At 66.9% G+C, this 56,558-nt stretch carries 52 protein-coding genes and 1 tRNA gene (1 of these 53 running past the window's edge); 27 read left to right on the top strand and 26 right to left on the bottom strand.

From position 1 onward, the window contains the following. Positions 1-94 precede the first annotated feature (94 nt). On the top strand, positions 95-820 hold the full coding sequence (locus tag AUR65_RS10570; protein WP_058566859.1) for a hypothetical protein: 726 nt from the start codon (positions 95-97) through the stop codon (positions 818-820). A gap of 168 nt (positions 821-988) precedes the next feature. Here AUR65_RS10570 and AUR65_RS10565 read toward each other — a convergent pair whose 3' ends face one another. Both AUR65_RS10565 and AUR65_RS10560 read right to left on the bottom strand, forming a co-directional pair. Then, positions 989-3,244, bottom strand: coding sequence for an NADP-dependent malic enzyme (locus AUR65_RS10565; RefSeq protein ID WP_058566858.1), 2,256 nt, complete (start codon positions 3,242-3,244; stop codon positions 989-991). A 131-nt stretch (positions 3,245-3,375) separates the two neighbouring features. After that, positions 3,376-4,482 carry a M24 family metallopeptidase gene (locus AUR65_RS10560; RefSeq protein ID WP_058566857.1) on the bottom strand — a complete coding sequence of 369 codons (1,107 nt, stop codon included), beginning with the start codon at positions 4,480-4,482 and terminating at the stop codon, positions 3,376-3,378. A gap of 213 nt (positions 4,483-4,695) precedes the next feature. Here AUR65_RS10560 and AUR65_RS10555 point away from each other — a divergent pair, with 213 nt between their 5' ends. The 5 genes from AUR65_RS10555 (at position 4,696) to AUR65_RS10535 (ending at position 8,469) form a co-directional block, all read left to right on the top strand. Then, entirely contained in the window at positions 4,696-5,487 is a 792-nt protein-coding gene (locus tag AUR65_RS10555; RefSeq protein ID WP_199180598.1) for a COX15/CtaA family protein, read from the top strand. A 264-nt stretch (positions 5,488-5,751) separates the two neighbouring features. Beyond that, positions 5,752-6,561, top strand: a complete 810-nt coding sequence (locus AUR65_RS10550; protein WP_058566855.1) for a basic amino acid ABC transporter substrate-binding protein — start codon at positions 5,752-5,754, stop codon at positions 6,559-6,561. 48 nt (positions 6,562-6,609) lie between these two features. Then, a complete protein-coding gene (locus AUR65_RS10545; RefSeq protein WP_058566854.1) occupies positions 6,610-7,443 on the top strand; it encodes an amino acid ABC transporter permease in 834 nt (277 codons plus the stop codon). After that, the gene (locus AUR65_RS10540; protein WP_058566853.1) at positions 7,440-8,168 is read left to right on the top strand and encodes an amino acid ABC transporter ATP-binding protein; all 729 of its coding nucleotides are present in this window, start codon (positions 7,440-7,442) and stop codon (positions 8,166-8,168) included. Before AUR65_RS10545 ends, AUR65_RS10540 begins: the two co-directional genes overlap by 4 nt. A 70-nt stretch (positions 8,169-8,238) precedes the next feature. After that, positions 8,239-8,469 carry a hypothetical protein gene (locus tag AUR65_RS10535; RefSeq protein ID WP_058566852.1) on the top strand — a complete coding sequence of 77 codons (231 nt, stop codon included), beginning with the start codon at positions 8,239-8,241 and terminating at the stop codon, positions 8,467-8,469. Positions 8,470-8,506: 37 nt separating this feature from the next. On the opposite strand, the gene AUR65_RS10530 is transcribed toward AUR65_RS10535, so the two are convergent. The 3 genes from AUR65_RS10530 to AUR65_RS10520 form a co-directional block, all read right to left on the bottom strand. Beyond that, the gene (locus tag AUR65_RS10530) at positions 8,507-9,568 is read right to left on the bottom strand and encodes a zinc-binding dehydrogenase (protein WP_058566851.1); all 1,062 of its coding nucleotides are present in this window, start codon (positions 9,566-9,568) and stop codon (positions 8,507-8,509) included. Positions 9,569-9,668: 100 nt separating this feature from the next. Continuing rightward, positions 9,669-11,144, bottom strand: a complete 1,476-nt coding sequence (locus AUR65_RS10525) for a replication factor C large subunit (RefSeq protein ID WP_058566850.1) — start codon at positions 11,142-11,144, stop codon at positions 9,669-9,671. Positions 11,145-11,257: 113 nt separating this feature from the next. After that, entirely contained in the window at positions 11,258-11,650 is a 393-nt protein-coding gene (locus AUR65_RS10520; RefSeq protein ID WP_058566849.1) for a hypothetical protein, read from the bottom strand. A 206-nt stretch (positions 11,651-11,856) separates the two neighbouring features. Between AUR65_RS10520 and AUR65_RS10515 the strand changes: the two genes are divergently transcribed. Continuing rightward, positions 11,857-12,495: a GNAT family N-acetyltransferase gene (locus tag AUR65_RS10515; RefSeq protein WP_058566848.1), complete on the top strand. Its 639-nt coding sequence runs from the start codon at positions 11,857-11,859 to the stop codon at positions 12,493-12,495. After that, on the top strand, positions 12,492-13,139 hold the full coding sequence (locus tag AUR65_RS10510) for a GNAT family N-acetyltransferase (protein WP_058566847.1): 648 nt from the start codon (positions 12,492-12,494) through the stop codon (positions 13,137-13,139). Before AUR65_RS10515 ends, AUR65_RS10510 begins: the two co-directional genes overlap by 4 nt. 8 nt (positions 13,140-13,147) lie before the next feature. Here the strand turns inward: AUR65_RS10510 and AUR65_RS10505 are convergent, their stop codons facing one another. After that, positions 13,148-14,335, bottom strand: a complete 1,188-nt coding sequence (locus AUR65_RS10505) for a metal-dependent hydrolase family protein (RefSeq protein WP_058566994.1) — start codon at positions 14,333-14,335, stop codon at positions 13,148-13,150. Positions 14,336-14,506: 171 nt separating this feature from the next. Between AUR65_RS10505 and AUR65_RS10500 the strand changes: the two genes are divergently transcribed. After that, complete coding sequence (locus AUR65_RS10500; RefSeq protein ID WP_058566846.1) at positions 14,507-15,088, top strand: hypothetical protein; 582 nt, start codon at positions 14,507-14,509, stop codon at positions 15,086-15,088. 70 nt (positions 15,089-15,158) lie between these two features. Here AUR65_RS10500 and AUR65_RS10495 read toward each other — a convergent pair whose 3' ends face one another. After that, positions 15,159-15,725, bottom strand: coding sequence for a GNAT family N-acetyltransferase (locus tag AUR65_RS10495; RefSeq protein WP_058566845.1), 567 nt, complete (start codon positions 15,723-15,725; stop codon positions 15,159-15,161). Positions 15,726-15,783: 58 nt separating this feature from the next. Next, positions 15,784-16,428: a metal-dependent hydrolase gene (locus AUR65_RS10490; protein ID WP_058566844.1), complete on the bottom strand. Its 645-nt coding sequence runs from the start codon at positions 16,426-16,428 to the stop codon at positions 15,784-15,786. Between the two features lie 140 nt (positions 16,429-16,568). Here AUR65_RS10490 and AUR65_RS10485 point away from each other — a divergent pair, with 140 nt between their 5' ends. Continuing rightward, positions 16,569-17,276: a helix-turn-helix domain-containing protein gene (locus tag AUR65_RS10485; protein ID WP_004975230.1), complete on the top strand. Its 708-nt coding sequence runs from the start codon at positions 16,569-16,571 to the stop codon at positions 17,274-17,276. A 133-nt stretch (positions 17,277-17,409) separates the two neighbouring features. Next, the gene (locus AUR65_RS10480; RefSeq protein WP_058566843.1) at positions 17,410-17,712 is read left to right on the top strand and encodes a DUF5789 family protein; all 303 of its coding nucleotides are present in this window, start codon (positions 17,410-17,412) and stop codon (positions 17,710-17,712) included. A gap of 54 nt (positions 17,713-17,766) precedes the next feature. On the opposite strand, the gene hmgB is transcribed toward AUR65_RS10480, so the two are convergent. The 5 genes from hmgB to AUR65_RS10455 all read right to left on the bottom strand — a co-directional run bounded on the left by hmgB (position 17,767) and on the right by AUR65_RS10455 (position 24,062). Beyond that, the gene (gene hmgB / locus AUR65_RS10475; RefSeq protein WP_058566842.1) at positions 17,767-19,104 is read right to left on the bottom strand and encodes a hydroxymethylglutaryl-CoA synthase; all 1,338 of its coding nucleotides are present in this window, start codon (positions 19,102-19,104) and stop codon (positions 17,767-17,769) included. Positions 19,105-19,166: 62 nt separating this feature from the next. Next, entirely contained in the window at positions 19,167-21,842 is a 2,676-nt protein-coding gene (locus tag AUR65_RS10470) for an Ig-like domain-containing protein (RefSeq protein WP_058566841.1), read from the bottom strand. 57 nt (positions 21,843-21,899) lie between these two features. Continuing rightward, a complete protein-coding gene (locus AUR65_RS10465) occupies positions 21,900-22,487 on the bottom strand; it encodes a DUF2150 family protein (protein WP_058566840.1) in 588 nt (195 codons plus the stop codon). A 139-nt stretch (positions 22,488-22,626) separates the two neighbouring features. Continuing rightward, on the bottom strand, positions 22,627-23,475 hold the full coding sequence (locus AUR65_RS10460; RefSeq protein ID WP_058566839.1) for a TatD family hydrolase: 849 nt from the start codon (positions 23,473-23,475) through the stop codon (positions 22,627-22,629). Positions 23,476-23,585: 110 nt separating this feature from the next. Further along, positions 23,586-24,062 carry an NYN domain-containing protein gene (locus AUR65_RS10455; protein WP_058566838.1) on the bottom strand — a complete coding sequence of 159 codons (477 nt, stop codon included), beginning with the start codon at positions 24,060-24,062 and terminating at the stop codon, positions 23,586-23,588. 195 nt (positions 24,063-24,257) lie between these two features. Here AUR65_RS10455 and AUR65_RS10450 point away from each other — a divergent pair, with 195 nt between their 5' ends. The 3 genes from AUR65_RS10450 (at position 24,258) to AUR65_RS10440 (ending at position 27,874) form a co-directional block, all read left to right on the top strand. Then, positions 24,258-25,826, top strand: coding sequence for a S8 family serine peptidase (locus tag AUR65_RS10450; protein WP_058566837.1), 1,569 nt, complete (start codon positions 24,258-24,260; stop codon positions 25,824-25,826). Positions 25,827-25,991: 165 nt separating this feature from the next. Beyond that, on the top strand, positions 25,992-27,284 hold the full coding sequence (locus tag AUR65_RS10445) for an ATP-grasp domain-containing protein (protein ID WP_058566836.1): 1,293 nt from the start codon (positions 25,992-25,994) through the stop codon (positions 27,282-27,284). Between the two features lie 338 nt (positions 27,285-27,622). Further along, complete coding sequence (locus tag AUR65_RS10440) at positions 27,623-27,874, top strand: hypothetical protein (protein WP_058566835.1); 252 nt, start codon at positions 27,623-27,625, stop codon at positions 27,872-27,874. Positions 27,875-27,991: 117 nt separating this feature from the next. Here AUR65_RS10440 and tuf read toward each other — a convergent pair whose 3' ends face one another. Then, a complete protein-coding gene (tuf, locus tag AUR65_RS10435; protein WP_058566834.1) occupies positions 27,992-29,254 on the bottom strand; it encodes a translation elongation factor EF-1 subunit alpha in 1,263 nt (420 codons plus the stop codon). A gap of 426 nt (positions 29,255-29,680) precedes the next feature. Between tuf and AUR65_RS10430 the strand changes: the two genes are divergently transcribed. From AUR65_RS10430 to AUR65_RS10420, 3 genes are all read left to right on the top strand, one after another. Further along, entirely contained in the window at positions 29,681-30,166 is a 486-nt protein-coding gene (locus AUR65_RS10430) for an Lrp/AsnC family transcriptional regulator (RefSeq protein ID WP_008095561.1), read from the top strand. Between the two features lie 378 nt (positions 30,167-30,544). Then, positions 30,545-32,029, top strand: a complete 1,485-nt coding sequence (locus AUR65_RS10425) for a proton-conducting transporter transmembrane domain-containing protein (RefSeq protein WP_058566833.1) — start codon at positions 30,545-30,547, stop codon at positions 32,027-32,029. Then, entirely contained in the window at positions 32,019-34,442 is a 2,424-nt protein-coding gene (locus AUR65_RS10420) for a DUF2309 domain-containing protein (protein ID WP_058566832.1), read from the top strand. Before AUR65_RS10425 ends, AUR65_RS10420 begins: the two co-directional genes overlap by 11 nt. Here the strand turns inward: AUR65_RS10420 and AUR65_RS19480 are convergent. Further along, positions 34,439-34,723, bottom strand: coding sequence for a hypothetical protein (locus AUR65_RS19480; RefSeq protein WP_146047401.1), 285 nt, complete (start codon positions 34,721-34,723; stop codon positions 34,439-34,441). The genes AUR65_RS10420 and AUR65_RS19480 overlap by 4 nt on opposite strands. 580 nt (positions 34,724-35,303) lie before the next feature. Here AUR65_RS19480 and gcvT point away from each other — a divergent pair. The 4 genes from gcvT to gcvPB are packed head-to-tail and all read left to right on the top strand — an operon-like array spanning position 35,304 to position 39,544. After that, positions 35,304-36,395, top strand: coding sequence for a glycine cleavage system aminomethyltransferase GcvT (gcvT, locus tag AUR65_RS10410; RefSeq protein WP_058566830.1), 1,092 nt, complete (start codon positions 35,304-35,306; stop codon positions 36,393-36,395). Positions 36,396-36,397: 2 nt separating this feature from the next. After that, on the top strand, positions 36,398-36,778 hold the full coding sequence (gene gcvH / locus AUR65_RS10405; protein ID WP_058566829.1) for a glycine cleavage system protein GcvH: 381 nt from the start codon (positions 36,398-36,400) through the stop codon (positions 36,776-36,778). 1 nt (position 36,779) lies between these two features. Next, positions 36,780-38,123 carry an aminomethyl-transferring glycine dehydrogenase subunit GcvPA gene (gcvPA, locus tag AUR65_RS10400; RefSeq protein WP_058566828.1) on the top strand — a complete coding sequence of 448 codons (1,344 nt, stop codon included), beginning with the start codon at positions 36,780-36,782 and terminating at the stop codon, positions 38,121-38,123. After that, the gene (gcvPB, locus tag AUR65_RS10395; protein ID WP_004975284.1) at positions 38,123-39,544 is read left to right on the top strand and encodes an aminomethyl-transferring glycine dehydrogenase subunit GcvPB; all 1,422 of its coding nucleotides are present in this window, start codon (positions 38,123-38,125) and stop codon (positions 39,542-39,544) included. The genes gcvPA and gcvPB overlap by 1 nt, the downstream gene beginning before the upstream one ends. Before the next feature lie 22 nt (positions 39,545-39,566). Here the strand turns inward: gcvPB and AUR65_RS19980 are convergent, their stop codons facing one another. Further along, entirely contained in the window at positions 39,567-39,743 is a 177-nt protein-coding gene (locus tag AUR65_RS19980; protein WP_004969725.1) for a DUF7838 family putative zinc beta-ribbon protein, read from the bottom strand. A 239-nt stretch (positions 39,744-39,982) separates the two neighbouring features. On the opposite strand from AUR65_RS19980, the gene AUR65_RS10390 reads away from it, so the two are divergent. Then, positions 39,983-41,212: an ABC transporter substrate-binding protein gene (locus AUR65_RS10390; RefSeq protein ID WP_058566827.1), complete on the top strand. Its 1,230-nt coding sequence runs from the start codon at positions 39,983-39,985 to the stop codon at positions 41,210-41,212. 61 nt (positions 41,213-41,273) lie between these two features. Here the strand turns inward: AUR65_RS10390 and AUR65_RS10385 are convergent, their stop codons facing one another. Genes AUR65_RS10385 through AUR65_RS10375 form a run of 3 tightly spaced genes read right to left on the bottom strand, consistent with a single transcriptional unit; the run spans position 41,274 to position 44,229 of the window. Next, positions 41,274-42,284 carry a metal ABC transporter permease gene (locus AUR65_RS10385; RefSeq protein ID WP_058566826.1) on the bottom strand — a complete coding sequence of 337 codons (1,011 nt, stop codon included), beginning with the start codon at positions 42,282-42,284 and terminating at the stop codon, positions 41,274-41,276. Then, positions 42,284-43,126 carry a metal ABC transporter ATP-binding protein gene (locus AUR65_RS10380; protein ID WP_058566993.1) on the bottom strand — a complete coding sequence of 281 codons (843 nt, stop codon included), beginning with the start codon at positions 43,124-43,126 and terminating at the stop codon, positions 42,284-42,286. Before AUR65_RS10380 ends, AUR65_RS10385 begins: the two co-directional genes overlap by 1 nt. Then, the gene (locus tag AUR65_RS10375) at positions 43,123-44,229 is read right to left on the bottom strand and encodes a metal ABC transporter substrate-binding protein (protein WP_058566825.1); all 1,107 of its coding nucleotides are present in this window, start codon (positions 44,227-44,229) and stop codon (positions 43,123-43,125) included. Before AUR65_RS10375 ends, AUR65_RS10380 begins: the two co-directional genes overlap by 4 nt. Before the next feature lie 188 nt (positions 44,230-44,417). Between AUR65_RS10375 and AUR65_RS10370 the strand changes: the two genes are divergently transcribed. The 4 genes from AUR65_RS10370 to AUR65_RS10355 all read left to right on the top strand — a co-directional run bounded on the left by AUR65_RS10370 (position 44,418) and on the right by AUR65_RS10355 (position 45,845). After that, positions 44,418-44,657 (top strand): glutaredoxin family protein, encoded by a 240-nt coding sequence (locus tag AUR65_RS10370; protein WP_058566824.1) that lies wholly within the window; start codon positions 44,418-44,420, stop codon positions 44,655-44,657. Beyond that, positions 44,654-45,187 carry a cob(I)yrinic acid a,c-diamide adenosyltransferase gene (locus AUR65_RS10365; protein ID WP_058566823.1) on the top strand — a complete coding sequence of 178 codons (534 nt, stop codon included), beginning with the start codon at positions 44,654-44,656 and terminating at the stop codon, positions 45,185-45,187. The genes AUR65_RS10370 and AUR65_RS10365 overlap by 4 nt, the downstream gene beginning before the upstream one ends. Before the next feature lie 259 nt (positions 45,188-45,446). Next, positions 45,447-45,698, top strand: a complete 252-nt coding sequence (locus tag AUR65_RS10360; protein ID WP_058566822.1) for a hypothetical protein — start codon at positions 45,447-45,449, stop codon at positions 45,696-45,698. Between the two features lie 72 nt (positions 45,699-45,770). Further along, positions 45,771-45,845, top strand: a tRNA-Val gene (locus tag AUR65_RS10355). Positions 45,846-46,087: 242 nt separating this feature from the next. Here the strand turns inward: AUR65_RS10355 and AUR65_RS10350 are convergent. After that, the gene (locus AUR65_RS10350) at positions 46,088-46,276 is read right to left on the bottom strand and encodes a DUF7511 domain-containing protein (protein ID WP_058566821.1); all 189 of its coding nucleotides are present in this window, start codon (positions 46,274-46,276) and stop codon (positions 46,088-46,090) included. A 649-nt stretch (positions 46,277-46,925) separates the two neighbouring features. Here AUR65_RS10350 and AUR65_RS20200 point away from each other — a divergent pair. Further along, entirely contained in the window at positions 46,926-48,812 is a 1,887-nt protein-coding gene (locus AUR65_RS20200) for a DUF7282 domain-containing protein (RefSeq protein WP_233194353.1), read from the top strand. Positions 48,813-48,904: 92 nt separating this feature from the next. On the opposite strand, the gene AUR65_RS10335 is transcribed toward AUR65_RS20200, so the two are convergent. From AUR65_RS10335 to AUR65_RS10310, 6 genes are all read right to left on the bottom strand, one after another. Further along, complete coding sequence (locus AUR65_RS10335; protein WP_058566819.1) at positions 48,905-49,276, bottom strand: hypothetical protein; 372 nt, start codon at positions 49,274-49,276, stop codon at positions 48,905-48,907. An 81-nt stretch (positions 49,277-49,357) separates the two neighbouring features. Then, positions 49,358-50,062 carry a haloacid dehalogenase type II gene (locus tag AUR65_RS10330; RefSeq protein ID WP_058566818.1) on the bottom strand — a complete coding sequence of 235 codons (705 nt, stop codon included), beginning with the start codon at positions 50,060-50,062 and terminating at the stop codon, positions 49,358-49,360. 123 nt (positions 50,063-50,185) lie between these two features. After that, entirely contained in the window at positions 50,186-51,988 is a 1,803-nt protein-coding gene (locus AUR65_RS10325) for a hypothetical protein (RefSeq protein ID WP_058566817.1), read from the bottom strand. Between the two features lie 3 nt (positions 51,989-51,991). After that, positions 51,992-54,169 carry a hypothetical protein gene (locus AUR65_RS10320; protein ID WP_058566816.1) on the bottom strand — a complete coding sequence of 726 codons (2,178 nt, stop codon included), beginning with the start codon at positions 54,167-54,169 and terminating at the stop codon, positions 51,992-51,994. A 4-nt stretch (positions 54,170-54,173) separates the two neighbouring features. After that, positions 54,174-56,306, bottom strand: a complete 2,133-nt coding sequence (locus tag AUR65_RS10315; RefSeq protein WP_058566815.1) for a type II secretion system F family protein — start codon at positions 56,304-56,306, stop codon at positions 54,174-54,176. Beyond that, positions 56,296-56,558, bottom strand: the end of a protein-coding gene (locus tag AUR65_RS10310) for a type II/IV secretion system ATPase subunit (RefSeq protein WP_058566814.1). 1,987 nt of this gene lie beyond the right edge of the window; the window shows 263 of its 2,250 coding nt (coding positions 1,988-2,250); the start codon falls outside the window, past its right edge; it ends in the stop codon at positions 56,296-56,298. Before AUR65_RS10310 ends, AUR65_RS10315 begins: the two co-directional genes overlap by 11 nt.

Genomic DNA, 56,558 nt, shown 5'->3' with positions numbered 1-56,558 from the left:
CCGAGCGCGAGCGGTCCCACTCGCCGTCGTCCCGCCGGCGGCCGGTCACCTCTCCGTCAAAAAGTTGACAACGCGGAGTGACGACGCCGGACGTATGGACCCCACGGAGACCGTCGACGCGTTCGACCCGCAGCGACGCGGGCTCTCGCCGCTCGGCGCGACCGCACGTCGCCACGCGGGCCGACTCGCCGTCACCGCCGTCTTGACGGCCGTCTTGGTCTTCGCCGCCGTCCGCGACCCCGCACTTCTCTCGCCGACTGCCGGTGTCTCACCGACTGCCGGGGTCTCTCTGTCCTCGGGTGTTTCGACAGCTGTCGTCGGTGTCGGCGACCCGACCTTCCTCGTTCGTCTCGAACTGGGCGTACTCGCCGGTGCTCTCGCCGCTGGCGTCTCGCTCGTCTTCCTCGCCGACCGCGACCCGGCGGTCAACCTCCGCGACGCCTCGGGGTGGTTGGTGGTCGCCGCCGCGGGCTTCCTCGTCGGAACGGTCGCCGCGCGGCAGTTCGCGCCGCCGCTCGCCGACCTGCTGGTCGAATGGGGTCGCGTCGCGGCCGACTCCCGCCAGTCGGCGCTCGAACTCGAACTGTTCTTCCCGGTCGCGGTCGGCGGCGGCGCGGCCGTCGCCCCGCTTCTGCTCGGGTTACGCCGCGCCGGAGCGCTCTCGCGGCGACTCGCCGGGCGGACGAGAGGGCTGTCGCTCCTCTGTCTCGTCGTCTTCGCCGCGTGCTTCTCGCCGCCGGATTCGACGACGTTCGCGCTCTACGCGGCCCCGCCGGCGGTCGGGCTGGGCGTCGCCGTCGCGTGGGTCGAGTTCGGGTGAGCGTCTCGCCGAAAAAAGCAGAACCGGAGTCGTCAGTTACTCCTCTTGGGCGTCCACGACCGCCGTCGCCGCCAGGTCGAACGACCACCTTTTTTCGGTTCGGGTTCGCTCCGCTCACCTCTCCGAAAAAAGCTGGACCAAAAAAATCCCTCGCTCCGCTCGGGCGCGTTACTCCTCTTGGGCGTCCACGACCGCCGTCGCCGCCAGGTTGACGATGTCCTTGACTTCGTCGCCGCGCTGGAGGACGTGGACGGGTTTGTCCATGCCGACGAGCATCGGGCCGATGGCCTCAGCGCCGCCGAGGCGCTGGAGCAGTTTGTAGCCGATGTTCCCCGCTTCGAGGTTCGGGAAGACGAGCAGGTTCGCCGGTTCGTCGAGTTCCGCGAAGTCGTAGGTGCCTTCGAGGATGTCCTCGACGAGGGCGGTGTCGGCCTGCATCTCGCCGTCGACCGGGAAGTCCACGTCGGGGTCGTCCTGCAGGAGTGCCGCGGCGTCGCGGGGCTTGCGCGTCCCCTCGTTCGTGACGCTCCCGAAGTTGGAGTACGAGAGCAGCGCCGCGCGGGGCTCGACGTTGAACTGGCGGGCGAGTTCGGCGGTGTGCTTCGTAATCTCCGCGAGAATCTCCTCGTCGGGGTCGAGGTTGACCGTCGTGTCGGCGCAGAAGACCACGCGGTTCTTGAACGTCATCATGTAGACGCCGGCCGCGTAGTTCGCGTCCTCGGCGGTGCCGATAATCTGCAGCGGCGGGCGAAGCGCCGAGGGGTAGTGGTGGGTCAGCCCCGTCAGCATCGCGTCCGCGTCGCCGACTTCGACCATCACGCTGGCGAAGTAGTTCGAGTCGCGGCGGACGAGTTCCTCCGCCTCAGACTGCGTGACTCCCTTGCGCTGTCGAAGCTCGTAGAGGCGCTCGGCGTAGTGGTCCCACTCGCCGTCGCGGGGGTTGGCGATGGTCGGGTCGAAGTCGAGACCCAACTCCTCCGCCTTGCGCAGGATCGTCGTCGTCTTCCCGACGAGGATGGGCTCTGCGATGCCCTCCTCCTGCATCTGGTAGGCGGCGCGAATCATCTTCTCGTTGGAGCCCTCGGCGAGGGCGACCCGCTTGGGGTCCGACTTCGCCTTGTTGAGGACGACGCGCATCATCTCGCGGGACTTCCCGAGGCGCGCTTCGAGGCGCTCGCGGTACTCGTTCATGTCGAGGCGCTCGCGGGCCGCGCCGGAGGTCATCGCCGCCTGCGCGACCGCGGGGGCGACCTCGAACAGCACGCGGGGGTCCAGCGGCTTGGGGATGACGTAGTCGGCACCGAACTGCAGCGGGTGGTCGCCGTAGGCCTTGACGACCGCGTCGGGCACGTCCTGTCGGGCGAGTTCGGCGAGCGCTTCGGCGGCCGCGCGCTTCATCGCCTCGTTAATCTCCGTCGCGCGGACGTCGAGCGCGCCGCGGAAGATGAAGGGGAACCCGAGGACGTTGTTCACCTGATTCGGGTAGTCGGAGCGCCCCGTCGCCATGATGACGGTGTCCTCGCGGGCTTCCTTCGCGTCCTCGTAGGTGATTTCGGGGTCCGGATTCGCCATCGCGAAGATGACCGGATTGTCGGCCATCGACCGCACCATCTCCTGGCTGACGATGCCGCCGACGGAGAGCCCCGCGAACACGTCCGCGCCTTCCATGGCGTCCGAGAGCGAGCCCTCGTCGACCGGCTGTGCGAACTCGGCTTTGTACTTGTTGACGTCGCCTTCCTCGACGCGCGACTCGGTGATGATTCCCGAGGAGTCGCACATCGTGATGTTCTCCTTTTTCGCGCCGAGCGAGACGTAGAACCGCGCCGTCGCGAGCGCGGACGCGCCCGCGCCGGAGAAGACGATGTCGAGGTCGTCGAGGTCCTTGTCCACGATGTCGGCGGCGTTCAGCAGGGCCGCGCCGGAGATGATGGCCGTGCCGTGCTGGTCGTCGTGGAACACGGGGATGTCCATCTGTTCGCGGAGCTGTCGTTCGATTTCGAAGCACTCCGGGGCCTTGATGTCCTCCAAGTTGATGCCGCCGAACGTCGGCTCCATCGCTTTCGTCGCCGCCACGAAGTCGTCCACGTTAGTGATGTCGAGTTCGACGTCGAACACGTCGATGTCGGCGAAGCGCTTGAACAGCACGCCCTTGCCTTCCATCACCGGCTTCGACGCCTGCGCTCCGATGTCCCCCAGCCCGAGGACGGCGGAGCCGTTCGAGACGACGCCGACGAGGTTGCCCTTCGCCGTGTACTCGTAGGCGGCGTCTTCGTCTTCCGCGATGTCGAGACACGGCGCGGCCACGCCGGGCGAGTACGCCAGGCTCAGGTCGCGCTGTGTGTTCGTCGGCTTCGTCGTCGCAATCTCGATTTTTCCGGGTGGGTCTTGTCTGTGATATTCCCGTGAGTCGTCGTCCAGTCCCATGACCAACACGTCCTCACGCAGGGGGCAAAAAGCTATTCAACAACGTCGAATTTTGACTTCGACAATAGTCGAATCTCCGGCGGACGGCGGCGAGGTCACGGCGACGAATCGACGCCGCTCCGCTCGAAAAATTACTCCGTTTCGATGTGAAGAATTTCCGGCCGTTCGAGTTCGACGGTCTCGTCGGCGTCGGTCACGGTTCGGGTCGGCCAGCGGCCGGTCATGGTCAGCGGCTCGACGCCCTCGTCAGTGACGAGCGCGGTTCCCTCGCTCTTTGCGCCCTGAATGGTCGGGTTGTAGGCGTAGCCCATCGGCGCGTGGACCTCGTCGTCGGCGTCGGGCGTGGCGAACCACTCCCGGCCGGCGAACCCGGCCGCGCCGCCCTGGTGGTGGTTCAGCCACTCCTCGGACTCGCCGACCGCGTCGTAGGCGTCGCGGATAGCGTTGAACACGTCGCCGGCGGTACCGTCCTCCACGGCGGCCGTTCGGGTCGCCGCCAGCGCCTCCGTCTCGACCTGCATCGCTCCCTCGTGGCGGGTTTCGAGCCACTCGGGCGCGTCGAACGCGACGGTTCGCGTGCAGCTCGCGTAGAGACCGCCGCACTGGGCCGTCACGGAGACGAGCGCGTAGTCGCCGAGTTCCTCTTGTTTGGGCGTGTAGTGGCGGTACTTCTGGGCTCGCCGCCCGCTGCCGACGAGCACCACCGGCGCTTCGATGCCCATCGCGCTGAGCGTGACTTTCAGGCCGGAGGCGACCTCGTGTTCGGTGTCGCCCGGCGCGAGTTCGCGGCAGACCCGCTCGACCGCGCTCGCCGCGTCGCGGCCGAGTTCGCGGTAGGCCTCGATGTCGGCATCGGAAAGCGGCTGACGGACGGCCGAGGCGTCAACGTCCTCGAAGCCGGGCACGTCGAAGTCGGCGGCGGCGGGGGTCGGCGAGACCGCCTCGACGCCGGACGCCAGCGAGCCCTCGTACCACTGGAAGCGGTGGACGCGAACGTCCTCGTGGGGGACTTCCTCGTGGAGCAGGCGGGTCGCTTCGATGTTGTCCGTCACGACGTGGAACTCGTCGCCGTCGTAGCCGGCGGCGGCGACGCCCAACGGCGAGTCGCGGTCGACGACGTTGTCGCCGCCGAGGAGCCACGCGAAGGAGTTCGGTCGGGCGAACCAGACTGCTTCGAGGCCGCGGTCGTCGAGATACGCGTCGAGTCGGTCCGCTCGGGATTCGAGTCGCTCGTCCATGTTCGCGCGTCCAACCGAACCGACTTGAATGGGACGGCTCGGACAAGTGGGACGAACCCCGTCAGAGCCGTTCGGAGCCGACCGGTGCCGGCCGCGGGACTGCGTTCCGGGGTGACATCTTCGAGGACCATACCGACGAGATATAAGTTCGCGCGGTCCCGACCCTCGCGTATGACACCTCGGCTTCGCCGCCTCCTCGCGGGGGCCGCCGCGATGACCGGCGTCCTGATGGTCCTCGGTGTGTACACCGCCGCTTCGGGGGCCGGCCTCACTTGCGCCGGGCGCTGGCCGTTCTGCGACGGCTTCCTCGGCCTGTTCCCGGCCAACTGGGGCAGTTTCATCGAGTGGTTCCACCGCCTCGTCGCCATGCTCACCGGCTTCCTCATCCTCGGGACGACCGTGCAGGCGTGGCGCGAGGGCGTCGGGAAAGGCGTCCGCTACGCGCTCGTCGTCGCCACGGTCATCCTCCCGTTCCAAATCGTCCTCGGGGCGCTCACCGTCACCGAGTACGAGTGGGTCATCCTCACCGCCCACTACGTGGTCGCGACCTCCATCTTCACCGCCGTCGTCGCCGCCGCCGCGTGGGGACTCGTCGACCGCGGCATCCCCCGCATCGCCGACGCGGTCAGACTGGCGCTCGTCGGCGCGCCCGTCATGCTCGTCCTCGCGCCCCACGCGTTCGTCTCCTTCGGCCCGACGACGCAGGCCGTCTACTACGTCGTCGGCCTCGCCACCTACGCCGCGCTCGTCGCGGTCACCCTCTGGGCGAACGCCGCCCACGGCCCGCGGGCGGACGCCTACGGCCGGCTCAGATTCGTCACCGCGCCCGCGAGCGTCGTGGTCGTCGCGCTCCTCATCGCCGGCCGGCAGGTGTACGGTCCGGTGCTCGAACTGGCTCACCTCGGCGGAACCGTTCTCGCGCTCGTCCTCGTCGCCGGCGCGGCGCTCCTCGTCCGCGGCGGCCTCCCGGTACCGCAGGCCGGCGCGACGAACGACGCGGACTGACGGGCCGGAACGACCCGAGCCGTCACCCACTCTCACATCCGGCATTAAATACAAGAAATAAGATAACTGTCGAGTATATCCTCAACATTCTCAGTTCGAGTTACAGACTACTCCGAGAAAAAGAATATATTCTGAATCCGTTTCATAGTTAGAGATATGTCTCACCCATCTACACAATTCCCGGATATTTTTCGTCAATATCGGAACGAATTGACGAACGGACCGAAGAAGTGTTATACGGGGCTGTGCTACCTGAGGGCTGTTATGGAACGTCGCACCTTTCTGAAGGGCTCCGCCGGAGCCGCGGCCGCGTTCACGCTGGCCGGCTGTCTCGGCGGCGGCGGCAGTAGCAGCGAGACCATCACCATCGGCTCGGACATCCCGTACCGGCCGTTCGAGTACGAGACGACCGAGGGCGAACTCGTCGGCTTCGACGTCGACATCGCCGAGGCGGTCTTCGGCGAACTCGGCTACGAACACGAGTTCCAGAAGACGAGCTTCGACAGCATCATCCCCTCGCTCAACAACGGGAACTTCCGCGTCATCATGTCCGCGATGACCATCACCGAGGACCGCGCGGAGCAGATCGACTTCTCGGACCCGTACTTCACCGCGTACCAGACGGTCATCGTGCTCAACAGCAGTGACATCTCCTCGAAGGAGGACCTGCAGGGCGTCACCGTGGGTGTCCAGAAGGGGACGACCGGCGAGAGCGCCGCGACCAGCCTCAAAGAGGAGTTCGGCGGCGACCTGACGATTCAGAGCTACGACCAGGTGACCGGCGCGTTCGACGCGCTCCGGAACAACCAGGTCCGCGCGGTCGTCAACGACAACACCGTCAACGCGGAGTTCGTCGAGCAGAGCGACAACGTCCGGTTCCTCGAAGGGGCCGGCGCCGCCGAAGAGCAGGGTAGCGAGAACGCCCCGCCGTACCTCACCCTCACCGTCGAGGAGTACGGTATCGGCTTCCGGCAGGACGACGACGACCTGCGCGAGGAGGTCAACGGCGCGCTGCAGACCATCCGCGACAACGGCACGTACGACGAGATTTACTCGGAGTACTTCTCCGGGTAACTCGACCAGGACGCGTTTTTTATCCCACTACTGTGAGAAACACTACCAATGGCTGATTCCTACTCCGAGGGACGCACCGGAGACGGTGAGTACCAAGAGCAGTTTTTGAACGACAAAACGCTCAGACGACTGGGAGCGGCTGTCGCGGGACTGTTCACGCTCGCGGTCGGCGGCTTCATCGCGGCGATTATCTTCACGCAGGTCGATTTCGAACTCTTCGTCGAAATCATCCACCCGCAGTTCGTCAACGCGTTCCTGCGGGTGCTCGGTATCGTTCTTCTCGGAAGTCTGTTGTCCGTCACCGCGGGCATCTTCGTCGGCCTCGGTCGGGTGTCGAACACGAGGTTCACGAACACCGTCGCGACCGCCTACGTCGAGTTCTTCCGCGGCACGCCGCTTCTGTTCCAGTTGCTCGTCATCTTCGTCGGGATTCCGGCGTTCTGGCCGCCGGGGCAGTTCCCCATCTCCAACTGGCAGTACCCCACGGCCATCATCGGGCTGACGCTCAACCACGCCGCCTACGTCGGCGAGGCCGTCCGCGGCGGCATCGACGCCGTCCCGGAGGGACAGATGGAGGCCGCCCGCTCGCTCGGGATGTCCTACGTGCAGGGCATGCGCGAGGTCGTCCTCCCGCAGGCGTGGCGCAACGCGCTCGCCGCCATCGGTAACGACCAGGTCATCCTCGTGAAGGACACGTCGCTCCTGACGGTCATCGCCATCCCGGAACTCATCAGCGCGTTCCGCAACGTCAACTCGACCACGTTCGACCCGTGGACGCCGATTATCCTCGTCGCCATCGCCTATCTCATGATTACGATTCCGCTCGGCAAAATCGTCAACCACCTCGAAGCCCGCGCCGACTGGGGAGGTGACCGCCGATGAGTCTCCTCGAGTTCGACGAGGTTGACAAGTACTTCGGCGAGACGCACGTCCTGAAAGACGTCGACCTGAACGTCGAAGAGGGCGAAGTCTGCGTCATCATCGGGCCCTCGGGGTCCGGGAAATCGACGCTCCTCCGCTGTGCGAACCGCCTCGAAGAGATTCAGGGCGGCGAGATTCGACTCGAAGGCCAGTCCATCTCCGCGGCCGACGCGGACATCAACCGCCTGCGCCAGCGCATCGGCATGGTGTTCCAGAGCTTCAACCTCTTTCCGCACAAGACGGCGCGAGAGAACGTGACGCTCGCACCCACGAAGGTGAAGGGACTCAAGGAAGGAGACGCCGAGCGCCGCGCCGACGAACTGCTCGACCGCGTCGGTCTCGGCGCGCAGTCGAACTCCTATCCGAACCAGCTCTCGGGCGGTCAGCAACAGCGCGTCGCCATCGCCCGCGCGCTCGCCATGGACCCGCACGTGATGCTGTTCGACGAGGTCACGAGCGCGCTCGACCCCGAACTCGTCGGGGAGGTGCTCGACGTGATGCACGACCTCGCCGAGGAGGGCATGACGATGCTCGTCGTCACCCACGAGATGGGCTTCGCCCGCGAGGTCGGCGACCGCATCGTCCTCATGGCCGACGGCAAAGTCGTCGAGGACTCGCCGCCCGAGGTGTTCTTCGAGAACCCGAAGACCGACCGCGGCAAGCAGTTCCTCTCGAAGCTACTCTGAGCCGGGGTAGCCGGGCACACACCCGGAATCTTCCAACAAGCTTATCCCCCGAAACGCCGCTTCCTGCGGCATGAACTACGCACCCCGCGAATTCAGTCACGAGCCGCCCGATAGCGAACGCACCAAGGCCGTCCTCTTCTGTCAGACCTGCGGCCGCGCCGCCGGTATCGACGCGTGGCCCGAACGGACGCGCGACGGCCGCGCGGTCCGACTCGACTGCCCGGACTGCGGCGAGGTCGTCTGGCGCGGACTGGACGACGAGGCGACCGAAGAACGTCGAGCGCCGACGCCGACGCCCTGAGCCCGCAACGAGCGTCCGAACCGACGACAGCCCTGTTTTACGGAACCATCACTTCGACGCCGACGGTGTCGTAGTCGGTCATCGCGGCCAGCCGCTCGGGAACCTCGTCGAGCGAGACGGTCTTCGTCACGAGCGACCCGGGGTCGACCGCGTCCGACGCGAGCAGCGAGAGCAGGTCGTCCGCGCTCGTCGGCGGCATCCCGCGCGCGCCGAGGAACGACACCTCGTGTCTCGTCATCCAGTCGGTCGGCAGGGACACGTTCCCCTTTTCGGCCTCGGTCGTCAGGCCGACCTGCACGTGCGACCCCCGCGGCCGGACCGACCGAACCGAGTTCCGACAGGTCTCCGCGACGCCGAGCGCGTCGAGCGAGACGTGCGCCCCGCCGTCGGTCAGCCCCCGGATGGCTTCGACCGGGTCCTCCGCGGAGCCGTCGACGACGGCGTCAGCGCCGAGGTCGGCGGCCGCGTCCAGCGCGGAGTCGCGCACGTCGACGGCGACGACGCGCGCGCCGAGGACGTTCGCCACCTGAATTGCCGACAGGCCGACGCCGCCACAACCGTGGACAGCGACCCACTGCCCCGCGCGGAGACCGGCGCGGGCGTCGAGGGCGTTGTAGGCCGTCATGAACCGACAGCCGAGCGCGGCCACGTCGGTCGGCGAGACGCCCTCGGGGAGTCGAATCGCGTTGTAATCGGCGGAAGGGAGATGCACCAAGTCCGCGAACGCGCCCTGCGCGGACAGTTCGAAGCCGAGCGCGTGCGGGTGGTCGCCCGTGCAGACGTTGCCGTGGCCGGTCTGGCAGTAGCCGCACGAACCGCAGGCGAGGTTGAACGGCAAGGCGACGCGGTCGCCCTCGCGAATCGTCCGGACGCGGTCGCCGACCTCGACGACGCGACCGGCGGGTTCGTGGCCGAGAATCTGTCCGGGCGGAACCGCGTCGTCGGCCCACTCGCCGTGGCCCATCCACGAGTGCCAGTCGCTCCGGCAGATGCCGCAGGCCTCGACTTCGACGACGACGCCGTCGGGGTCACACGTCGGGTCGGGGACTTCGGTCACGTCGAGCGGTTCACCGTGTTCGCGGAGGACTGCGGCTCTCATACGCGCGGTTCGTCGGGCGGCCCCAAAAAGCTCCGCGTGGCGTCAACCCCGGGCGGTGGAAAACCGGCGGAAACCGCGGAAACGCGACGGATGGTCCCGTTCAGAAGAAGTCGTCGAGGCCGGACTGCCCGTCGTCGGTCGAGGCGTCGGCGTCGTCGCTCTCGGCAGACTCGTCGGCGTCGGCGTCGCGGTCGAGCACGTCGCCCGAGCCGTCGTCTGCTCCGTTACCATCGTCGCCGTCGGCCGCGGCGTCGCCCTCGACGGACACGCCTTCCATGCCGGCGAACGCGCCGCCGGCGTGTTCTTCGACCAGTTCCTCGCGGAGTTCGCCGGCGTCCTCGACGATTGACTGGACCTTGTTCGTCGTCTCGCCGCTCCCGGTGACAAAGGAGACGTGCGACTCGTCGAACTCGTAGTAGGCGGCCATGGCGACGGTCAGTTCGCGGGGCTTGCAGTGGTGGGTGATAGCCGAGAGGTACGGCAGGACCTCGCGGCGGGCGGTCGCCATGCTGAAGCCGCCCTGTTCCGCGATTTTCTGGACGACGGTGTCGCGGGTCTTGTCGCGGGTCGAGCGGTAGGGCGCGCCGCCGTAGCGGGTCCACCCGCCGCGGGTCCGGTCGCGGGAGGCCGCGACGCCGGCGGCGAGGTTGTCGGTCGCGTAGCGCCAGTAGGAGTAGTTCTGCGTGGCGCGCACGCGGCCGAGCCAGCGGTCGGCGTTGGCGAGGAAGTCGTAGGCGCGGGCGAGTTCGTCGGGTTCGTAGACCAGCGAGACCTTGTCCTCGACCCACTTCGTGAGGTCGTCGGGCGTCTCGTCCACGTCGTAAGCGGTGTACAGCGCGTCCTGTGCGGACTCCTCTTTGAGGACGGCGTCGAGGAACTCGAACAGGCCGACCGAGCGGTCGCGGTCGCCCATGACCACGTCTTCTTCGGTGATTTTCTCGCGACCCTCGGCGATGGCCTGCAGGTCGTTGACGGCCGAGCGCAGGTCGCCGCTGTTCATCTCGGCGATGCGGTCGAGGGCGTCGGACTCGAACTCCAGTCCCTCCTTGCGGCAGATGTCGCGGAGGACGGGGACGATAGAGCGGGCGGACACGTCGCGGAACTCGATTTCCTGACAGGCGTTCCGGAGCCCGCGGCTCATGTCGTAGAACTCGTTGGCGATGAGGACGATGGGCTGGCTCGACGACTTGACGAGGCGAGTGACCGCGCTGGCCCCGCCGCGGTCGTAGTTGCCGTGGATGTTGTCGGCCTCGTCGAGGATGACTAGCTGCCGGGTGGACGTGCCCGTCGAGGAACCGGCGAGCGTCGCGTTCTTCGCGGCGCGGCCGGCGAAGCGTTCGATGACGTCGCCGGTCCGCTGGTCCGACGCGTTCAACTCGACCGTCTCCCAGCCCATGTCGGCGGCGAGCGCGTGGGCCGCGGAGGTCTTTCCGATGCCCGGGCTCCCGTGGACGACGACCGCCTCCCGGTGGTCGTCCCACGTCTTGGCCCACTCCGCGAGGGCGTCGCGGGCCTTGTTGTTGCCGCGGACCTCGGAGAGCGTCGATGGGCGGTACTTCTCCGTCCAGTCTACCATTACCGGAAGGAGGACCGAGGCGCGTTTAGTGGTTGCGGAGCGCCGCGCGCCGGCCGGACGCGCCACCGGACGCGCCCGGAGTCTCGGGGCGACTCACCGACAGAGACATCGACTCACCACGCCGCCCGCCGCGCCCGGTTCCGGGCGTCGACGAGCGACCAGCCGAGCGCCGCGAGCGTGACGAGGCAGACGACGAACAGCCCCACGACGACGCCGACTCGCCCGACGCCGGCGTAGTAGCCGGCGCTGTCGATGACGCCGGCGAAAAGCAGGCCGAAGGCGACGAGACTGAGCGGCCGCGCCCACAGTTGGCTCCGAACGAGTCCCACACCCGTCGCCAGCAGCGACACGCCGGTCAGTCCGCCCAACACGAGCGACGCGAACAGCGCGAACGGGTCGGTCCGCGGTTCCATGACCGGACCGCGCTCGACGGTCAACACCCAGATGACGAGCGTCACGGCTCCCATGACGAGTGCGTAGCCGCCCACCGTTCGCTCCCAGTCCATCTCGTCTCACCCGTTCCCGACCTCGCTAGACGCGCTCCCGCCACAAATACGCACCTCCGGGTTCTCGCGCGGGAGAACGTGTGCGAACCCGGAACGTGTTCGAATCCGACCGGTTCGAGAGCGGCGACCGGGTCAGAGACTGTCTCGTGTCGTCAACTGTCAATACTCAGAAAACTTATTAGCGCCCTCCGAGTGGACTCCGTTCCATGTTCCCCGACGAAATCGTGACCCCGCGGCTCAGGCTCCGCGCCCTGTCGCGGGAGGTCGTCGACCCGTTGGACGCATACGAGCAGTTCGCCGCCTCGCGGTCGGACACCATCGAGGAGGAGACCGAGTTCGTCACGTGGAACCCCCACGAGACGCCCAAGGAGACGCTGGACTTTCTGGAACAGGCCGAAGAAGGCCACGAGTCCGGGGAGAACGCCATCTACGCCGTCTTCCCTCGGGACGGCGAGGACGGCGCGGGCGAGTTCGCCGGCACCGCCGGCTTCAACCCCGAGTGGGACAAGCGCCGGGCGGTCTTCGGCATGTGGCTCCGCAAGGAGTTCTGGGGCCGCGGCTACTCGGGCGAGCGCGCGGCCGCGTTCTTCGCCGCGGTCTTCGACGTGCTCGACCTCGACGTCGCGCTCGCGTACGCCATGCCCGAAAACGAGGCGTCGTGTCGAGCAATCGAGAAGTACACCGACCGATTCGGCGGGCAGGAGGACGGTCTGTTTCCCAACGAGGCCGTCGACGCCGACGGCACCCCGCGCGACGTTCGCGGTTGGTCCGTGACCCGCGAACAGTGGGAAACCGCGACCGGCGGCGACTACGACGCCGAGTTCCGCTGGGAGGGCCGCGAGTGAGCGACCTCTTTCCCGAAGTCGTCGAGACGCCGCGGCTTCGACTGGTTGCCCGCCGCCCGAAGCACGTCGGCGTCCACGAGGCGTACGACCTCTGTTCGGCTCCCGAGATGGACGACGTGACCCGGTACATGCCGTGGTCGCGCCACGAGACGCCGAAGGTGACGAAGGACTTCCTCGACCGCGGGGAGTCGAGTTGGACCGACGCGGAGAGCGCCGACTACGCGATTATCCCGCGCGAGGGCGAAGAGGGCGCGGGCGAGATTTCCGGGTTCGGCGGCCTCCACACCGAGTGGGACCGCCGCGTCGGAGAACTCGGCCTGTGGCTCCGCCCGCGCTACTGGGGTCGCGGCTACTCGGGCGAACGCGCCGCGGCGCTGGCGGCGCTCGCGTTCGACGCGTTCGACCTCGAAGTCGTCGCCGTCTCGCACGTCGCGGCGAACGAGAAGTCCCAGCGCGCTATCGAGAAGTACATGGCGGCGCTCGGCGGCGGCCTCGACGGCCGCGAGCCAAACAGCATCGTCATCGACGGCGACCCGGCCGACGAACTCCGCTACAGCGTCTCCCGCGAGGACTGGCTGGCGACGACCGGCGGCGACTACGACGCCGAGTTCCGCTGGAACCTCGACCCCGACGACGTTCGCTGAGCCGTCACTTATTCTCCGCCTGAAACCGCACCGGGGACCGCGCCGGCGACGACGCGGCCACCCTTCAGGACCGCCGTCGGGTCGTTCAGTACCGTCAGGTCCGAAAGCGGGTCGTCGTCGAAGACGAGCAGGTCGGCGTACGCGCCGGGTTCGACGACGCCGCAGTCGTCCAGCCCCCCCGCGTCGGCGGCCGTCTCGGTCATCGCCCGGATGGCGTCCAGCGGCTCCATGGCGTGTTGCGCCATGAACTGCACCTCGGTGGCGTTGCCGCCGTGGACGTTGAACGGCGTGCCGGCGTCGGTGCCGCCGGCGATGCGGACGCCGGCCTCGGCGGCCAGTTTGAACGACTCGATGTGGCGGTCGTAGACGAACTCGGTCTTCGTCACGTCCTCTTTCGTCGCGGCCTCGGTGTTGCGGACGATGTGGTACGGCGCGGAGAGCGTCGGCACGAGCGTCGCGTCGCGCTCCAAGAACAGGTCGATTGCCTCGTCGTCGAGGAACGTCCCGTGTTCGACCGTGTCGACGCCGGCCCGGATGGCGGCTTTCACGCCCTCGCCGCCGTGGGCGTGGGTCGCGGTGTGGACGCCCCGGCGGTGCGCCTCGTCGACGAGCGCGTGGAGTTCCTCGTCGGTGAACGCCACCGCGCCGGGGTCGCTGCCGGGCGTCGTCACCCCGCCGGTCGTCATGAACTTGATGAAGTCGGCACCCAGTTTCACCTGCTCTCTGACCGCCTTTCGCGCCTCGGTCGGCCCGTCTATCTCGCGGCCCATGTGGTGGCCGTGGCCGCCGGTGATGGTTATCGACCGGCAGTTGGCGACCGTCCGCGGACCGGGCACGTCCCCGGCGTCGATGGCGCGCTTCAGCGCCACGTCGATGTCACGCGCGCCCATCACGCGAGCGCCCGTGACGCCCGCTTCGAGCGTCTTCCGGGCGTTTCGCGCCTCGACCAACGTGAGTTCGGCGTCGGACATGCCGACCACGTCCTCGACGCTCCGCTCCCCCGAGAGCGAGAAGTGAACGTGCGCGTCCACCAGTCCGGGCGTGACCGTCTTGCCGGCGAGGTCGACGACCCGCTCGTCCCCGCGGGGGTCGAGGTCGCCGACGGCCTCGATTCGCCCCGTCTCGGCGTCGGTTCGAACGTCAGTCTCCTCGACGACGCGGTCGCCGCGAATCACCCGAGCGCCCCGTAGTAACATGCCCATCGCTATCGCACGGCGAGACTTGAACGTGACCCTCCGGCATTCGGCGACCGTCGGGCGGTCGCTGGACGCGTCGCCATCAGCACGTATCGACATCACGTACCGCGAGACGCCCTCTCACGGCGGCCACGAGACATTTAGGGGAGAACGACAATCGCTTCCGACACGATGTCAACGACACCTGAATCGACGCCCGGTTCCACACCATCGACGCTTCGGTCGGTCGGCAGCGGCGGCGTCGCCGGTCTCGGGGCGGCCCTGTTCGGCTACCTCGCGACCTACGTCTTCACCTCCTCGACTATCGAGAACTCGACGGCCAGTCAGGTGCTCGAAGCCCTCGGCTCCGACATCTCGACGTGGAAGGTCGTCGGCTGGGTGTTCATGAGCGCCCACGGCGTGACGACGACGTTCCCCGGCCTGTTCGGGACGACCTCGTCCACGAACCTCATCGAGGGCATCGAGGCGTTCTCGCCGATTCTCTACGTCGTGCCCGTGGTCGCGCTCCTCGCGGCGGGCGCGCTCGCGGCCGTCGTCAGCGGCGCGTCCTCGACGCGGGCGGGCGCGCTCGCCGGCGCGGGAACCACTATCGGCTACCTCGTCTTCGCGCTCGCGGGTATCGCGCTGTTCACCGTCTCCCTCGGCGAGTCAGCCATCAGCCCCGACCCGGTCACGTCCGCGCTTCTCGCGGGCGTCGCGTACCCCGCCGTTCTCGGTACCGTCGGTGGCCTCGGGGCCGCGGCGCTCCGGTAGTCGTCGGCGTCCGCCCGCTCGGTTTTCGGTTTTCGGTTCTCGTTTTTCCGGCTCCTCGCGTTTCCCGACCTCAGAGGTCGCGAGCGACGAGCTCGCCCCAGTGGTCGAAGCCGTAGCGGTCGTAGAACGCCCGCGCCCGGTCGTTCGCCTCGTCCACGTCGAGGACGATTCGGTCGAGGGGGAGGTCCTGCGAGCGCGCGTGGTCCAACACGGCCTCCATGAGTTTGTCGGCGACGCCCGTCCCGCGGTAGTCGGCGTCGAGGAATAACTCGTTGAGAACGGCGGCGTCCCAGATGAACGTCATCTCCTCGGGGAGCGCGAAGGCGTAGCCGACCAGATGAGCGTCGCCGCCGTCGCTGTCGTCAGCGTTGTCGTCGCCGCCAGCACCGTGCTCGTCGTCCGACACCGCCTCGGCGACGACGACGCACCCGGGGTCGTCGGTCGCACAGCGCTCGACCCACGAGAGGTATCGCTCGCGGTAGTCGTCGGTGAGCTTCGCCTCGTACTTCGACAGTTTGTCGTCGTCGCCGGTCCCCTCGCCGATGCCGAGTTCGAACCCGCGTTTCAGCTCCCAGAACGCGTCCGCGTCGCCCGGCTCGTAGGGTCGCACCTCGACGCCGTCGGGTGTCTCGCTCATGCACGCGGGTGCGTCGCCATCGGTTATGAACGCTCGGAGTCGCAGCCGCGCTCTCGACTCACTCCGACGAGCCGCGAAGCCGCTCCGAGAAGAGTCGGCCGCCGACCACGCCCGCGCCGAGCACGATGAGCATCAATTCTGTCCCCGATGAGGCGAGCGGGGCGACCCGCTCGACGTTCTCGGGCTCCGCGCCCGGCGACGGGTCAACGACGGTGCTGTAGTGGAGCGTCTCCGTCGTCGGCGGCGGCGACGCGGGCTGTAGCTCGACGAACGTCTGGACGAACCCGCGCGTGCTCGACCACTCGGCGCGTCCGCTAATCGAGTAGAAGGCGTCGTGAAGCGGGTAGAAGGCGTTGACGCCGTTGGTGAACAGGTCGGGGAAGATGCCGCCGCAGAGGAGCGCGGCGACGCCGACCCACGCGACGACGACGCCGCGGGTTCCCCACCGGCCACGAATCGCGGAGCGCTCGGGGTCCCGAATCCGCGTGTCGTAGGCAACGACCGCGACGAGGGCGAGCGGGAGCAACAGCGTGTGCAGGAGTGCGCGATGGCTCCCGGGCAGGAGCGTGCTGGTGAACGAATCGAGGTCGGGAACCGCGGCGGCGACGAGCGCGACGCCGACCGAGCGGGCGTCGAACCAGCGACCGAGGAGGGCGGCACCGACGAGTCCGCCGACCGCGACGTGGACGAGGGTCGATGGCATACCGCGTAGTGGTCGGCCGACGACCTTCAGGGTTCCCACGGGGTTCGTCAGGCGACGACTACCACTTTCGACATCCTTTTGCGGGACACTCACGCACGTTGTCCCATGATTCACTCCTCGGTTGGACCGAGGTGTTCGCGATGACCGCGGCACCGCGCGACGACCTCGCCCGCCGCATCGCGGGCGAGATTACCCTCTCGGACGACCCCGGCGCGACGCTCCGGAAGTGGCGGACCGACTTCGACATCTCCCAGACGGCGCTCGCCGAGCAGTTGGACGTGTCGTCGTCGGTCGTCTCCGACTACGAGAGCGGTCGCCGCGAGAGCCCCGGCATCGGCGTCATCCGCCGGATGGTCGAGGCGCTTCTCGACATCGACGAGGCCCGCGGCGGCAGTCGAATCCGGCAGTACGCCCGCGTCCTCTCGGCCGGCTTCGAGAGCGACATCGTCCAGGACCTCCGAGAGTACCCCACGTCGATTCCGCTTGACAGTTTCTACGACGCCATCGGCGCGACGCCAATCGTCGACGGCGACCAAGACCGAATCAGCGGCCACACCGTCATCAACAGCATTCAGGCAATCACGCGGCTCTCCTCGGAGGAGTTCTACCGGCTCTACGGTCAGTCCACGAGTCGGGCGCTCGTCTTCACCGGCGTCACCCGCGGCGAGTCGCCGCTCGTCGCCATGCGCGTCGTCACGCCGACGCCGAACGCGGTCGTCCTCCACGGCCTCTCGGAGGACGAACTCTGGGAGCACGCGCCCGCGCTCGCCACCATCGACGGCTTCGCCCTCGCCGTGACCGACCGCGACTTAGACGAGATGCTCGAAGACCTGCGGAAACTCCCCTGAGTTCGCCGCAGTCACCCGTTTTTTCGGCTCCTCCGATTCGGGTTCATTCCGTTCGATTCCGTTCGATTCGAGTTTCCAGAGTGTCCGCCTGAGGGCGAAAAAAGCCGAAGGGCGACCGCGACGATGTCCGCCCATGGACATTCGCGACCTCCAATCGCATCTGGAAACGGCGTTCGAGTACCCGGTCACGACCGAGCGCGTGCTCGAACGCGCCGGCGACATCGAGGTGGCCGCGCCGAACGTCGACGACGCGGAGACCGTCGAGACCATCCTCGCCCCGCTCGGACCCGAGACCTACGAGTCGGCCGCCGACCTGTACAACACGATACTCGGAAGCGTGAGCGACGACTACATCGGCAGAAAGTTCTACGACGACCGGGGCGCGGACCCGGCGGACTCGTGGTCGATACTCCCCGAACAGGCCCGTTCGTTCTGACGACCCAGCGCGAACGCGGGCGCTCGCCCGTCGCTCGGCCGTGCGGTCGGTCTGTTATTCGACGTATTCGTAGCGGCGCTCGTTCATCCGGCCCCAGCCCGTGAAGACGAACTCGGCTTCGGGTTGGGTGAACTCCTCGACCTCGATTTCCTTTTCGTGGTTGTGCACGTCGTGGATGAGCTCGTAGTCGTCGAAGGAAATCTCGGTGCGGGCCGCGAGCTGGTCGTCCACGTCCACGGCCTCGATTTCGTCGAGCCACGTCTCTTGGATGCGCTCGGCGTGAATCTCCGCCTGCGCGCCGGAGCCGTACGAGCCGACGAGAAGCGACTTGCCGGTCATGTCCTTCCCCTCGTCCGCGGCGGTCTTCAGCGCCGACAGCCGGGCGATGTGGACCGAGCCGGTGTACCAGTTGCCGACGCGGCTGGAGATGTCGAGCGTCGGCTCGATGACGCGGCCGTACCAGTCGCGGTACTGCTCGGTCGTCTTCAGTTCGTCCATGTAGCCGCGGATGGCCTCCTCGTAGTCGTCCCACGTCTCGAAGTCCTCCTCGCGGGGCTGCCGACCGATTTCGGCTTCGAGGTCGTCTTCGATGTCGGTGTCGCGGGTCATGTGACGGAAGCCGAGGAGCGCCGCCTTCCGGACCATGCCGGGGAACGGCGTGTGGAACGGGATGTACTCGAACAGGTCGGGGTGGGTGCGACCCGCGACGCTCTCGTAGTCTTCGAGCGCCTCGCGCATGCGGGCGAGATACACCTGCATGGAGCGCTTGCCGTCCACGGAGGGGAACTGCTGGTTCGGCTTGAGGAAGTCCGTCTCGTCCATGCTGCCGTAGCCCTGCTCGGTCGAGAGTTCGACCAGGTCCGGGTCCTCGTCGATGAGCATCGCCACCGCGCCCGCGCCCTGCGTCGCCTCGCCGGGGTCGCCGCGCTCGTAGAGGGCGGTGTCGGTGGCGATGACGAGCGCCGCGCGCCCGCGGTTGCGACCCGCCTTAATCCAGTTGTAGGCGTCGTCGAGGCTCTGGGTGCCGGCGATGCACGCGAACTTGCGCTCGCCCTTGTTGGCGTGGCGGAAGTCGCCGTCGTACACCTGTTCGAGACAGCCCGCGATGTACGTCGACACCGGCTTGGAGTTGTCGAACGCGGACTCTGTCGCCACGTCGATGCGGCCGATGTCCGCGGGCGTGAGGCCCTTTCGGTCCATCAGTTGCTTGGCGGCGTTCGCCCCCATCGTGACGATGTCCTCGTACACGTCCGGGAACGACGACGTGTGGAGACCGAGACCCTTCGTGTACTTCTCCGGGTCTTCGCCCTTCACCGGCGCGAAGGTGTTGGGGAGGTCTAACACGAGTTTGCCCGTCCAAATCTCCATGGCGTCGATGCCGACGGAAGTCATGGTCGATGCTACAGAACCGAGGGATAAGGTTTTGTCGATGGTGAGTTACGTCGGTTGTCGAACTACGGACCGTCCCCGTCCGCGACGTCGTCGACGGTCTGGATATCGACGACGGCACCGGTGTCGTCGTACACCAATATCCCGACCCGATAGTCGGTCTGTGCGCCGTCCCGCCGCTCGATGATGTCGACGTTGTTACGGCTCCGGTCGGTACGTTGGGTCGTGGTCGTCGCCCCGTTGCCGTTGAGATTGAGCGCCACCAGTTCGACCCGACTGAAGTCGCCGGACGACACGTCGTAGTCGGCGCGGTACCAGACCGCGTTCGTCCCGGTGTCGGTCCGGTCTTCGACGTCGAACGCGTCGATGGATGCGCTACTTCCGAGCGACAGGTCGGCGTTTCCGTTCCGGTTCCGCGCGTCGGCCACGTCGGTCACGGTCCGTGAGCTCTCGACGTATTCTCCGTTCGGCCCGTCGTAAATCACGTCAATCGTGACCTCGAACGTCTGTCTGACTCCGTATCCGGGCTGGAACCGAACGCTGCCGCGCGATGTCGACTGCTGTGCGAAGCCCGAAGCGGAGCCCTCCGTCGAATCGGCCCTGACCTCGACGCGCTCGAACGACGCGTTCGTGTCCCCGATGTCGTAGGAGACGACGAAGTCGGGGTTGTTCGTTTGGATGTCGGTGAGGTCGTCGACACGCATCGAGACGGACGGAGACGGCGTGCCGTCTGTGTCCGTGACGGTCACGGTCGTCGTTCTCATACTCGTCGCTCCGTCGTCGTCTGTCACCGTTAGTTCGACGGTCACGTCGGTGTCGCCCGAGACGCTGTCGGGCGCGTTGAACGTCGGCTGGGCGGAACTGGGGTTCGACAGGCTCGCCTGCCCCGTGGGGTCGTTGGTGATGGACCAACTGTAACTGGTAATCGACCCGTCGCTGTCCGAACTCCCGGATCCATCAAGCTGTATCGACCCGCCTTCGGGGACGCTGTACGGCCCGGTTGTTCTGGGGGTCGGCGGGGAGTTCACATCACCTTCTGGCTGGGCGTTGGCTTCGAACGAGAACGTTTTGGCGTCGACGAGACCCGACGGGAGGCGGTAAGTCACGCGAACGGAGAGCCACTCGCCGGTCATGTCGACGTTCGTGTCGCTGTCGTAGAACTCGTACACGTAGAACCGCGCGGACTCGCCGGTGCCGACGACAGGGTTCGACCCGCCGAGGTCACCACTCTCGTCGATATCGATTGCGAGCCCGTCATCGGGCACGTCGACGTACTCGTTCTGGGCAATCTGGTAGTCGACGAGAGCGTCACCGCTCGGCGACTCGACGTACAGCTCCGTCTCGCCGGGGTCGTCGTTCCCGCCGTCGACCCTGTCTGAGAGTCCATCGATACTGTCGTCGTGCGGATTTACCACGACGCTCAGGAGTTCGACGGAGTCGGAGTCGACGTTCCGCAGCGAGAACTCGACGCCGCCGGGGGACGAGTCTCCATCGTCGCCGTCGCGGGCGACCGCGTCGTTCTCGTAGAGGAGTCCGGCGACGCCACCCGCGGTGGCCTCTTCGCTCGAAACGGTGATTTCGACACCCGCGTCCTGCCTGTCTTCCGCGTCGAACGTCTCATCGTCGAAGCTGCCGAGCACCTCGGCGGTCCCCGCGGACGCGCCCGTTGCTGTCACTCGGATTCGGCCCTTCGAATCGGTCGTCGACTCCTCCGTGTCGATTGAGACCGAACTCCCGCTCGTAGAGAAGTTTACTGAGACTCCAGAGACGGGGTTGTTGTATCGGTCCCGAACTTCGAAGGTGAGCGTCTCAGTGTCTCCCGGCGCGATGCTTCGAGGCGAGGCTCCGTCGACGACCGTCAGGTAATGTGCGGACGGGTCGTCGACACCCGACCCAACGCCGACCGCTCCGACGCGGAGGTCGTACGTCACGCCCTTTTTCATCTCGATGAAGATGGTATCACCAGGACCGTCGGTGACACTATAGACGTAGTCGTCGTCGCTTTCCGGGTCGTTCAACTCACCATCGTCTTCGAGCGCGTCACGCCACTCGCCCACCGACAGTTTCGTCGGGACGGTGATGTTCACGCGTCCTGATGTGTTCTTCACGGAGACGGTCCGCGTCGCGGGGCTAATCGCCTGCGCGTCAACGGTCGCGGAACCGACGCCGTTCTCGGAGTAGTTGCCTTGGAGGACAACGAGCGAAATCGTCCGGCCGTTTATCAGCGACTGCCCGGAGAGCGTCCCGTCGTAGCCGGTGTCGAACCGGTTGTACGCGATGGTGTTTTCGTACACCGTTGTCGGGGTGGACTGCATGACGTTGTAGTTCGGCCGGTATTCGAGCGATTTGGTGGGATACGAGAGATTGTCGTCGCCGTTAACGTAGTCGCCCGTCTCGGCTTCCGTCGTGCTAACGTTCGTGATGGAAATATCACCGAGTTCCCGCGTCTGCAACGTCCCCGATACGGGACCGGGATTGACGAACAGCGTTCGACTCGGATACCGCGTCCCCAACGAGACCGTCGAAGGCCGTGCGGTCGTCTCCGACGAGCTTTCGATGATTGCACCGCGAAGCGACTTGAACTGGTCGTGAACCTCTTGATTGTGTAGGAACTCGACCTGTTCGTTCTGATTCGGGACGACGGTCGCTTGGTACATCGACATCGAGATGATGATCATCCCAAACAGCAGCACTGCGCCGATTTGGACAGTAACTGCTCGCTCGTCCCCCCGAAAGTCCATATGACGTGAAGATACCCGAAACGGGAAAAAGACTCCTACAGAAGCGAGAGGCCGAGTTCAGTCTTCTTCTTCGACGACCTCGGGCTCCGAGAGGCCGCTCTGGAGGCTGTCGAGACCGTTGACCCACTCGGTGACGAGTCCGAATTCGAGTTCGTCGAGGACCTCGATGTCGAGTTCCTCGCCGTCGATGACGCGGGTGCCGACCTGGACGATGTAGCCGAGCGCGCTGTCGAGGTCGTCGGCGGCCTCGGCGTCCGCGGCCGCGCGGATGTAGGCGTCCATGTCGTCTTCGAGTTCGGCGGGGCCGGCGACGATGAACTCCTCGGCGGCGAAGAAGGCACACGAGAGGCTCGTCTGGACGCTCCCGATGAGGATTTCGGCCTCCTCGTTCTCCGACTCGAACTCGGGTTCGGCCATGACGATGTCGTGGACGGTCGAAAGCTCGTCAAGTGCTTCCTCTTCGCCCAGCGTGTCGTCGTCGTAGGCGGTCAGAATCTTGGCGATGGCGATGGCCGCGTCGTTCTGGATGTTCATCAGGAGACGGCCGGTCTCCTCGCTTTCGAGGTCCAGGTCCTCTTCTTCGACGCGCGTCAACCAGTTCTGCCAGCGTTCCGGCGAGTAGTATCGTTCCTCGGCCTCGGTCATACCTACAACCTCCCGTGCCGGACTCAAATGCCTTTCTTATCCTGCTTGTGACCGTGTGAGACGACGACGTGGGAGAAGACGGCGCGATTCGACTCGTGCGTCGGTTTCGGCGGTGGGTCGCCTCGCCGCCGATCGGTCCCTATCGGTCCAGCGTCGCTTCGGTGTCGACGCCGTAGACCAGCGCGGGCGTCTCGACGTGGGCGTTCCTGACGGCGTCGTCGCGCCCCTCGTCGAGGAGCCAATCGACGCGCCGGGGGACGGTCTTCGGGCCCATCACCGCGCCGGGGCGGTCGGGGTCGTCGATGAAGTCGGTCTCCATGAGGAAGGGGTCGCCCCGCTCGGCGGCGTCTTCGAGGCGGTCCTTGTCGCTCATGACGCTCGGCGTGCCGCCGGTCAGGTGGCCCTGCGCGTAGTGTTTGACCACGCGTTCACCGGGCACGCCGCGTTCGTCGGCCCACTCGGCCACGTCCGAGAGGTCGGTCGTCGACTCCGTGTGGAGCTGGAGCGCGCAGTCGCAGTCCGCGGCGAGGTCGAGGCCGTGTCTGAGGACGGCGTTCGAGGCCTCCCAGACGGCGTCCGTGACCTCGTAGTGCGGGCGGCCGGACTTGAGCGCGAGCGCGTCGCCCTCGCGGACGAACTCGGCGGCGGTGTCGAGGCCGGCACACATCAGGTCGCGGGCGTCCTCGGGGTCGTAGCCGCGGTCGTCGACGAGTTTCGAGACGAGACCGGGGTGGACGCCGAGGACCGGCCACGCGCGCCCGGGGAGTAGCTCCGAGGCCTCGCGGACGACCTCGACCGTCGTCTCGAACACCGGGCGGAAGTCCTCGCCCGTCTCGACCTCGTGGCCGAGGAGCCACGAGGGTTTGTTGACGACGAGGAGGTGCGTGCCGCCGCTCCGGGCGAAATCCTTCACCGCCTCCAGCCCGCGCCCGTGGTCCGGGTCGAGGTGGAGGTGGTTGTCCACGACCGGCGTGTCGAACTCCTGCATGGGCGAGTGGTCGGGCGGGGGAGGAAAAAGCGAACCGTTCGCGGTCGGTCAGGTCAGGTCAGGTCGGGTCGGGTCGGGTCGTATCAGAGTCGGACAGGCCGTCTCTCGACTCAGTCGCCGCCGTCGGTGAGTTCGTCGAGCGTCATCGCGTGGGTCGCCGCGTTCTGGAGCGCGTCCGAGCGACCGTAGCTCCCCGGCGCGATGGCGACCGTCCGTAGGCCGTAGGCGTTGGCCGTCTCCAGGGCGGGCTTGAAGTCGGTGTCCCGCGAGGCGACCGCGATGACGTCGGCGCGGTCCTCGACGGCGTAGCGGGTGAGGTCGACCGCGAGTTTCACGTCCACGTCGCCGCTCGTGACGACGACCTCGAAGCCGCGCGCCTCGGCCGCCTGAATCAGTCCCGGCGTGGCGTGCTCGTCGAGGTAGAGCCGCGCCGCGCTCAACTGCCCGCCGAGCGAGCGAGCCGCCGCCCGGATGTCGTCTAAGTCCACGTCGAACTCGTCGCGGAGGACGTTCGGCCCGTCCACGAACAGCGCCACTCGGCCCGACGGGAGCCCGTCGGGGCCGACCAACCGCCGCAAGAGGTCCATACACCACCTCACCCGGTTTCGGGGTTATAAATTTCGAGTGCGGGGCGACCGAAGTGGGAACGACGATTAGGGAATTTGTCGAGGATTTATTTTGGTTTATGGATCCGTTCCGAACTGTCTTTGAAGAACAGGCTGAAATTGAAATTTCAGTCAAGCTAACAAATATTGCCACGGTCTCCCGAGACATGTGTGCCCATGGCAGGCACACCGAACTTCGACAGACGAACCTTCCTGAAACTCGCCGCGGCCGCCGGGCTGACCGGCGCGGCCGGCGTGACCTCCGCGACGCCCGGACGGTCCCCCGGTCCGAAGAAAGACGAGATTCTCGTCGGCGTCTCGAAGACGGCTGACAGCCCGCGAAAGGCCGTCGAGAAGCACGTCCCCGGCAACGCGACGGTCGTCCACGAGAACAAGACCCTCAGTTACGTGGCGGTCGAGTTCCCGTCGGTCGCCGCCGACCGCGCCCGCGAGAACTTCATCTCGGCGGTCACGAAGCGCGACGAGGTGAAGTACGCGGAGAAGAACGTCACCCATCAGGCGCTCTACACGACGAACGACCCACAGTACGGCAGTCAGTACGCGCCACAGCAGGTGAACGCCGACACCGCGTGGGACACCACGCTCGGCAGTTCCGACGTGACCGTCGCCGTGGTCGACCAAGGGGTCAAATACGACCACCCCGACCTCTCGGCGCAGTTCGCCTCCGACAAGGGCCAGGACTTCGTCGACGCCGACGGCGACCCGTATCCGGACGTGCTCGCCGACGAGTACCACGGCACGCACGTCGCCGGCATCGCCGCCGGCACGACCGACAACAGCGAAGGTATCGGCGGCATCAGCGACTCGTCGCTCCTCTCGGGGCGCGCGCTCTCCGAGTCCGGCAGCGGTTCGACGAGCGACATCGCCGACGCCATCGAGTGGGCCGCAGACCAGGGCGCTGACGTCATCAACCTCTCGCTCGGCGGGGGCGGCTACACGTCCACGATGAAAAACGCCGTGTCGTACGCGACCCAGCAGGGGAGCCTCGTCGTCGCCGCCGCCGGCAACGACGGGAGCGGGAGCGTCTCGTACCCCGCCGCCTACAGCGAGTGCGTCGCTGTCTCCGCGCTCGACCCCGACGAGACGCTGGCGTCGTACTCCAACTACGGCACCGACATCGACCTCGCCGCGCCGGGGACAAACGTGCTGTCGTGTTGGACGACCGACACCGAGTACAAGGAGATATCCGGCACGTCGATGGCGACGCCGGTCGTCTCGGGCGTCGCCGGGCTCACGCTCGCCGTCTACGACCTCTCGCCGGCCGACCTGCGGAGCCAACTCAAGAACACCGCGGTCGATATCGGCCTCTCGGAGAACGAACAGGGCGCGGGCCGCGTGGACGCCGCGAACGCCGTCACGACCGAACCGGGAAGCGGCGGTGGCGGCGGCGGTGGTGGCGGTGGCGACTCGACCACCTCGACCATCGACGACTCGCTGTCGTCGTCGGCCGACTCCGACTGTTGGAGCTACGCGTGGGAGTACGATTCGCCGTCGCAGGTCGTCGTCGACCTCAGCGGCCCGGCGAGCGCCGACTTCGACCTCTACGTCAACGAGGGCTCGGGGACGTGTCCCACGACCGGGTCGTACGACTACCGGTCGTGGACCACGGACAGCGAAGAGCAGATAGTCATCGACAACCCCGACGCGTCGACGGACCTCTCGGTGCTGGTCGACAGCTACTCCGGGAGCGGGAGTTACACCGTGAGCGTCACCGAAACCGAGTAACGAGGACCACTCCCGCGCGAGGCCGCCTCGCGCGAACCGACAGCCGACTTCATGAGCACGTGACCGCCGCGCCCGCGACGCACCCGTGACGCGTCGCGCGGCATCACATTCTGGTTCTGCGGGACCTCGCGATGCGCTGATGCGACCGGGGCGCGTACTCCCACCATGGGTGGGGACGAACCGACGGTCACAGTAGGGATTCTGGGATTCCACGACAGCAGGGAGACGAAAGCCATCAGCAACGCGGTCACGGCGCTCGGCCACGAGGCCGTCTGGCTCCACGAGGAGGCAGTCGGCATCGAGGTGTCGCCGTCGGGCGTCACGCTCGACCCCGAGGTCGACGTGGTGGTCAACCGACTCCTGCTGTCGAAATCGACGAGTCCGCTCGAAGACCTCTCTATCGCCAGTTGCTACGCCGCGGTTCGCCCCGTGCTCAACGACCCGCGGAGCGTCCTCTTCGCCGTCCACAAGCACGCGACGGCGAGCAGGCTGGCCGCCGCGGGCGTCCCGGTGCCGCACACGTACATGGCCACCGCGGACGCCAAACTGAACGCCGCGCGGGACGGGTTCGGGACGCCGGTCGTCTACAAGACGGCCGTCGGGACCAACGGCGGCGGGACGTGGTTGGTCGACCACGACCGGGCCGTCTCGGCGACCGTCGACGGCCGCCGGGCGTTCATCCAGCAGTACGTCGACGCGGGCGAGCGCCACCGCGACCTCCGAATCTACGTCGTCGACGACGAGGTCGTCGGCGCGATGTACCGCTACGCCCCGGCGGGCGACTGGCGCACGAACGTCGCCCTCGGCGGCGACGTGGAGGACGCGTCCGAGGACCTCCCGCAGGGGGCCGCCGGGGCGGCGCTCTGGGCGACGCGGACGCTCGGCCTCGACTACGCCGGCGTCGACCTCATCGAGAGCGACGACGGCTGGGTCGTCCTCGAAGTGAACCCGACGGCGGGGTTCCGCGGGCTCTTCCGCGCCACCGGACGGTCGCCCGCGGCGGCCATCGCCCGCCTCGCAATCGAGCGGGCCGGCGGGCGCACCGACCCGGCGCTCGTCGAACGACTCGGGCGCGCGCTCGACGGGACGCCCCCGGCGGACGCTCCGTCGCACGTCCGCGACGAGCGGGCCCCCGTCGTCGGCCACGCGGAGCGCGTGACCGTCACCGGCATCAGCGGGTCGAAGGAAGTGCTCGCGCGCATCGACACCACGGCTTCGACGACGCAAATCGCACCCCGGTTGGCGGCCGACCTCGGCACCGAACCGCCGGCGACGGTCGAGGACGGCGCGCCGCCGCGGGTTGATATCGTGGTCGAACTCGCGGGCGAACGACGGACTGTGACCGCGGTGCTCGACGAGGACGTGGGTTCGGAGACGCCGATTCGAATCGGTCGGGACGTGCTCCGCGACTACTACGTCGACGTGCGACGAGGAGTTCGCGGCGACGCGGGTGACTAATGAAACCGGATATATCAAGCTATTCCGTTAATTGGTTCCACTACCTAGGATGACTGCGCCCCGTCCCAGACTCGGGGGGCCGTACTTACGCGACACAATTCGTTTCGACGACCCACCCGCGCTCGACAGCGTGGCCGTGTCGCGTCACGTCCCACGCCGGTCACAACCCAACCACCGGCGCACGGCGCCTCGAATCAACTCGCGGACGCGGGCCATTCTCCGAAAATCGACCGACAGCGAACTGACAGTCTCCGTCGAGCCACAATCACGAAATAGTTTATAATGATTTACTAAACGCGATGGCAGGTTTTATGTGCCTCATTAACATATAATCGAGTATGTCTCAGACAGCGTCCAGAAATAGCCCGGATACGTTTACAATCGTAAATGAGGTAAACGACCACGGTGCGGCGACACTTCGCGGCGACAACGGCTCGACGTTCCACGTCACGTCCTACGAGAACAGTAGCTACCGCGACTACCTCGCGAACCACCACGCCGGCGACCGCGTGCGGATGGACCTCGTCAGGGCCGGCGTCCGCGCGAACGTCTGGCAGGTGTCGGCGCTCTACCCCGGCGCTAACGAGTGAGCCCGGACGCGACGAACGCTCGCGCGCCGTTTGTGACCAATCGGTCGCGTCCGTCCGTGTAGGCTGGACGGTCGCTGTCACGGCGGTGGCGCGAAAAACTGTGGTCGAAACCGGGCGCTACTCGTAGACTTCGAGGACTTTGCCGGCCGCGATGGTCTGTCCCATGTCGCGGATGGCGAAGCTCCCGAGTTCGGCGATTTCTGACGACGGTTCGATGCTGAGCGGCTTCTGTGGCCGGAGCGTGACGACGGCGGCGTCGCCGGCCTTGATGAAGTCCGGTTCCTCCTCTGCGACCTCGCCCGACGCGGGGTCGAGTTTCTGGTCGAGCGATTCGAACGTGCAGGCGACCTGCGCGGTGTGCGCGTGGATGACCGGCGTGTAGCCCGCCGTGATGACCGAGGGGTGTTGCATCACGACGATCTGCGCCTTGAACGTCTTGGCGACCGACGGCGGGTCGTCGGCCGGGCCGCAGACGTCGCCGCGGCGGATGTCGTCCTTGCCGACGCCGCGGACGTTGAAGCCGACGTTGTCGCCGGGGCCCGCCTCCGGGACCTCCTCGTGGTGCATCTCGATGGTCTTCACTTCGCCGCCCGCGTCAGAAGGCATGAACCGGACGTTGTCGCCGGTCTTGAGGATACCCGTCTCGACGCGGCCGACCGGGACCGTCCCGATGCCGGAGATGGTGTACACGTCCTGAATCGGGACGCGAAGCGGGGCGTCGGTCGGCGGCGACGGCTCCGGGAGGTTGTTCAGGGACTCCAGGACGGTCGGCCCGTCGAACCACGACATGTTCTCCGAGGGCTCGGCGATGTTGTCGCCCTCGAACGCCGAGATGGGGATGAAGCCGGCGTCGTCGGAGTTGAACCGTACCTGGTTCAGGAGCTGTTGGACCTCCTCTTTGACCTGCTTGTAGGAGTCTTCGCTGTAGTCGACGACGTCCATCTTGTTGACCGCGATGATGAGTTCCTCGATGCCGAGGGTGCGGGCGAGGAAGACGTGCTCGCGGGTCTGCGGCGCGACCCCGTCGTCGGCGGCGACGACGAGAATCGCGTGGTCGGCCTGCGACGCGCCCGTAATCATGTTCTTCACGAAGTCGCGGTGGCCGGGCGTGTCCACGATGGTGAAGTAGTACTTGTCCGTGTCGAAGCGCTGGTGGGCGATGTCGATGGTGACGCCGCGTTCGCGCTCCTCGGCGAGGTTGTCCATGACGTAGGCGAACTCGAAGCCCGACTTCCCCTTGGACGCCGCCTCCTCGCGGTGCTGTTCGATGATGTGTTCCGGGACGCTACCTGTCTCGAACAGGAGTCGGCCGACGAGCGTGGATTTCCCGTGGTCGACGTGTCCGATGATGGCTAGGTTCTGGTGTGGTTTGTCTGCCATGGGTATCAGGGCGGTGTCGCCCAGTTTGGTAGAATATGACACCCAAAGGTAAATCCGTTTTCCCGGCGCGAAGCGCGTCTCGCGCCGGTTTGGACGGGTCGCGGAAACGGGTTATCAGGAAACGCGAAAACTCAGGAAATCAGTCATGTCGCGGCGCGGTCGGGCGAACCGAGCGGAGAATCGAGCCACGAAGACCGCTCAGAACCCACGCATCGCGGCGGCCATGTCGGCGAAGGTGGCCGTGCGGCGAACGGACTGCTCGTGAGCTTTGGGCGTGTCGGCGTTATCTTTTACAACAATCATAGTAACTAATTGTATCGGATGGGTAATAAATCTACTCCCGGAGTCGGCGAGTATCGAGTGTCGGCCGGGGCGTCGTCCGCGTAACATCAAAGGATAAAGTGCTCTTGCCCCCGACGTAGTGGTATGGCTGGCGAGGATATCGACGACGTGGACAAGGCGATTCTGTACGCACTCCAAGAGGACGCGCGAAACATGTCGTCCGGGGATATCGCGAAGCGAACGGGGACCTCGGACAGCACCGTCCGCAAGCGCATCCAGCGGCTCGAATCCGACGGCGTGGTCAAGGGCTACAGCGCGAGCGTCGACTATGGGAAGTCGGGCTACCCGCTCCGCATGCTACTCTACTGCACCGCTTCGATTCCCAAGCGAGGCGAACTCGTCCCCGAGATTCTGGAGATGGACGGTGTCGTGGCCGTCCAAGAACTGGTCACCGGCGAACAGAACCTCCTCGTGACCGCCGTCGGCGAGACGGACAGCGACATCACGTCCATCGCGCAGGAACTCCTCGATATGGGCCTCACGGTCGCCGACGAGGTGCTCGTCCGCACGCACGAGACGACGCCGTTCGGGAAGTTCGACGCCGAGAGACACGCGGAAAACGACTCCTGAGCGGGCGCGCGCTCGATATCCTCGCGGCGAACGGAGCGTTCGCCAATCGGTTCGGACCCGACGAGCGACCGCAGTCGTGAATCGCCGCGGCGGGTCGATGTCGCGTGACCCATCGCTGGTAGTCGATTACCGACTGGGAAGATAGTGCGTTACACGGCGTGAAACGGGTGTTCTGAGGAAATCCGACTCGCCCAGATCCGACTGTCCGCGTCGCCCCGCGCTCACGAAACCATAATGTTCTATAATGGCTAATTTGCGAACGATTTGTGAATGTAGGTAGATTTAATAGACAATCTGTTCTCGGATGGGCGTAAGGACGACCAGTATCGGTCGCCGAACGCGTTTCGGTGACCGTTCTGGTCAACGACGAATCGAACGATGTCAGGACACAGCTCGAAACCGACGGTCGGAGCACTCCCGGACGCGACGGCGGACTCGCCGCTCGCGCCCGTCGCACTAACGAAGCTCGTGTGGGCGCTGTTCGCCGCGAGCGTCGCCGTGCTCTTCGCCCGAGTCCGACTCGGCGGCGCGTGGGAGGTTCCCGGCGTCGTCGCCGTCGACGGCCTGACCGTGCTGCTGTGGGTGGTCGTGACGTTCTTCAGCGGTATCGTCCACAGCTACTCGCGCCGTTACATGGCCGGGAGCCGCCACGAGACGGGCTTCTTCGCCACCGTGTTCGGCTTCACGGTCGCCGTGATGGCCCTCGTCGCGGCCAACCACGTCGCGCTGTTCTGGCTGTTCTGGCTGGCGATGGGGCTCGCGATGGCGAAACTCATCGGCATCATCGACGGCTGGAAGCAGGCGCAGGCCGCCGCGAGCGTCGCCCGCAGGTACTTCCTCGCCAGTAGCGCGTTCCTCGGCGTCGCGCTCGCGGCGCTGTGGTGGGCGACCGGCGCGACGACGGTCTCCGGTATCGCCGCGGCCGCCGACGGACTCGGCGGCGCGGCGTGGCTCGTGGCCTGTGTCGCGCTCGTTCTCGCGGCGATGATTCAGTCCGCGCTCGTCCCGTTCCACGGCTGGCTCCTCTCCTCGATGACCGCGCCGACGCCCGCCTCGGCGCTGATGCACGCGGGCTTCGTGAACGCCGGCGGCATCCTGCTGCTCCGGTTCGCCCCCGTCGTGACTCTCGACGCCACGCTCATGCTCGGTATCGTGGCCGTCGGCGCGACGAGCGCCCTCCTCGGAAAACTGCTCAAGAACGTCCAGACGGACGTCAAGAGCGAACTCGGCTGCTCGACCATCGGCCAGATGGGCTTCATGATTATGCAGGCCGGCCTCGGTTTCTTCGGAGCCGCGATTACGCACCTCATTCTGCACGGCTTCTACAAGGCGTACCACTTCCTCGGCGCGGGCGGACAGGTCGAACAGACCGCCCCGACTGCGCACGACGCGCACGAAACCGGGGTCGCGGGCGCGGCCGTCATCGTCGTGACCGGACTGGCCGGCGGCGCGCTGTTCGCGGCGCTCACCGGGAAGGGGACGCACCTCGACAGCGGACTCCTGCTCGTGGCGTTCGTCGTGCTCACCACGCTGCACGCGGCCCGCAACGTCGTCGCGCACGCCGCGCTTCCGGCGACGGCCCGCTACGGCGCGGTCCCGCTGGTGTTCCTGCCGGCCATCACCGTCTACGCGCTCGCCTACGAGTCGATTTCGAGCGTCCTGTCGGGACTGCCGGTCGTCGAAGCGCCGGCCGAACTGAGCGCGCTTCACGCGCTCGTCGCCGGCGTCTTCCTCGCGGTCTACGTCGCGATAGAACTCGGGGTCCACAAACGGAGCCGGCGTCTCTACGTCGCGCTGTTGAACGCGAGTCAGCCCGCGTCCCCGACGGTGCTGACCACCACGGAGGAATACAATGAGTACTGAACACGCCATCGAAGACAGCATCGACAAAGCGGCGACGACGGTCGGTTCGGTCTGGCCGATTCACTCGTTCGTGACGGCCAACCCGCTTTCGGGGTTCGAAGACATGCCGTTCGGCGAGGCGGTCACGCAGGCCGCGGACCTCGTCGGCGGCCGCGGCTACCCGGCCCCCGAGACGTTCGAAGCGGCGCTCGACCACGGGCAAATCGACCCCGACGTGCTCGCCTCGGAACTGGCCGAGCGCGGCTACGACGACGACCCCGACGCCCTGCTGGAACGCATGGACGCCGCCACCGAGTCGGAGCCCGCGGACGACGAGACTGACGCCGACACCGACACCGCGCGGGTCGACCGCGTGCTGACGAAGTGGCTGTCGGCGTTCCTCGACGAGGGCCAAGCGCACTGGCCGATGCCGGACCGCGAGGACGGCTTCTACAGCGCCTTCCGGTCGATGGCCGCGTACGACGGCCAGATTCCCGACGACGGCATCGTCGCCGACCTGCCCGAATCGCCGACCGAGACCATCGAGTCCGTGGTCGCGTCGTACCCCGAAAGCCAGTGGGTGCCGATATTCGAGGAGCAACTCGCCGCGCTCCCCGGATGGACCGGCTTCATCAAGCAACGCTCCGCCGACGGCGGCGAGTGGCAGTCCGAGTACCCGATTACGCTCGACGGCTACCTCGCGGCCCGCCTCGCGCTCCTCGACGCGTTCGACGTGAATCTCGCGCCATCGACCGGTCCCGAGACGCCCGAGACCGACGCGGCCGACGAACTCGCCGAGGCGTTCCTGAGCGCGTGGGAAGCCAGTTACCGCGACGAGGTCGTCGAGCGCGTCGCCGCCGAGAGCGAGGTCCTCGAAAACAGCGCCCCCCGCGGTCGCCCGGACGCGCAACTGGTCTTCTGTATCGACACGCGCTCGGAGGTCATCCGCCGGCACATCGAGGACACCGGCGACTACGAGACCCACGGCTACGCCGGCTTCTTCGGCATCCCGATGGAGTATCAGGGCTACGACGACGAGGTGTCGGTCGACGCCTGTCCCCCGATTGTCGACCCGGAACACCACGTCACCGAGGTCCCGACCGACAGAGAGACGAAGGCGAGCCACGACCGCTGGTCGCGCTTCCGCGAGGCCGCGGGCGAGGCCATCGAGGCGCTGAAGACCAACCCCGCCACCGCCTTCGGCTTCGTCGAGAGCGCGGGGAGCGGGTACGGGGTCGCTCTCGCGGCCCGCACGCTCGTCCCCGGGCGCGTCTCCGACCTGCTCGGGACCGCCGACGACGCGGTTCCCGACAACCACGAGTTCTGCGAGCAGGCCGTCCACCACCAGCACTCCTACGTCGGCGACCTCCCGGTGGGGCTGACCGACGAGGAGAAAGTCGAGTACGCCGCGAACGCCTTCGGACTGATGGGTTGGGAGGAGTTCGGTCGCCTCGTCGTGTTCACCGGCCACGCCAGCGAGACGGCCAACAATCCCTTCGATTCGAGCCTTGACTGCGGTGCCTGCGCCGGCAACCCCGGTGGCCCGAACGCCCGCGTTCTCGCGGCCATCTGCAACGACGAGACGGTCAAGGCGGAACTCCGCGACCGCGGGTTCGACATCCCCGAGGACACGGTGTTCGTCGCCGGCCAGCACAACACGACGACCGACGAAATCGAACTGTTCGACGGCGACGTGCCCGAGAGCCACGCGGACGACCTCGACCGGTTGCGCGCTGACCTCGCGGTCGCCCGCGAGCACGCGGCCGCCGAGCGCGCCGAGACGATGGGTGCCGGCGGCTCCGCGGCCGTCAGCGAGACCGAGCGCCGCGCCGCCGACTGGGCCGAGACGCGCCCCGAGTGGGGACTGGCCGGCAACGCCGGCTTCGTCATCGGCCCCCGCGAACTGACGAGCGACCTCGACCTCGACGGCCGCGCGTTCCTCCACTCGTACGACCACGCGACGGACCCCGACGGCGACGCGCTCGAAGCGATTCTGACGGGGCCGATGGTCGTCACGCAGTGGATAAACGCCCAGTACTACTTCTCGACGGTCGACAACGCCGTCTACGGGAGCGGGTCGAAGGTGACCCAGAACCCCGTCGGTAACGTCGGCGTCTATCAGGGCAACGGCGGCGACCTGATGACGGGGCTCCCGCTCCAGTCGCTGATGGCCGCCGACGACAGGCCGTACCACCAGCCGCTCCGCCTCTCGACGGTCATCCACGCGCCGGTCGACCGCGTCACCGACGTGCTGGCCGACCACGCGGAACTGACCGAACTGCTCGACAACGACTGGCTCTCGCTGACGGTCGTCGACCCGACGCAGGACCACCGCGCGTTCCACTACGAGGAGGAACTGACGTGGACGCCGGCGTCCGAACAGGTCGAAGCGCAGCCGGAGCCACCGACCGCGGCCGCCGTCGCGGACGACTAATCGTCGGTCCTCGGTCGCTCGCGTCTCGGGTCGGCAGTATTCGTATTCGACAGCAGTTCTCCAGCGTCCGGCTCTCGAAACTCAGGAGTCGCGGCCGCGGTCGCCGTCCCCGTCGGACAGCGTTCGCTCGGGTTGCTAGTGTGCCAAATCGTCAGCCGTGGCGCGTCTCGCGGGCCGGTGTTCACATCGCCAATCTGCAGGGACAGCCCGATGCTCTCGCTGTCGTACTCGTCGATGTCGATAGCGCGCCACTCCGTTCGCTCGTCGAGGCGGGCCCTCACGACGTATCCACCGGCCTCGGTTCCCCACGCACACGGGATAACCGCACCCCCGGGTCCGATATCGTCTCCAGCCGTCGCGCTGTGGTCCGCCCAGTAGATTGGTTCACCGTTCCGTTCTATCAGAACGTGGACCGTGTGCGGACGATACGCGTGGTTGACGACGGATATCTGGCCGAGCGTCGGAGCTGTGTCCGGGTTATCGGACGACAGACAACCGCCGACGAGTGCCGTTCCGAGTAGAGAGACGAAGTGGCGACGACGCATGTCGATTAACCACCGTTTCCGCACAAGTAGCTTTGGCCGTTGTGGATACGTAGTTCGGGGGAGACGGTGCGGTCTGCCTCGTCGTCGCGACTGTGAGAGGCGCAGTCGCACGCCACTCACATTCTGTATCGCAGTATTTGATTTATCTCCGCAGTCACCGTCTCGGTCGATACCGCACCCGGATGGCATATTTCGCCGTCTGGTTGCGGATTCGTGGTGTTTTCTTCCACAACAGGGGGCCGATTCATGCAAGATAGTGAACATACCGAGCGAACAGATACCAAAGCATTACTTATCGCAGTTCGCAGGGGCCTGTATGGGCCTTCGTAAGCCGCCGTTGTACGGCGTCCACGCGGACGCCGGGGCGACGTTCACCGAGTTCGGCGGATGGGACATGCCTGTGGAGTACGACTCCATCAAGGCCGAACACGCGGCCGTCCGCGAGTCGGTCGGCATCTTCGACGTTTCGCACATGAGCGAACTGGAGGTGTCCGGCCCGGACGCGACCGCGCTGATGCAACGCCTGACGACGAACGACGTGACGGCCCTCGAACCGGGTGACTCGCAGTACTCGGCCATCGTGAACGACGAGGGCGTCATCATCGACGACACCGTCGTCTACCGACTCCCCGACCGCGACGAGCGGGTCTATCTCTTCATCCCGAACGCCGGCCACGACGAGGAGATGTACGACCGCTGGACCTCGTTCCGCGACGACTGGGACCTCGACGCCACCGTCGAGGACGTAACCGAGGAGTGGGCGATGTTCGCGGTACAGGGCCCCGACGCCCTCGATTCGGTCACCGACGCCGCGCCCGACGCGGCCCTCGGCGACCTCTCGAAGTTCCAAGCGACGTTCGCCGACGTGGCGGGCGTCGAGTGCTGGGTGGCCCGGACGGGCTACACCGGCGAGGACGGCTTCGAGGTCCTCTGTCCGTGGGACGACGCCGAGACCGTCTGGTCGGCGCTCGACGCGACTCCCTGCGGGCTCGGCTCCCGCGACACGCTCCGACTGGAGATGGGCTACCTGCTCTCGGGACAGGACTTCGACCCCGAGACGGAGCCTCGGACCCCCTACGAGGCCGGCATCGGCTTCGTCGTCAAACTCGACACCGAGTTCGTGGGCCGCGACGCCCTCGAACGACAGCGCGAGGCCGGCATCGACGAGACCTTCGTCGGCTTCGCCCTCCTCGACCGCGGTGTTCCCCGCCACGGCTACGACATCGCCGACGCGGACGGCGAGGTCATCGGCGTCGTGACGAGCGGGACGATGAGCCCGACGCTGTCGGAGCCCATCGGTCTCGGCTACGTCCCCGTCGAGTACGCCGACGACGAGACCGAAATCTCGATTCTCGTCCGCGGCCGCGAGAAGCGCGCAGTAATCGTGACACCTCCCTTCATCAACTGACAATGTTCGAAATCCCTGACGACCGGAAGTACCTGGAATCGCACGAATGGACCACCACCGAGGGCGACGCCGTCAAAATCGGCATCTCCGACTTCGCACAGGACGAACTGGGCGACGTCGTCTTCGTCGAACTCCCCGCCGAGGGCGACGAACTCGCCGCCGGCGAGGAGTTCGGCGTGGTCGAGAGCATCAAGGCCGTCTCGGACCTCTACGCCCCCGTCTCGGGCACCGTCACGGCCGTCAACGAGGAGCTGTTCGACGCCCCGGAACTCCTCAACGACGACCCCTACGGCGACGGCTGGATGCTCGAACTCGAACCGGCCGACGAAAGCGAGTTCGACGACCTCCTCTCCCCCGAGGAGTACCGCGAGCAGACGGAGTGAGATGACGGCTGGAAACGGACGGCGGGTCGGAAGCCCGTACGCCCCACACACCGACGCCGACGAGGAAGCGATGCTGGACGCCGTCGGCGCCGACAGCGCCGAGGAGCTCTTCGACATCCCCGAGGAGGTCCGCTTCGACGGCGAGTTCGGCGTCTCCGGTACCGACGAACAGGAGCTCAGGAACGTCATGGCCGACCTGTTTTCGCGCAACGAGGAGCTGACGGAGTTCCTCGGCCGCGGCCACCACGCCCACTACGTTCCGGCGCTGGTCGACGACCTCTCGCGGCGCTCGGAGTTCCTCACCTCGTACACGCAGTACCAGCCCGAAATCGCGCAGGGCTTCCTGCAGGTGCTGTTCGAGTACCAGTCGATGCTGGTCGAACTGACCGGGCTCCCGGTCGCCAACTGCTCGATGTACGACGCCGCGACGGCGCTCGCCGAGGCCGCGCTCCTCGCGAACCGCCTCCGCCGCGGCGCGAGCGGCCACCGCGTGCTCGTCCCCGAGCACCTCCACGAGGGTCGCCTCGGCGTCCTCGAGAACTACCTCGACGGCGCGGAGATGGAAATCGGCGAGTACCCGATGGCCGACGGCGCGGTCGACGTGGAAGCCCTCGCGGACCTCGTCGACGACGAGACCGTGATGGTCTACGCTGAGACCCCGACGGTCCGCGGCGTCATCGAGGAGCGACTCGCCGACATCGGCGACCTCGCACACGACAACGACGCGCTGTTCTGTCTCGGAAGCGACCTCGTGGCGCTCGCGCTCCTCGAAGAGCCCGCGAGCGTCGGTGCCGACGTGGTCGTCGGCGAGGCCGGCGCGCTCGGCCTCGGGACGGCCTACGGCATGGGTCTCGGCATCTTCGCCACCCGCGAGGAGTACCTCCGGCAGGTCCCCGGCCGCCTCGTCGGCGTCTCCGAGGACAGCGCGGACATGCGGGCGTTCACGCTGACGCTCCAGACCCGCGAACAGCACATCCGCAAGGAGCGCGCGACCTCGAACATCTGTACGAATCAGGCGTGGGTCGCGCTCCGCACCGCCATGCACATGGCGTGGCTCGGCCCCGACCGCCTCGTCGACCTCGCGACGGAGGCCGTCACCGACGCGCGCGACCTCGCCGCCCGACTGGACGAGCTTTCGGGCGTCAAAGCGCCGCTGTACGACCGCCACCACTTCCGCGAGTTCGTCGTCCGGACGGACCAACCCGCGCCCGCCATCACGAACGACCTCGCGGGCCGCGGCTTCGCGGTCCACGCCCTCGACGACCACCACCTGCAGGTCTGTATCACCGACGCGAACGCCGACGCCGCGGACGGACTGGTCGCGGCCTTCGAGGAGGTCATCTGATGAACTTCGACCAAGCCCGATTCAGCCGCGACGACGAGTACGAACCGCTCCTGTCCGAAAAGGACAGCACCACCGTCGAGGTCGATTCGGAGGGCGTCCTCCCCGACGACCTGACCCGCGACGAACTGACGCTGCCGGCGCTGTCGGAGCCCCAACTGGCGCGCCACTACACGCGGCTGTCGCAGATGAACTACAGCGTCGAACTCGGGCCGTACCCGCTTGGGTCGTGTACGATGAAGTACAACCCCTCGTTCACGGAGGACGTGGCGGCGGACCCCAACGCCGGGGTTCACCCCGACCGCTCCGACCGGACGATTCAGGGGACGCTCGGCCTCCTGCACGGCCTGCAGGAGTACCTCGCCGACATCGGCGGGATGGACGCCGTGACGCTCCAGCCCCCGGCGGGTGCCGCGGGCGAGTTCACGGGCATTCTCGTCGCGAAGGCCTACCACGAGTCCCGAGACGACGACCGCTCGGAGATTATCATCCCCTCGTCGGCCCACGGGACCAACTTCGCGTCGGCCGCGATGGCCGGCTACGACGTGGTCGAACTCCCCTCGGACGACGACGGCCGCGTGGACATGGAGGCGCTCGACGCCGCCATCTCCGAGGAGACGGCCGCGCTCATGCTCACGAACCCCAACACGCTGGGGCTGTTCGAGCGCGACATCGTCGATATCGCCGAGATGGTCCACGACGCCGGCGGTCTGCTGTACTACGACGGCGCGAACCTCAACGCGCTGCTCGGCCGCGCTCGCCCCGGCGACATGGGCTTCGACATCATGCACTACAACGTCCACAAGACGTTCGCCACGCCCCACGGCGGCGGCGGCCCCGGTGCCGGCCCGGTCGGCGTGGTCGAGGAACTCGCTGAGTTCCTCCCGAGTCCGATGGTCCGCGAGACGGCCGCGGGCTACGAGCAGTACGAACCCGAGTCGTCTATCGGCAAGGTCCACGGCTTCGCCGGCAACTGGCTCGTCCTCGTGAAGGCGTACGCCTACATCGCTCGCCTCGGCGACGCGGGCCTCGCGGACGCCAGCGCCAAGGCCGTCCTCAACGCCAACTACCTCGCCTCGCAGATAGACCTCGAAGTCCCGTACGGGCCGTTCCACCACGAGTTCGCGGCGACCTCGGGCGACCGCGACGCCGCCGACGTGGCGAAGCGCATGCTCGACTACGGCGTCCACCCGCCGACGACGAAGTGGCCCGAACTCGTCTCGCAGGCGATGCTCACGGAGCCGACGGAAGTCGAGGACAAGGCGTCGCTCGACGACCTCGCACACGCCTTCAACGCGGCGTACGCCGACTCCGACGAGGCGCTCGAAACCGCGCCCACGAAGACCAGCGCCCGTCGCATCGACCAGGTGTCCGCCGCGCGGAACCCGCGGCTCTCGTGGCAGGCGCTCGGCGACGACGAATAACGAGAAAAACCTTTTTCGCGGCTTACGCTTCGGCCTTCGCGTACGTCTCGATGTCGTCCGTGATGTGGATGTAGCCGTAGTCGCACTCCGTGCAGTGCCACTTCGTCTTCGTGCCGAGGTGAATCTCCATGCTGGCGGCGAGGTAGAACGTGTCGTTGCCGCAGGCCGGGCATTCGCGCTGGATTTCGAGGTCGCTCATGGGGTCGAATCCGTGGTAGTCGTTGTTGAAGATATTGGTTCGGAGCCGAGGGTAACGGGAGATATAAATCAAATAGTGCGATATGAAATCTCGTATTTCGCACCACGCGTCTCCAGACGGCTACGAGACGGGAGTCTCCGCCGTTGTGCCGACTTCGACGACGTGCGTGGCGGTCGCCACCGTATTTAGGCCGACCTAAATTCCGCAAGAGATTTGTGTGTTTAGGTGGGCCTAAAATCATGGAACACGACGCGAACGGTTCGGAGCCGACCCGGAGAACGTATCTGAAGTACGGGGGTGTGCTCGTCGGCAGTGGCCTTCTCACGGGGTGTACCGGCAGTAGTAACTCGGAGAGTGGCCCGACGACCCCCGAACCGACGACGACGGAGGCGCAGCCACAGACGGCCGACAACACACAGACAACCGAAGCGACGACGGAAGACGGCTCGTACACCGTCTCCATCGAACCGATGGGCGACGTCGAGTTCGACGCAGTCCCGGAGCGATGGTCGAATCCCGGCGGTCCCGCGTACCTCGACATGGCGATTGCGCTCGGAAAGGGAGACGGACTCGTCGCAACGGGGTTCGGCCTGTATCCCGGCGTCGCCTTCGAAGCGGCGGGCGTCTCACCCGACATCGACCCGAGTTCGCTCCCCGTGTTGTGGCAGGACGGCGGCTTTTCGAAGGAGGTCTTCTACGAGGCCGACGCGGACGTTCACTTCGCGGACCCGAACTACCTGGCGGCGTACGGAATGTCCGAGGAGGACATCGACGAGGTGACTGAGAACGTCGCCCCGTTCTTCGGCGCGTACAGCGCCCGCGAGCGCGAGTGGAACGCCGACTACCTCTACTCGCTTTACGACCTGTTCGACAAGGTCGCCGAAGTGTTTCAAGAGGAAGCGCGCAGCGAGCAGTTCCGACGGATACACGACGAGATGATGGCCGAAATTTCGGCGCGCCTTCCACCGGAGGACGAACGCCCGACCGTCGGCGTGCTCTTCGTCAGCTCGGACCCCGAAGACGGGTCGTTCAGGCTGCTCCCGATTCGCGACCGAGGGTTCCGACAGATGCACTACCGTGCCGCCGGCTTCGAGGACGCGTGGGCATCGATGGACGTCCCTCCCGGCGAATACCCGACGGTCGGGTACGAGGCGCTCCTCGAAACAGACCCCGACGTGCTCATCTACGACGGGCAGATTCCGTCCGGGATGGAGTCGACCGACTTGACGGGGACCGACGAGTGGCGGGCGGCGCACGTCACGCCGATGGCCGAGGACAACGTCGGTAGTAACCTGACCGCGGTCCAGTCCGGTGCCGTGTACCCGGGTGGACCGCCACAGGCGGGCCCGATTCTCAACCTGTTCAACACCGAGCGAACCGTCAAGCAGGTGTATCCAGACGTGTTCGACGCCGACGAGGCCCTCTTCGACCGCCAACGCGTCGGCGACGTGGTCAACGGAACGTTCTAACCCGGACACCGACGGCTCCGCCGAGCGCGTCTCGTTCTACAAAACGGAGTTCGAGCGCGTCTCAGTCCGAGTTCGAGCGCGTCTCGGCCGCGTCGATGCTCCCCAGTTCGGGCGTCGCGTCCTCTCCGGCGCGCGCCTGCACCTTGCCGATGGCGACGGCGACGACGTAGATACCGACCGCGAAGAGGACGATGACGCCGCCCGCGGTCGCCTCGCCGTAGTAGGACGCGCCGATGCCGAGGAGCACGGCGAGTTCGGCGAGGACGACGGAGACGAGAAGCGACTCGGAGAAGCTTTGGGAGACCTGCGCCGCGCCGGCGACGGGGACGACGAGCATGGCGGCGACGAGGATGACGCCCATAATCTGCATCGCGCCGACGACGACAAGCGCGGTCAGCATGACCATCACGCGGTTGTACCACGTGACCGAGATGCCCGAGACGGCGGCGGCAGTCTCGTCGAACGTCACGTAGAGCAGTTGGTTGCGCGTGAGCGCGACGGTGCCGACGATGACGGCGAACAGCACGAGCAGGATGGCCGCGTTCTCCGCCGAGACGGTCGAGAGGTTGCCGAAGAGGTACTGGTTGATGCCGACCGCGAGGCCGCCCGCGTTGAGGCTGATGAGGACGGTCCCCAGCGCGAACCCGGTCGAGAGCACGATTGCCATCGACACGTCGTTGTAGGCGTCGGTCGCCTCGGAGATGAGTTCGATGAGGAGCGCGGCGATGACGGCGACGACGACGGCGGTCAGGTACGGCGAGACGCCGAGGCTGAACACGCCGTTGAGAAAGAGGCCGACTGCGACCCCGGCGAAGGCGGTGTGGGCGAGCGCGTCGCCGATGAGCGCGAGTTGGCGGTGGACGAGGAACGTCCCGATGAGTGGGGCCATCACGCCGATACAGAGGCCGACGAGGATGGCGCGATGCATGAACCGGTAGTCGAGGAAGCCGAGACCGGTCGCGTCGCCAACGGCGAAAAGCAGGTCGGACCACAGCGCGAGGAACCAGTAGAACGGCGCGAGGACGGCGTCTAACGGGCCCGCCTGCAACACGGCGAACAGTTCGACGGGCATCACGTGCGGCCACCACCCGAACCGCCCGCGAAGGAGGCCGCTGTGCCGAAGGCCCGCGCGAGGGCGTCGCTCTCGACGAACTCGTCGGTCGGACCGTCGAAGTAGACCTCGCGGTTGAGACAGACGACGCGCCGGGCGTGGTCGGTGACCGCGCCGAGGTCGTGTTCGATGAGGAGAATCGTGATGCCCTCCTCGTTGAGCGCTTCGAGCAGGTCGTAGAAGGCGTCGACCGACTCGGCGTCGACGCCGACGGTCGGTTCGTCCAAGACGAGCAGGTCGGCCTCACCGGCGAGCGCGCGGGCGATAAAGGCGCGCTGGCGCTGGCCGCCAGAGAGCTTCGTCACTCGGCGGTTCGCGAAGTCGGACATCCCGACCGTGGCGAGCGCCTCGTCGACGATGCGGTGGTCCTCCGCGGAGAGCCGGCCGAAGCCGACGTGGGGGAACCGACCCATCTTCACGACCTCGCGGACGGTGATGGGCATCTCCTTGGAGGCGCTGGCGTGCTGGGCGACGTAGCCGATGCGCGCGCCGTCGTCGAAGGCGTGGGAGGGCTCGCCGAACAGCCGCGCGGACCCCTCGTCGGGCCGGAGCAGGCCGAGGATGAGCTTCATCAGCGTCGACTTCCCCGACCCGTTCGGCCCGACGATGGCGACGTACTCGCCGGGGTCGATGCGGAGCGAGATGTCTTCCACGACGGGCGTCGCGGTGTAGCCGAACTCGACGTCTGCGAGTTCGACGAGCGGGCCGGAGGAGCCGCGGCCGTCGTCGGCGTCGTCGGCGGCGAGACCGGTGTCGGCGGCCTCAGCGGACTCCGCGGACTCGCCGTTGCGGAGGGCGCTCATTCGAAGTTCCTCCACTCGTCGGCCCAGCCGTCGTGGCCGACCTCCTCGGGTGACTTGTTCCCGAGGACGACCTCGAACGTCGGCATGTTGATGTTGTAGGCGATTTCCTCGTAGCCCCAGTCGTTTTCGACCCAGTCCTCGCGGACGCCCGCGTAGGGGGTGACGGGGAAGTACGCCTCGACGGGCGTCTCGGCGATGAGCTGTTTCGCCGGGCGGCGCGTCTCGAAGACGCCTGCGCCGATGTACTTGATGTCGTTTTCCTCGATGACGCGCTTCGCCTCGGTGATGTCCGAGGGTTTCACGTCGCCGCTGGCGGCGAGGTTGACGACGAGCGGGCGCATCTCGACGCCGTAGCGGACGCCGATGTACTGGAAGGCGTTGTGAGCCGCCAACTGGACGACCTTGCGCGACGCCCGATCGAAGATATCCTGGTAGTCGCGGTCGATGCGGTCGAGCACGTCGGCTTTGTACGCGTCGGCGTTGTCGCGGAACGTCTCCTCGTGCTCGGGGGCGAGTTCGACCAGCCCCTCGGTGATGTTGTCCACGGCGGTCTTGGCGCGTTGGGGGTCGAGCCAGAAGTGGGGGTCCTTCCCGCGACCCTCGCCGACGCCCTCCTCGTCGCGGTCGAGGCTCGCGGCGAGTTCCACGAGTTCGACGCCCTCGCGGACGTTGATGAGTTGGGTGTCAACGTCGTCGTCTTTCAGCGTCTGGATGGCGCGGTCGGCCCACGGCTGGAAGTCCTCGCCGACGTGGACGAACGCGTCGGCCTCGATGATGTCGCGCGTGACGCTCGCGTCGGGTTCCCAGCCGTGGCCGTGGAGCCCCGTCGGGATGAGGTTCTTCAGCGTGACCGGCGTGTCGGCCGCGACCTTGCGCGCGAAGTCGTAGAAACTGAAGAACGACGCGACGACGACGTACTCGTCTTCCGACTCGGACCCGCCGGAGGCGTCGTTCGAGCCGGTGTTCGAGCCGTCGCTTCCGCCTCCCGCTCCGCCGCCACCGCCGAGACAGCCCGCAAGACCGGCCGTCAACAGACCGGAACCGGCCGCGACGACCGACCGCCGAGAGAGTTTGGGGTCGGACGAATCTGCGTTAGTGTTCATCACTATGTGAAATAGATACAAGCCACCATATAGATTTGTTGCTCTAAGGTTGAATTTTGACGCGTCTAAAACATGCGAGTGGCGAGCCGTAACGGCTCACGGGGCACCGACGGCACGACGGTCGAGGAGCGGCGATCTGACTCACCGGCGTGCAAATCTCTTTGGGTCGGCGCGTCCAACGGCGGGACATGGGAATCGAACTCTACGCGCTCGACGGCTGTCCGTACTGCGAGAAGGTCCACGACGCGCTCTCCGAGGCGGGCGTCGACTACGAGACGCAGTGGGTCGACGCGCTGCACTCGGACCGAAACGAGGTCAAGCGCGTGAGCGGCCAGCGCGGGGTCCCCGTCCTCGTGGACGACGACCGCGGCGTGACGATGGCCGAGAGCGAGAAAATCCTCCAATACGTCGACCAGACGCTGGCATGAAGATATACACCGGCCGCGGCGACGAGGGGATGACCGACCTGCGGGACATGACCCGCGTGTCGAAGACGAGCCACCGCATCGAGGCCTACGGGACGGTCGACGAGGTGAACGCCCTCGTCGGGACGGTCCGCCCGACCGGCCACGACGACGTGGACGACGTGCTGGAAGCCGTCCAGAACCACCTCCATATCGTGCAGGCCGACCTCGCGAACCCCGACCCCGACGAGGGCGACCCGCAGATAGCCGCCGACCACGTGGACGAACTCGAAGCGTGGATTGACGAGGCCGACGAGGAACTCGACCCGCTCACGTCGTTTATCCTCCCCGGCGGGAGCGAGACGGGGGCGAAACTCCACCACGCCCGGGCGGTGTCCCGGCGGGCCGAGCGCCGCGTCGTCTCGCTCGCGGCCGAAGAACCCGTCAACGAGGAGGTCGTCGCGTACCTCAACCGCCTCTCCGACGCGCTGTTCGTTTTCGCGCGACTGGTCAACAGACGCGACGGCGTGCCCGAGGAGTCGCCGACGTACTGAGTTAGAGCGTCCGCCGCACCCGCCGGTGTCGGCGCGGTCGCTCACGAGGATAATGGGACCAGGACGGACGAATCGTGCCCACGGTATCGCCGTCCCGGAAGGGGCCAGACGCTAACTGGGACCGACCACGAAGCGTGGCCTGCGTTCCCAGTTTTAGGTATGCCTAAGAATCACTAAAGTGTATCGCTCTTTCTCAGAGATATGACTCTCGGTATCACGTGACATAACCGTTTTCTCGTCGCCGGGACTATCCGGAGGTATGAACCGACACTTCACCGACGCACGGTACTACTTCCGACGTGGATTCGAGCACCTGTACGCCGGGCTCGACGAGGAGACGGCACCGCTCCGTCGCCGCCTCATGGCGGCGCTCGGGCGCGAAGTCGAGGACGAGGAAGCGACCGCGCCGCAGACGCGGCGGGAGCGCGTCGAGTACGGCGCGCGCCGGGCGGCGACGCGGAGTCGCCGGGCCGCCGGGCGGGTTCGCAGTCGCGTGCGGCGACCCGAGTAGACTCGTTTGTGCCCCCGAATCGGGGCACAACGTAAGTCTTAATTGGCGGCGCGGGAAATCGAAATCGTAGCCGGGTTGGTGGTCTAGCCAGGTTATGACGGCTCCTTCACACGGAGCAGGCCGGCGGTTCGAATCCGCCCCAACCCACTTCTCTTCGACACCACCGACGAGCGACAGCGAGGAGCGTGTGTCGAAGTGTGTGGTAGCCGTGGATTCGAACTCAGAGAGACGCAGCGCGACCGAAGGGAGCGACCGTCTCTCGATTAGTTCGAATCCGCCCCAACCCATTTTTTGAGTTCTCGAAACAACGAGCGACGGCGAGGCGTCCGCGGCACTAAACCGGCCACTAGCAGTCAAACATCAAAAACGGAAACCCGCCCGCGGAGCGCCTACGCGATGTCGTCGAGCGACACGGCGCTCCCGCGGTCGACCGTGATCCACGACGTCGTCAACTCTTCTGACTTCGGAGAGAAGACCGTCAGTTCGGTCGGGTTCTCCGGGTCGTCATAGATGCATTCGAGGTCGAACACCGGCGCGTCCGCCAGCTCGTCGGAACTGTGGGGTGCGGCCGCGCTCATCAGATGGATACGTCCGTCTTGCAACTCGCACACAGCGCGCCGGCGACCGCCTCCTTCGGGACGGAGGTCCCGCATCGAGGGCACCGAGAACGGGTGCGCGAGTACTCCGTGTACGGTGCGATCCGCGAATTCTCGTTGGATTCGCTCATACACGTCCAAATACGGTACGGGTACAAGAAGTTTTGGATATTATGAGTGTGATTCCCCAAATTCGAACTCGAATGTAACGACAATCGAGGAAGTAGTTCGTGCTCCTCAACGTCGTGGAGGAATCGGTACCGGGGTGGGAAGTCGACCACGGCGACTCTCAGTCCCCTGCGAGACAGCCAGCGATTCGACACCGTCCCGCTTTCGAAACGCTCAGCCGACCGCGTCACTCAAACTGTCAAGAAGTTCGAATAAACGAGAAACTACCCCGTTAGCTTCGGCGACGAACTCGCTTTTCTGACAGTTAAAGCGTAGCGTCTCGCGTGAAACATCGTGTTTCGTGAACTGTTGCGGAAAAACTGGTCGAGAAGCCTCCAGTATCGAAATCAGAGACAGACTAACCGTCTATACCGTCAGGTAAGTTGACAGCCCGTACGCGAAACTATTGAAACTATCTCGTCAGCTTTTGCCGGCGGCGTCGGTAGATTGTCATCGCAGACACATGAGTACACGAACACGTATCGCCGGTGTCCTCGTCGTCGTCGCCCTCGTCGCGGCGGCGGCGACGGGGACTGGACTGGCGGCGTCCGACGGCGTGCAGTCGGTCGCCCAGCCGAACGCGCCGGCGGTCGACACACGGCAGGCACAGGTACAGCAACAGACACAGACGCAGATGCAGGCGGAGTACTGCACGTATCCGAACAACGCGACCTACGAGTCGTTCGGCGTGAGCAACCTCTCCGCGCCGGCCGGCGTCGAAGCCGGCGAGCCGGTGACGGTGTCGGCTGACATCACCAACCCGAACGACGTACCGATGATTCAGTGCGTCGAGTTCCGTCTCGAGGGTGACGTGGTCGTCCGCACCGGGTGGGCGCTGAACCCGAACGAGACCGAGACCATCGCGTTCGAGGTCAACACGACGGGCCTCGAAGACGGGACGTACATCCACGGCGTCGAGACGCGCGACTTCGGCGAACTGGCGACGCTCACCGTGGGCGAACAGCCCGAGCCCGAACCCGAGGAGCCGACCGCGACGCTCCAGTTCGACGACCAGGAGTCCGACGGCAGTAACGTGACCGTCGCGAGCGCGAACCTCTCTGAGGGTGGCTACATCGCCGTCCTCGACGAGAACGGGTCGGTCCTCGGTGCGACCGACTACCTCGAACCCGGCGAGCAGGAGAACGTCACGGTGCCGCTCCTCGAACCGCTGAACGAGAGCGCCACCCTGACCGCGCAGGCGCACCTCGACACCAACGACAACCAGACGCTCGACTTCCTCACCTCCAACGGGACCGAAGACGGCCCGTACACGGTGAACGGGACGCCCGTCACCGACGACGCCGAAGTGACGGTTAGCGAGGAACCGACGACCGAAGAACCGACCGCGACGCTCCAATTCGACGACCAGGAGTCCGACGGGAGTAGCGTGACTGTCGCGAACGCCAACCTCTCCGAGGGCGGCTACATCGCCGTCATCGACGAGAACGGCTCTGTCATCGGCGCGACCGACTACCTCGACGCCGGTGACCAGGAGAACGTCACGGTGCCGCTCCTCGAACCGCTGAACGAGAGCGCCACCCTGACCGCACAGGCGCACCTCGACACCAACGACAACCAGACGCTCGACTTCCTCACTTCCAACGGGACCGAAGACGGTCCATACACGATTGACGGCACGCCCGTCACCGACGACGCCGAAGTGACGGTCGGCGAGGAGCCGACGACCGAAGAACCGACTACGGAGGAGCCGACGACCGAAGAGCCAACGACCGAAGAGCCAACGACCGAAGAACCGACTACGGAGGAGCCAACGACTGAGGAGCCAACGACCGAAGAACCGACTGACGAACCGACAGCGTCCGTCGCGTTCGAAGACCAGAACTCCAACGGGTTCAGGGTGACCGTGGCGAGCGCGACCCTCTCTGAGGGCGGCTTCGTCGTGATTCACAACGAGAGCGGCGACGTCATCGGGGTATCGAACTACTTCGAGGGGAGCGACAGTAACATCCGAATCAACCTCATCGAGCCGCTGGAAGAGAGTGCCACCCTGACGGCGATGGCGCACTTCGACACGAACGGTAACGAACTGTTCGAGTTCGTCTCGTCTGACGGAGCCGACGACGGCCCGTACACCACGGACGGGTCGCCAGTCACCGACGACGCCGAGGTGACGATTAACGAGGAACCGACCACGGAGGAACCAACGACTGAAGAACCGACCACGGAAGAGCCAACGACTGAAGAACCGACCACGGAAGAGCCAACGACCGAAGAACCGACCACGGAAGAGCCAACGACTGAAGAACCGACGAACGAGACGGAGACCCCGCCACCGACGGAGACTCCGCCGCCGACCGAGACGCCCATCGACAACGGAACGGAGAACTGAGACGACGACCGCCGACCGGCCCGGTCCCACCGCCGAGCCGGCTCGAATCCTATTTTCGACCGCGAGAGCTGGCCTGACCAGCCCTGCTGCGGTTACCGACCGAGCGCCGCGAGCAGGCCGTCGGGAACGGTGAGGATACCGAACCAGACCAACAGGACCACGAGCGCCGTGTACCCGATAGAGATGGCGAAGTCCTTGGCGAACCGCCGGGCGGTGTACGGATGTGACTCGGCCGATACCGCGTCGATAGCGCCCTTGTGGAGCAGTACGAACCCGATGACGTTCGTCAGCCAGTAGCCCGCGACGACGCCCGGAAGAAACCAACTTCTGGAGATGAGGCTCACCGCGACGCCGAACGCGTAGGCGAGCGGGAGGTTGACCACGAGGTCGTTCCACCACGAAAGCGGAGACAGAACGAACCCGATAGCGGCCAGAATCCCGCCTTTCACGCGCCGCCGTTCCATCCAGCTAGATGAACGGCCAGCGATAATAGTATTGTGAGCAAATAGCACAGGGCGTCTGTGAACTGACCGGAGCCGCGAGGGTCAGTCCGCCGCGCGTGGGCCGTCGCCGACGAGCCTGTCCACGAGCGTCGTGAGGTCCGGGACGGTGCGGTCGGGTTCCGGCCCGAACGGTTCCCACGGCGAGTCCTTCCGGTCGACCCAGACGCCCTGCATCCCGGCGTGTTGCGCCCCCATCACGTCGAACCAGCCGGCGGTCGCGTGGGCGATTTCGTCGATGGGCGTCCCGGTGCGGGCGGCCGCGTGGCGGTAAATCTCCGCGTCGGGCTTGAACACCTCGACCTCGTCGGCGCTGACGACGCCGTCGAGGAGGTCGCGGATGTCGGCGTGGTCGACCATCGAATCGAGCATCTCCGGGTTCCCGTTGGAGACGACGTAGCAGTCGTAGCCGGCGTCGCGGAGGCGGCCGACCGCGTCGCGCACGTCGTCGAACACGTCGAGTTCGTGGTACACCGAGAGAATCTCGTCGCGTTCGCTCGCGGAGACCGACACGTCGTGGGCGTCCAACGCGTACTGGAGTGCCGCGCGGTTGACCTCGTAGAAGGGCTCGTACTCGTCGATGTGGTTGCCGACGAACGTGTATTCGAGCGACCGCGACCGCCAGAGCTTCGAGACGGGTTCGGGGTCGTCGACGCGCTCGGCGAGCGCCTTCTCGGCGGCGTCGACGTCCACGAGGGTGCTGTACGAGTCGAACGTGACCGTCGAGACGCGGTCCGGGTCGAACGACATGTGCGAGTCTACGGCGACGCGGATGTTAACGCTACGGCGGTCGTACGGTTGCGACGGGAAAAAAGACCGAAGAATGGGTCGGCGCTCCTGACGAGCGCGGCGGATGAGCGGGCGTCTGCCTCCTCAGTCACCTCCCTCCTCGTCCTCCCAGAGGGTCACGAGGATGACCACGTCCTGCATGTCGAAGGCGCCGCTTCGGGTGTTCGTCGTCCCGAGTTCGAACAGGAAGATGGCCTGGTTGTTGGCGAGTTCCATCGTCTGCCCGTCGTCGCTGATGTAGGGGGCGACGAACTCGGCGGCGTCGTCCTGTCCGTTGTAGCCTTTTATCTCCGGGACTGGGTCGCCGTCGCGGAGGACTGCGACCTGTCGGTGGTCGACCGACGAGTCGGCCGTGACGTAGCCGTCGGCGGCGGCGACGATGGAGAGCGCGTCACCGGCGTCGCCCGCCACGCTGAACGAGTGGGAGCGGTGGTCGTTCACGTTGTCCCAGTCGAACGGGCTGTGCGACACGCCGTCGACGACGAACGTCACGGAGACGGGCACGTCGTACCGCCCGCTCTTGATGGCGCTGCCGAGCAGTTCGAACTCGCCCGTGAAGTCGTCGGCGGGGACGACCTCGCCGTCGTCGATGGTGAAGTCATCTTCGGGCTCCGGCGTTGGAGTCGGCGTCGGGGTTGGGGTGGCTGTCGGGGTTGGCGTTGGCGTCGGCGTGGGCGTCGGAGTCGGCGTCGGCGTGGCCACGTTTCTGACCTCGTAGGTCTCGCCCAGCCCGCGGACTTCCAGCGGGATGGCGACCGTCGCGCCGGGGCCGGACGCCCCGTCGAGGGTGACCGTGACGGTGTCGTGTTCGATTTCGGTCACGCCGTCGGGCGCGGTGTACGTGAAGCTCGCGCGGCCCGACTCGTCGGTGACGGCGGTCGCGCCGTGGGTGGGGGCGACGGTGCCTCCCAGCGGAGTCGGTGATGCGACGGACAGCGTCGCGCCCGCCGCGGGCGCGCCGTACCGGTCGAACGCCCGGACCACGAGCGTCTCGCGGCCGCCCGAGGGGACCGCGGCGTCCTCGCCCGCGACCGCGACCGCGTAGGCGGCGGGGTCGGGGTCGATCGCTTCGCCGACGCCGAGGCGGGCGACGCGGAAGTCGTAGCGGACGCCCGCGTCGAGTTCGATAGTGACGACCGCGTGGTCGCCGCTGGCGGCGTAGGAGACGACCCGCGCGTGGGGTTCCTCCGCCATGAGATCGACCCACGCGTCCTCCGAGAGGTAGGTCGGCACCGAGATACGAACCGGGTCGGTGGCGTTGTACACCGGGAGCGACTCGGCACGGACGGAGACGGGCGCGAGCGCCACGGTGTCGCCGGCGGTCGTGTGGCCGTCGAGGTCGCCTTCGAAGAAGACGAGCGTGACGGTCGTGCCGCGGACGAGCGACTGACGGTGGACGACGGGGTCCCCGTCGGTTTCGAGGTACGAGACGCCGCTTTCGAGTATCATCCGGGCCTCGTCGCGCTCGGCGTAGTCGGCCTCGTAGACGATAGCGCCGGTCGCGTAGGTGTGGGTCGAGCCGTCCCAGAACACCGCTTCGGGACCGACCGCGGAGACGCCCGTGACGGTCACGGCGTCCGCGCCGTCGACCCGGAACGTCCCGATACTGTCGGGCGGCGAGACCACGAGGTACCGCTCGGGGTACGACACGTCCGAGTCGACCGCGACGCGACTGCCGGCGTCGACGCCGGAGGCGCGGAACACCTGCGAGTCGAGCGACGCGAGGTCGGTCGAGACGCTGGCGCTGTGGTCGGCCTCGTCGCCGGCGGTCCAGACGGGCGTGCCCGCGAGTTGAACCATGGCGATGACCGAGACCACGAGGCCGAACGCGAAGATGACCCCGAGGATTTCGGACACGCCGCGGGAGTCGAGAGAGAGGCGAGACACGGCTCAGACCTCCACTTCGGGCGCGTTCAGTTCGGGCGAGTCCTTGTCCTCGATGGCGGAGTTGGGGAGGTAGATGCGGGTCGCCGCGGTGATGACCACGTCGTCCTCCGCGGAGATGGCGGCCTCGCGGCCGCTGACCATGCCGCTGTCGGAGGTTATCGTCACGTCCGTCTTCGCCGAGGCGATGTTCGCGCCGACGACGAAGACGTTGCCCTCGGCGTCGACGACGATGTCGCCGTCGCCGAGCATGACCACGCCGTTGAGGTTGGCCCCGCCGCGTGCGGAGACGATTTCGAGGTCGGTGTTGTCCTTGACGCCCGAGAGGCCGGCTCCGGCGAGGTCGACGCCGTCCGCGCCGTCGATGCGGACGTCGCCCTTGCCGCTGATGTCGGCGCTCCGGGCGCTGACGAAGCCGTTCGTCGAGGTGACAGCGAGGCTGTTGCGGTCCTGCGTGACCGTCAACCCGCTGTTGTCGAGGTCGATGTCGCCGCCCGCCTCGATGGTGAGGTCGGCGTTGCTTCCCTGCGTGACCGACGCGCCGGAGAGGTCGATTTCGTCGCCCGCGGTCACGTCGATGTCCTTCCCGGACACCGAGGTGACGCTCACGCCGACCGCGGCCACAGAGCCGCTTCCGGCGTCGATGTCGATTCGGCTGTTCGAGCCGGTGGCGACGACGTCCACGTGGAGCGAGACGCCCTCGCCCGCGAGGGTGATGTCGTCGTCGGTGACGATGGTCCTGGTGCTCGGCGGGACGACGAGCCGGTCGGGACCGGCGTCGTAGACGATGTCGCCGCCCGTGCCGGTGTTGTTGACGCGGTAGTCCGCGCCGTCGAACTCGCCGTTGCCGTCCACGTCGGCGTAGACGAATCCGGGGTCACCGATGGCGGCCACGAGCCCGCGGAGCGGGTCGGTGACGCCGCCCTCGCGGAGCTGCACGTCGAAGGTCACGCGGTCGACGTTCGCGCCCGCGGAGTCCTCGACGACCACGTCGAACTCGTCGGAGACGACGCCGTCGACGCTGCTCGTCGCGGTGTAGATGAACGTCGCGCGGCCGTCGGCGTCGGTGACGGTCGAGATGGTGCCGGTGTCGCGCGCGACGATACGCCCGCTCTCGGCGGTCAGGCCGGGGCTGGCCTTGACGACCGCGTTGGGAACGGGGTTGTTCTGCGCGTCGCGGACCTCGACGGCGACCCGGTGAGTCGCACCGGGCGGGACGACGGCGTTGTCGCCCTCCACGTCGATGATGTAGGCAGGCTCTTGGAGCGCGCCGGGGGTGTCGATGCCGACCCGAGAGAGCCGCAGGTCGTACGTCTTGCCGGGCGCGAGTTCGACAGTCAGCGTGTTGTAGTCGGCTCCGGTCGCGTACGAGATGGAGCGGACGTTGGGTTCGTCGGCCAACAGGGCGCGCCACGTGTCTTCGGAGAGCCGAGTGGGGACCGAGATGGTGATGGGCGTGCCCGCGTCGGTGACGGTGATGTAGTCGGTGCCGGCGCTCAGGGGGACGACGCTGAAGGTGGCCGCCTCGCCCGTCGCGGTGTCGATGTCGCCTTCGAGGAAGACGAGAGACACTTTGGTCCCGTCCACGAGCGACTGGGTCGCGCCGACCTCGCCGCCGCCGTAGGCGGTGTACTGCGCGGTTCCCTCGTGGACGAGCGAGGGTTCGCTCTGGAGGTACCGGTAGTCGGGTCGGTAGACGAACTGCTGGGTGTCGAACGCGTGTTCGGAGCCGTCCCAGTAGGTGCCGGTCTCGCCGGTCGCGACAGCGCCGGAGATGCGGGCCGTCGCGGGGTCGGTCGTCCGGAGGCTGCCGGAGCCGGCGGCGGGCGAGACGAACAGCGCGCGGGTCGGGTAGTCGACGCCGGCGTCGAGGGTCGAGCGCGTGCCGCGGCCGTCGACGGCCTTCGCGACGCTCTCGTCGAACGCGGCGAAGTCGGTCTCGGCGGCCGTGAGGTGTTCGAATTCGGTCTGTTGGTTCCACGCGGGGACCGCCGAAACCTGCACCATCGCGACGAGCGAGACGACGAGCGCGAACGCGAGCATCGTGCCGAGGATGGCCGAGGCCCCGCGGCGGTCACCGCGGAGGTGCGAGCCGCGGCGGGCTTCGCCCGCGACGAACCCGCGCAGTACGTGCCTGAGGGGCGAGTGCGTGTGTTGGGTGTTGTTGGGAGTGTTGTGAGTCATGGCCTTACACCAATGCGAAGGCGACGAGCGCCAGCGCGGACAGCCCGAGGGCGTACTTCAGTCCGCTGAGGGCGCTGTTGTCGGCCAGTTTTCCGGCGAGGAGTCCGCTTCCGACCGCCTGAATCAGCGCGGAGTGGAAGAACACCACGTGGAAGTTCGCCAGCGGCACCGACGAGATGCCGATGGGGAGCGACTGTCCGTCCATCGACGCGGACGTGGACGGTCCGGTCATCTCGGCGAGGGGGCCGAGGTAGCTCGCGCCGAGCATCAGGATGACGAACAGGTAGACGAAGTACCCGATGACGACGATGGCGATGTACGAGCCCATCGCGCGACGGCGCGACTTTTCGAGCTTGTACCGGTTGCGGGTGTCCTCCGCGGCGACGCTGAGGACGCGCGAGAGGTCGCCGCTGGTGCGGCCGCCGCTGGCGATGAGCCGGATGACCCGCGAGAGCTGCGGGACGTTGAGCCGGGTGGCGAACGCCATGAGCGCCGAGTGGGCGTCGTGGTTCCAGCGGATGTCGTTGCGGAGCGCGCGGAGTTCGTCCGCGAGCGCGCCGTTCGACCAGCGGGAGACGAGCGCGAGCGACTCGACCAGCGAGATACCCATCTGGTTGGCGCTCGACAGCAGGTTCAGCGTGTCGGGGAAGCGCCGTTCGAGGGTGCGCTCGCGGCGGGTCCGAAGCTCGTGGAAGACCGTCAGGGGGACCGCAACGATGGCGAACGGGAGGACGACGAACCAGACCGTCGTGTTGTAGGGGTTCGCGAGCATGGCGTCGAGGGTCGGCGTCGCGAGGCCGAGCACGAAGACGCCGACGACCGACAGGAGCGCGAGCGGCACCGTGATGACCGCCGAGAGGTACGGCTGGCGGCGCATGATGTCGAGCGGGTCGCCGATGAGCGTCCGAAGCTCGTACACCGCGTTTTCGAGGCGGTAGTCGTCGAGTCGCTCGTCGACGAAGCCGCCGTCGGAGGCGATGCCGTCACCGCCCCAGCGGGCCTCGCGGGCGCGCTGGACTTCGCGGCGCACCGCGCCGAGGAAGTTGAACACGACCGTCCGAATCTCTTCGAGGACGGTCACGTCGTGTTTCGTCCGGACCGTGTCCTGCGTGTACGGCGAGGAGAGCACGTCCACGAGGAGCAGGAACAACGCCATCCCCAGCGGGAAGATGAGGTAGTTCAGGGCGTACAGCTGGACGAGCGTGTCGCCGCCGAGGAAACTGATGACCATCAGGGTGACGATGAGCAAGAGCGGCGCGGCGACGAACGCGGCGACGAACACCTCCGAGAGCATCGACAGCGTCTCGATGAAGTCCTCCTGTTCGTCGCGGGCCTCTTCGAGGTACGTCGCGGACTCGCGGTCGAGGAAGGCGGTCACGTCGCCGCCGGAGTCGAGGACCGAAAGGAGGTCGTCGAGGAACTGCTCGAAGTTAATCGAGGGCGTCAGGTTCCGGGAGTTGCGGAGCGCCGTGAACAGGTCGTTGCCGAACAGGTCCATGTCGCGGGCGATCATCTCGAACTCGCGGGACACCTCGCCGTAGTCGGGCGCGTCCGCGACGGAGCGGATGACCTCGAGGAAGCTCATCCCGCCGTGGCTGAGCGCGTACATGTAGACGATGGCGTGCGGGAGCAGGATGTCGATGCTCCGGCCGCGCATCTCGGCACGGCTCTTGGGGAGGTAGTACCGGGCGTAGTAGGTCCCGGCGGCCGCCAGTCCGCCGACGAGGGCGACGAGGGCCGCGCCGAGGATGGGCACCTTGTAGGGGAGCAGCGGGACGACGTACTGCGCCGCGATGCCGAAGCTCACGGGGCTCGACGCGTTCGCCAGCACGCCAATGCGGGCGAGGACGAACGTGAGCGCGAGTCCAACGAGCGAGCCGAACACCGCGGTGACGAACGCCAGTTTGAGCGACTGCGTGAGGTACAGGTCGTAGGTCGTGCCCACGCGGGTCTGGTTCAGCCAGCGCTGGAGGTCGCGGTGGCCCGCCGGGTTGCGCTTGAAGTACGTTCGGACGTAGCCGTAGCGCTGGCGGAGCCGCTTGACCTCCTCGGGCGACTCGTCGAAGTGTTCGCGCGGGAAGTACTGCTCGACCTCGTAGTCGGGCAGGGGGACCGAGTTCGACGAGTCAGCGGACATCGTCGGCCTCCCGGTCGTCGTCGTCGCTCACGGCTTCGTCCGCGTCCGAGGCGTCATCGGCCGGCGCGGGGCCAGCCTCCGCGATATCGTCGAACTCGGTGGCGGCGGAATCGGCGTCGGCGACAGCGTCGTCTTCCGCGTCGCCAACGTCGTCAGCGACCGCGTCAGCGTCGTCGCCGACGACTTCCCAGTCAGCGCCGTCATCGGATTCGTCGCGCTCGTCGTCTGCCGTGTCAGTATCCGCGTCGGCAT

Origin of the sequence: Haloferax marisrubri, from assembly GCF_001469875.2 — an archaeon.
GTDB lineage: Archaea > Halobacteriota > Halobacteria > Halobacteriales > Haloferacaceae > Haloferax > Haloferax marisrubri.
The sequence above is the reverse complement of the archived record's forward strand: the minus strand, read 5'-3'. Positions and strand labels throughout refer to the sequence as shown.

Bases quoted from the DNA above. Each gene is read 5' to 3' on its own strand.
- AUR65_RS10570 (WP_058566859.1), top strand. From the start codon at position 95: ATGGACCCCACGGAGACCGTCGACGCGTTCGACCCGCAGCGACGCGGG.
- AUR65_RS10565 (WP_058566858.1), bottom strand. From the start codon at position 3,244: ATGGGACTGGACGACGACTCACGGGAATATCACAGACAAGACCCACCC.
- AUR65_RS10560 (WP_058566857.1), bottom strand. From the start codon at position 4,482: ATGGACGAGCGACTCGAATCCCGAGCGGACCGACTCGACGCGTATCTC.
- AUR65_RS10555 (WP_199180598.1), top strand. From the start codon at position 4,696: ATGACCGGCGTCCTGATGGTCCTCGGTGTGTACACCGCCGCTTCGGGG.
- AUR65_RS10550 (WP_058566855.1), top strand. From the start codon at position 5,752: ATGGAACGTCGCACCTTTCTGAAGGGCTCCGCCGGAGCCGCGGCCGCG.
- AUR65_RS10545 (WP_058566854.1), top strand. From the start codon at position 6,610: ATGGCTGATTCCTACTCCGAGGGACGCACCGGAGACGGTGAGTACCAA.
- AUR65_RS10540 (WP_058566853.1), top strand. From the start codon at position 7,440: ATGAGTCTCCTCGAGTTCGACGAGGTTGACAAGTACTTCGGCGAGACG.
- AUR65_RS10535 (WP_058566852.1), top strand. From the start codon at position 8,239: ATGAACTACGCACCCCGCGAATTCAGTCACGAGCCGCCCGATAGCGAA.
- AUR65_RS10530 (WP_058566851.1), bottom strand. From the start codon at position 9,568: ATGAGAGCCGCAGTCCTCCGCGAACACGGTGAACCGCTCGACGTGACC.
- AUR65_RS10525 (WP_058566850.1), bottom strand. From the start codon at position 11,144: ATGGTAGACTGGACGGAGAAGTACCGCCCATCGACGCTCTCCGAGGTC.
- AUR65_RS10520 (WP_058566849.1), bottom strand. From the start codon at position 11,650: ATGGACTGGGAGCGAACGGTGGGCGGCTACGCACTCGTCATGGGAGCC.
- AUR65_RS10515 (WP_058566848.1), top strand. From the start codon at position 11,857: ATGTTCCCCGACGAAATCGTGACCCCGCGGCTCAGGCTCCGCGCCCTG.
- AUR65_RS10505 (WP_058566994.1), bottom strand. From the start codon at position 14,335: ATGTTACTACGGGGCGCTCGGGTGATTCGCGGCGACCGCGTCGTCGAG.
- AUR65_RS10500 (WP_058566846.1), top strand. From the start codon at position 14,507: ATGTCAACGACACCTGAATCGACGCCCGGTTCCACACCATCGACGCTT.
- AUR65_RS10495 (WP_058566845.1), bottom strand. From the start codon at position 15,725: ATGAGCGAGACACCCGACGGCGTCGAGGTGCGACCCTACGAGCCGGGC.
- AUR65_RS10490 (WP_058566844.1), bottom strand. From the start codon at position 16,428: ATGCCATCGACCCTCGTCCACGTCGCGGTCGGCGGACTCGTCGGTGCC.
- AUR65_RS10485 (WP_004975230.1), top strand. From the start codon at position 16,569: ATGACCGCGGCACCGCGCGACGACCTCGCCCGCCGCATCGCGGGCGAG.
- AUR65_RS10480 (WP_058566843.1), top strand. From the start codon at position 17,410: ATGGACATTCGCGACCTCCAATCGCATCTGGAAACGGCGTTCGAGTAC.
- hmgB (WP_058566842.1), bottom strand. From the start codon at position 19,104: ATGACTTCCGTCGGCATCGACGCCATGGAGATTTGGACGGGCAAACTC.
- AUR65_RS10470 (WP_058566841.1), bottom strand. From the start codon at position 21,842: ATGGACTTTCGGGGGGACGAGCGAGCAGTTACTGTCCAAATCGGCGCA.
- AUR65_RS10465 (WP_058566840.1), bottom strand. From the start codon at position 22,487: ATGACCGAGGCCGAGGAACGATACTACTCGCCGGAACGCTGGCAGAAC.
- AUR65_RS10460 (WP_058566839.1), bottom strand. From the start codon at position 23,475: ATGCAGGAGTTCGACACGCCGGTCGTGGACAACCACCTCCACCTCGAC.
- AUR65_RS10455 (WP_058566838.1), bottom strand. From the start codon at position 24,062: ATGGACCTCTTGCGGCGGTTGGTCGGCCCCGACGGGCTCCCGTCGGGC.
- AUR65_RS10450 (WP_058566837.1), top strand. From the start codon at position 24,258: ATGGCAGGCACACCGAACTTCGACAGACGAACCTTCCTGAAACTCGCC.
- AUR65_RS10445 (WP_058566836.1), top strand. From the start codon at position 25,992: ATGGGTGGGGACGAACCGACGGTCACAGTAGGGATTCTGGGATTCCAC.
- AUR65_RS10440 (WP_058566835.1), top strand. From the start codon at position 27,623: ATGTCTCAGACAGCGTCCAGAAATAGCCCGGATACGTTTACAATCGTA.
- tuf (WP_058566834.1), bottom strand. From the start codon at position 29,254: ATGGCAGACAAACCACACCAGAACCTAGCCATCATCGGACACGTCGAC.
- AUR65_RS10430 (WP_008095561.1), top strand. From the start codon at position 29,681: ATGGCTGGCGAGGATATCGACGACGTGGACAAGGCGATTCTGTACGCA.
- AUR65_RS10425 (WP_058566833.1), top strand. From the start codon at position 30,545: ATGTCAGGACACAGCTCGAAACCGACGGTCGGAGCACTCCCGGACGCG.
- AUR65_RS10420 (WP_058566832.1), top strand. From the start codon at position 32,019: ATGAGTACTGAACACGCCATCGAAGACAGCATCGACAAAGCGGCGACG.
- gcvT (WP_058566830.1), top strand. From the start codon at position 35,304: ATGGGCCTTCGTAAGCCGCCGTTGTACGGCGTCCACGCGGACGCCGGG.
- gcvH (WP_058566829.1), top strand. From the start codon at position 36,398: ATGTTCGAAATCCCTGACGACCGGAAGTACCTGGAATCGCACGAATGG.
- gcvPA (WP_058566828.1), top strand. From the start codon at position 36,780: ATGACGGCTGGAAACGGACGGCGGGTCGGAAGCCCGTACGCCCCACAC.
- gcvPB (WP_004975284.1), top strand. From the start codon at position 38,123: ATGAACTTCGACCAAGCCCGATTCAGCCGCGACGACGAGTACGAACCG.
- AUR65_RS19980 (WP_004969725.1), bottom strand. From the start codon at position 39,743: ATGAGCGACCTCGAAATCCAGCGCGAATGCCCGGCCTGCGGCAACGAC.
- AUR65_RS10390 (WP_058566827.1), top strand. From the start codon at position 39,983: ATGGAACACGACGCGAACGGTTCGGAGCCGACCCGGAGAACGTATCTG.
- AUR65_RS10385 (WP_058566826.1), bottom strand. From the start codon at position 42,284: ATGCCCGTCGAACTGTTCGCCGTGTTGCAGGCGGGCCCGTTAGACGCC.
- AUR65_RS10380 (WP_058566993.1), bottom strand. From the start codon at position 43,126: ATGAGCGCCCTCCGCAACGGCGAGTCCGCGGAGTCCGCTGAGGCCGCC.
- AUR65_RS10375 (WP_058566825.1), bottom strand. From the start codon at position 44,229: ATGAACACTAACGCAGATTCGTCCGACCCCAAACTCTCTCGGCGGTCG.
- AUR65_RS10370 (WP_058566824.1), top strand. From the start codon at position 44,418: ATGGGAATCGAACTCTACGCGCTCGACGGCTGTCCGTACTGCGAGAAG.
- AUR65_RS10365 (WP_058566823.1), top strand. From the start codon at position 44,654: ATGAAGATATACACCGGCCGCGGCGACGAGGGGATGACCGACCTGCGG.
- AUR65_RS10360 (WP_058566822.1), top strand. From the start codon at position 45,447: ATGAACCGACACTTCACCGACGCACGGTACTACTTCCGACGTGGATTC.
- AUR65_RS10350 (WP_058566821.1), bottom strand. From the start codon at position 46,276: ATGAGCGCGGCCGCACCCCACAGTTCCGACGAGCTGGCGGACGCGCCG.
- AUR65_RS20200 (WP_233194353.1), top strand. From the start codon at position 46,926: ATGAGTACACGAACACGTATCGCCGGTGTCCTCGTCGTCGTCGCCCTC.
- AUR65_RS10335 (WP_058566819.1), bottom strand. From the start codon at position 49,276: ATGGAACGGCGGCGCGTGAAAGGCGGGATTCTGGCCGCTATCGGGTTC.
- AUR65_RS10330 (WP_058566818.1), bottom strand. From the start codon at position 50,062: ATGTCGTTCGACCCGGACCGCGTCTCGACGGTCACGTTCGACTCGTAC.
- AUR65_RS10320 (WP_058566816.1), bottom strand. From the start codon at position 54,169: ATGACTCACAACACTCCCAACAACACCCAACACACGCACTCGCCCCTC.
- AUR65_RS10315 (WP_058566815.1), bottom strand. From the start codon at position 56,306: ATGTCCGCTGACTCGTCGAACTCGGTCCCCCTGCCCGACTACGAGGTC.